54 protein-coding genes (2 of these 54 cut by a window edge) are annotated in these 56,232 nt (G+C 63.2%); 21 read left to right on the forward strand and 33 right to left on the reverse strand.

The window, feature by feature from the left end:
* The 4 genes from KUV41_RS02590 to KUV41_RS02605 form a co-directional block, all read right to left on the reverse strand.
* Positions 1-704 carry the 5' portion of a hypothetical protein gene (locus KUV41_RS02590; protein ID WP_222484039.1) on the reverse strand. The gene continues 685 nt to the left of window position 1, outside the view, so only the first 704 of its 1,389 coding nucleotides appear in the window; its start codon is at positions 702-704; its stop codon lies beyond the left edge, outside the window.
* 279 nt (positions 705-983) lie between these two features.
* Entirely contained in the window at positions 984-2,534 is a 1,551-nt protein-coding gene (locus KUV41_RS02595; RefSeq protein ID WP_222484041.1) for a polyphosphate kinase, read from the reverse strand.
* A gap of 82 nt (positions 2,535-2,616) precedes the next feature.
* Positions 2,617-5,193 carry an ABC transporter permease gene (locus KUV41_RS02600; RefSeq protein ID WP_206941777.1) on the reverse strand — a complete coding sequence of 859 codons (2,577 nt, stop codon included), beginning with the start codon at positions 5,191-5,193 and terminating at the stop codon, positions 2,617-2,619.
* Positions 5,194-5,273: 80 nt separating this feature from the next.
* On the reverse strand, positions 5,274-6,023 hold the full coding sequence (locus KUV41_RS02605) for an ABC transporter ATP-binding protein (protein WP_222237564.1): 750 nt from the start codon (positions 6,021-6,023) through the stop codon (positions 5,274-5,276).
* Positions 6,024-6,114: 91 nt separating this feature from the next.
* Here KUV41_RS02605 and KUV41_RS02610 point away from each other — a divergent pair, with 91 nt between their 5' ends.
* Positions 6,115-6,768, forward strand: a complete 654-nt coding sequence (locus KUV41_RS02610) for an arylesterase (RefSeq protein ID WP_315900533.1) — start codon at positions 6,115-6,117, stop codon at positions 6,766-6,768.
* Between the two features lie 79 nt (positions 6,769-6,847).
* On the opposite strand, the gene KUV41_RS02615 is transcribed toward KUV41_RS02610, so the two are convergent.
* Entirely contained in the window at positions 6,848-7,741 is an 894-nt protein-coding gene (locus tag KUV41_RS02615; protein ID WP_206941187.1) for a DMT family transporter, read from the reverse strand.
* A gap of 165 nt (positions 7,742-7,906) precedes the next feature.
* Entirely contained in the window at positions 7,907-8,176 is a 270-nt protein-coding gene (locus tag KUV41_RS02620; RefSeq protein WP_206941189.1) for a SelT/SelW/SelH family protein, read from the reverse strand.
* 62 nt (positions 8,177-8,238) lie between these two features.
* On the opposite strand from KUV41_RS02620, the gene KUV41_RS02625 reads away from it, so the two are divergent.
* From KUV41_RS02625 to KUV41_RS02645, 5 genes are all read left to right on the forward strand, one after another.
* Positions 8,239-9,552: an MFS transporter gene (locus KUV41_RS02625; protein ID WP_222237566.1), complete on the forward strand. Its 1,314-nt coding sequence runs from the start codon at positions 8,239-8,241 to the stop codon at positions 9,550-9,552.
* 161 nt (positions 9,553-9,713) lie between these two features.
* Positions 9,714-10,148, forward strand: coding sequence for a PAS domain-containing protein (locus KUV41_RS02630; RefSeq protein ID WP_222162783.1), 435 nt, complete (start codon positions 9,714-9,716; stop codon positions 10,146-10,148).
* 146 nt (positions 10,149-10,294) lie between these two features.
* Positions 10,295-10,495 carry a PA3496 family putative envelope integrity protein gene (locus KUV41_RS02635; protein ID WP_206941195.1) on the forward strand — a complete coding sequence of 67 codons (201 nt, stop codon included), beginning with the start codon at positions 10,295-10,297 and terminating at the stop codon, positions 10,493-10,495.
* Between the two features lie 296 nt (positions 10,496-10,791).
* On the forward strand, positions 10,792-12,453 hold the full coding sequence (gene ettA / locus KUV41_RS02640) for an energy-dependent translational throttle protein EttA (RefSeq protein ID WP_222484044.1): 1,662 nt from the start codon (positions 10,792-10,794) through the stop codon (positions 12,451-12,453).
* Positions 12,454-12,682: 229 nt separating this feature from the next.
* The gene (locus tag KUV41_RS02645) at positions 12,683-14,035 is read left to right on the forward strand and encodes a DUF2254 domain-containing protein (RefSeq protein WP_206941199.1); all 1,353 of its coding nucleotides are present in this window, start codon (positions 12,683-12,685) and stop codon (positions 14,033-14,035) included.
* 193 nt (positions 14,036-14,228) lie between these two features.
* Here KUV41_RS02645 and lpxL read toward each other — a convergent pair whose 3' ends face one another.
* The 20 genes from lpxL to KUV41_RS02745 all read right to left on the reverse strand — a co-directional run bounded on the left by lpxL (position 14,229) and on the right by KUV41_RS02745 (position 33,870).
* Positions 14,229-15,149 carry an LpxL/LpxP family Kdo(2)-lipid IV(A) lauroyl/palmitoleoyl acyltransferase gene (lpxL, locus tag KUV41_RS02650; RefSeq protein ID WP_206941201.1) on the reverse strand — a complete coding sequence of 307 codons (921 nt, stop codon included), beginning with the start codon at positions 15,147-15,149 and terminating at the stop codon, positions 14,229-14,231.
* A gap of 45 nt (positions 15,150-15,194) precedes the next feature.
* Positions 15,195-16,304, reverse strand: coding sequence for an alanine racemase (gene alr / locus KUV41_RS02655; RefSeq protein WP_222484046.1), 1,110 nt, complete (start codon positions 16,302-16,304; stop codon positions 15,195-15,197).
* 291 nt (positions 16,305-16,595) lie between these two features.
* Entirely contained in the window at positions 16,596-17,591 is a 996-nt protein-coding gene (gene rpoS / locus KUV41_RS02660; RefSeq protein ID WP_206941780.1) for an RNA polymerase sigma factor RpoS, read from the reverse strand.
* A 111-nt stretch (positions 17,592-17,702) separates the two neighbouring features.
* A complete protein-coding gene (locus KUV41_RS02665; RefSeq protein WP_222484048.1) occupies positions 17,703-18,839 on the reverse strand; it encodes a peptidoglycan DD-metalloendopeptidase family protein in 1,137 nt (378 codons plus the stop codon).
* A gap of 28 nt (positions 18,840-18,867) precedes the next feature.
* Positions 18,868-19,785, reverse strand: a complete 918-nt coding sequence (locus KUV41_RS02670) for a DUF368 domain-containing protein (protein WP_222484543.1) — start codon at positions 19,783-19,785, stop codon at positions 18,868-18,870.
* A 35-nt stretch (positions 19,786-19,820) separates the two neighbouring features.
* Positions 19,821-20,486: a protein-L-isoaspartate(D-aspartate) O-methyltransferase gene (locus KUV41_RS02675; RefSeq protein WP_206941207.1), complete on the reverse strand. Its 666-nt coding sequence runs from the start codon at positions 20,484-20,486 to the stop codon at positions 19,821-19,823.
* On the reverse strand, positions 20,473-21,219 hold the full coding sequence (gene surE / locus KUV41_RS02680) for a 5'/3'-nucleotidase SurE (RefSeq protein ID WP_206941209.1): 747 nt from the start codon (positions 21,217-21,219) through the stop codon (positions 20,473-20,475). The genes KUV41_RS02675 and surE overlap by 14 nt, the downstream gene beginning before the upstream one ends.
* Positions 21,216-22,424, reverse strand: coding sequence for a tRNA pseudouridine(13) synthase TruD (truD, locus tag KUV41_RS02685; protein ID WP_222484050.1), 1,209 nt, complete (start codon positions 22,422-22,424; stop codon positions 21,216-21,218). The genes surE and truD overlap by 4 nt, the downstream gene beginning before the upstream one ends.
* Positions 22,421-22,954 carry a 2-C-methyl-D-erythritol 2,4-cyclodiphosphate synthase gene (gene ispF / locus KUV41_RS02690; RefSeq protein WP_315900543.1) on the reverse strand — a complete coding sequence of 178 codons (534 nt, stop codon included), beginning with the start codon at positions 22,952-22,954 and terminating at the stop codon, positions 22,421-22,423. The genes truD and ispF overlap by 4 nt, the downstream gene beginning before the upstream one ends.
* Positions 22,955-22,980: 26 nt before the next feature.
* On the reverse strand, positions 22,981-23,709 hold the full coding sequence (gene ispD, locus KUV41_RS02695) for a 2-C-methyl-D-erythritol 4-phosphate cytidylyltransferase (protein WP_222484054.1): 729 nt from the start codon (positions 23,707-23,709) through the stop codon (positions 22,981-22,983).
* Positions 23,706-24,044 carry a cell division protein FtsB gene (gene ftsB, locus KUV41_RS02700; RefSeq protein WP_206941219.1) on the reverse strand — a complete coding sequence of 113 codons (339 nt, stop codon included), beginning with the start codon at positions 24,042-24,044 and terminating at the stop codon, positions 23,706-23,708. Before ftsB ends, ispD begins: the two co-directional genes overlap by 4 nt.
* Positions 24,045-24,318: 274 nt before the next feature.
* Positions 24,319-25,395, reverse strand: a complete 1,077-nt coding sequence (locus KUV41_RS02705) for a transporter (protein ID WP_315900534.1) — start codon at positions 25,393-25,395, stop codon at positions 24,319-24,321.
* Positions 25,396-25,629: 234 nt separating this feature from the next.
* Complete coding sequence (locus KUV41_RS02710; protein ID WP_222484056.1) at positions 25,630-26,418, reverse strand: hypothetical protein; 789 nt, start codon at positions 26,416-26,418, stop codon at positions 25,630-25,632.
* A 67-nt stretch (positions 26,419-26,485) separates the two neighbouring features.
* Positions 26,486-27,190 carry a C39 family peptidase gene (locus tag KUV41_RS02715; RefSeq protein WP_206941223.1) on the reverse strand — a complete coding sequence of 235 codons (705 nt, stop codon included), beginning with the start codon at positions 27,188-27,190 and terminating at the stop codon, positions 26,486-26,488.
* An 84-nt stretch (positions 27,191-27,274) separates the two neighbouring features.
* Entirely contained in the window at positions 27,275-28,423 is a 1,149-nt protein-coding gene (locus tag KUV41_RS02720) for a hypothetical protein (RefSeq protein WP_222484057.1), read from the reverse strand.
* 75 nt (positions 28,424-28,498) lie between these two features.
* Positions 28,499-29,179: a hypothetical protein gene (locus KUV41_RS02725; RefSeq protein ID WP_222484059.1), complete on the reverse strand. Its 681-nt coding sequence runs from the start codon at positions 29,177-29,179 to the stop codon at positions 28,499-28,501.
* 2 nt (positions 29,180-29,181) lie between these two features.
* Positions 29,182-29,751 carry a hypothetical protein gene (locus tag KUV41_RS02730; RefSeq protein ID WP_222484061.1) on the reverse strand — a complete coding sequence of 190 codons (570 nt, stop codon included), beginning with the start codon at positions 29,749-29,751 and terminating at the stop codon, positions 29,182-29,184.
* A 5-nt stretch (positions 29,752-29,756) separates the two neighbouring features.
* Positions 29,757-30,107, reverse strand: a complete 351-nt coding sequence (locus KUV41_RS02735) for a hypothetical protein (protein ID WP_222484063.1) — start codon at positions 30,105-30,107, stop codon at positions 29,757-29,759.
* Positions 30,108-31,045: 938 nt separating this feature from the next.
* Positions 31,046-32,419, reverse strand: coding sequence for a sigma-54 interaction domain-containing protein (locus tag KUV41_RS02740; protein ID WP_224908422.1), 1,374 nt, complete (start codon positions 32,417-32,419; stop codon positions 31,046-31,048).
* A gap of 272 nt (positions 32,420-32,691) precedes the next feature.
* Positions 32,692-33,870, reverse strand: a complete 1,179-nt coding sequence (locus KUV41_RS02745; protein ID WP_222484065.1) for a GNAT family N-acetyltransferase — start codon at positions 33,868-33,870, stop codon at positions 32,692-32,694.
* A gap of 213 nt (positions 33,871-34,083) precedes the next feature.
* Here KUV41_RS02745 and edd point away from each other — a divergent pair, with 213 nt between their 5' ends.
* Genes edd through KUV41_RS02765 form a run of 4 tightly spaced genes read left to right on the forward strand, consistent with a single transcriptional unit; the run spans position 34,084 to position 38,888 of the window.
* Complete coding sequence (gene edd / locus KUV41_RS02750; protein ID WP_222484067.1) at positions 34,084-35,973, forward strand: phosphogluconate dehydratase; 1,890 nt, start codon at positions 34,084-34,086, stop codon at positions 35,971-35,973.
* Between the two features lie 7 nt (positions 35,974-35,980).
* Positions 35,981-36,949 carry a glucokinase gene (glk, locus tag KUV41_RS02755; protein ID WP_222484069.1) on the forward strand — a complete coding sequence of 323 codons (969 nt, stop codon included), beginning with the start codon at positions 35,981-35,983 and terminating at the stop codon, positions 36,947-36,949.
* Complete coding sequence (locus tag KUV41_RS02760; protein ID WP_222484071.1) at positions 36,946-37,917, forward strand: D-hexose-6-phosphate mutarotase; 972 nt, start codon at positions 36,946-36,948, stop codon at positions 37,915-37,917. Before glk ends, KUV41_RS02760 begins: the two co-directional genes overlap by 4 nt.
* 17 nt (positions 37,918-37,934) lie before the next feature.
* A complete protein-coding gene (locus KUV41_RS02765; RefSeq protein WP_222484073.1) occupies positions 37,935-38,888 on the forward strand; it encodes a carbohydrate kinase family protein in 954 nt (317 codons plus the stop codon).
* A gap of 107 nt (positions 38,889-38,995) precedes the next feature.
* On the opposite strand, the gene KUV41_RS02770 is transcribed toward KUV41_RS02765, so the two are convergent.
* From KUV41_RS02770 to zwf, 4 genes are all read right to left on the reverse strand, one after another.
* Complete coding sequence (locus KUV41_RS02770) at positions 38,996-39,628, reverse strand: hypothetical protein (protein WP_222484075.1); 633 nt, start codon at positions 39,626-39,628, stop codon at positions 38,996-38,998.
* A 195-nt stretch (positions 39,629-39,823) separates the two neighbouring features.
* Complete coding sequence (locus tag KUV41_RS02775) at positions 39,824-40,486, reverse strand: bifunctional 4-hydroxy-2-oxoglutarate aldolase/2-dehydro-3-deoxy-phosphogluconate aldolase (protein WP_206941245.1); 663 nt, start codon at positions 40,484-40,486, stop codon at positions 39,824-39,826.
* Between the two features lie 15 nt (positions 40,487-40,501).
* A complete protein-coding gene (pgl, locus tag KUV41_RS02780) occupies positions 40,502-41,185 on the reverse strand; it encodes a 6-phosphogluconolactonase (protein WP_206941247.1) in 684 nt (227 codons plus the stop codon).
* Position 41,186: 1 nt separating this feature from the next.
* A complete protein-coding gene (gene zwf / locus KUV41_RS02785; protein ID WP_222484077.1) occupies positions 41,187-42,686 on the reverse strand; it encodes a glucose-6-phosphate dehydrogenase in 1,500 nt (499 codons plus the stop codon).
* A 341-nt stretch (positions 42,687-43,027) separates the two neighbouring features.
* Here zwf and KUV41_RS02790 point away from each other — a divergent pair, with 341 nt between their 5' ends.
* The 4 genes from KUV41_RS02790 to KUV41_RS02805 all read left to right on the forward strand — a co-directional run bounded on the left by KUV41_RS02790 (position 43,028) and on the right by KUV41_RS02805 (position 47,145).
* Entirely contained in the window at positions 43,028-43,885 is an 858-nt protein-coding gene (locus KUV41_RS02790; RefSeq protein ID WP_222484079.1) for a MurR/RpiR family transcriptional regulator, read from the forward strand.
* A 124-nt stretch (positions 43,886-44,009) separates the two neighbouring features.
* A complete protein-coding gene (locus KUV41_RS02795; RefSeq protein ID WP_222484081.1) occupies positions 44,010-44,885 on the forward strand; it encodes a putative selenate ABC transporter substrate-binding protein in 876 nt (291 codons plus the stop codon).
* A gap of 29 nt (positions 44,886-44,914) precedes the next feature.
* A complete protein-coding gene (locus KUV41_RS02800; protein WP_222484082.1) occupies positions 44,915-45,640 on the forward strand; it encodes an ATP-binding cassette domain-containing protein in 726 nt (241 codons plus the stop codon).
* The gene (locus KUV41_RS02805) at positions 45,637-47,145 is read left to right on the forward strand and encodes a PhnE/PtxC family ABC transporter permease (RefSeq protein WP_261395888.1); all 1,509 of its coding nucleotides are present in this window, start codon (positions 45,637-45,639) and stop codon (positions 47,143-47,145) included. Before KUV41_RS02800 ends, KUV41_RS02805 begins: the two co-directional genes overlap by 4 nt.
* A 109-nt stretch (positions 47,146-47,254) precedes the next feature.
* Here the strand turns inward: KUV41_RS02805 and KUV41_RS02810 are convergent, their stop codons facing one another.
* Positions 47,255-47,614, reverse strand: coding sequence for a RidA family protein (locus KUV41_RS02810; protein ID WP_222237583.1), 360 nt, complete (start codon positions 47,612-47,614; stop codon positions 47,255-47,257).
* Positions 47,615-47,856: 242 nt separating this feature from the next.
* Between KUV41_RS02810 and KUV41_RS02815 the strand changes: the two genes are divergently transcribed.
* The 4 genes from KUV41_RS02815 (at position 47,857) to KUV41_RS02830 (ending at position 50,792) form a co-directional block, all read left to right on the forward strand.
* Complete coding sequence (locus KUV41_RS02815; protein WP_206941259.1) at positions 47,857-48,135, forward strand: DUF2282 domain-containing protein; 279 nt, start codon at positions 47,857-47,859, stop codon at positions 48,133-48,135.
* A 172-nt stretch (positions 48,136-48,307) separates the two neighbouring features.
* Entirely contained in the window at positions 48,308-49,318 is a 1,011-nt protein-coding gene (locus KUV41_RS02820; RefSeq protein WP_261395889.1) for a DUF692 domain-containing protein, read from the forward strand.
* Positions 49,315-50,259, forward strand: coding sequence for a putative DNA-binding domain-containing protein (locus tag KUV41_RS02825; RefSeq protein WP_222484084.1), 945 nt, complete (start codon positions 49,315-49,317; stop codon positions 50,257-50,259). Before KUV41_RS02820 ends, KUV41_RS02825 begins: the two co-directional genes overlap by 4 nt.
* A 59-nt stretch (positions 50,260-50,318) precedes the next feature.
* The gene (locus KUV41_RS02830) at positions 50,319-50,792 is read left to right on the forward strand and encodes a DoxX family protein (RefSeq protein WP_222484086.1); all 474 of its coding nucleotides are present in this window, start codon (positions 50,319-50,321) and stop codon (positions 50,790-50,792) included.
* Between the two features lie 224 nt (positions 50,793-51,016).
* Here KUV41_RS02830 and KUV41_RS02835 read toward each other — a convergent pair whose 3' ends face one another.
* Entirely contained in the window at positions 51,017-51,871 is an 855-nt protein-coding gene (locus KUV41_RS02835) for a universal stress protein (protein ID WP_222484088.1), read from the reverse strand.
* A gap of 169 nt (positions 51,872-52,040) precedes the next feature.
* Positions 52,041-53,537 carry a SulP family inorganic anion transporter gene (locus KUV41_RS02840; RefSeq protein WP_206941266.1) on the reverse strand — a complete coding sequence of 499 codons (1,497 nt, stop codon included), beginning with the start codon at positions 53,535-53,537 and terminating at the stop codon, positions 52,041-52,043.
* A gap of 275 nt (positions 53,538-53,812) precedes the next feature.
* Here KUV41_RS02840 and KUV41_RS02845 point away from each other — a divergent pair, with 275 nt between their 5' ends.
* The 3 genes in view from KUV41_RS02845 to KUV41_RS02855 are tightly spaced (at most 45 nt apart) and all read left to right on the forward strand, a layout consistent with a single transcriptional unit that may run on beyond the window.
* Positions 53,813-54,922 (forward strand): aminoglycoside phosphotransferase family protein, encoded by a 1,110-nt coding sequence (locus KUV41_RS02845; protein WP_222484096.1) that lies wholly within the window; start codon positions 53,813-53,815, stop codon positions 54,920-54,922.
* A gap of 45 nt (positions 54,923-54,967) precedes the next feature.
* The gene (locus KUV41_RS02850) at positions 54,968-56,230 is read left to right on the forward strand and encodes an ABC transporter substrate-binding protein (RefSeq protein WP_261395890.1); all 1,263 of its coding nucleotides are present in this window, start codon (positions 54,968-54,970) and stop codon (positions 56,228-56,230) included.
* On the forward strand, positions 56,217-56,232 hold the 5' portion of the coding sequence (locus KUV41_RS02855) for an ABC transporter permease (RefSeq protein WP_222484098.1). The gene runs 1,712 nt beyond the window's last position; only the first 16 of its 1,728 coding nucleotides appear in the window; it begins with the start codon at positions 56,217-56,219; its stop codon lies off the right edge, out of view. Before KUV41_RS02850 ends, KUV41_RS02855 begins: the two co-directional genes overlap by 14 nt.

Consider the following 56,232-nt stretch of genomic DNA (forward strand, 5'->3'; position numbering starts at 1 on the left):
CGATCGGAATCCAGCGAGAAGTCGGACAGCTCAAGCGCGTCGACGGTCGGCGAATCGCCTTCCATTCCCTTCAAGCCGGTCAGGCTCAGCGACGGCAGGGCAAAGGTCCCGGTGCCCAGGTCCTCGTCACCCTGGAACGCCACCGTCAGGCCCGACAGCACCAGGCTACCGATGGCATCCTGGCTGAGCTCAGTCGCTTCCAGGCTGTCGATATTGATCTGTCCGGGAAACTCGCCCCAGGGCAGGTCCGCGCCCACCGATCCCTCACTCTGGTCCATGACCAGGCCTTCCAGACGAAGCCCCGCCAGGGGATTGTCCTGGCCCCAGGGCAGTTCACGCAGGTCCAGAACCGCCTGACCGGGCTCCTCGAAGCTCAACCGGGTGAGGGTCATGCTCGCGCCACGGTCAATCAGTTCCACCTCTTCCAGCACGACTTCGTCGGGCGACTCGTAGTCACCTTCGACCAGATAGCGAGCAACACTGAGCCGCTCTCCATCAGGGCCCGTCAACACCAGATCCTCGGCGCTGGTGGTGCTGCCGAAGAGTTCATCGGACACGTCACCGATCTCCAGCGTGCCCTCGCCTCCCAGCATCGTCTTGAGGTCCGCTTCAAGACGCTCGGCATCGGCCTGCGCCATACCGGACCCCAGCGCCAGCAGCAGCGCAAGTGGCGCCCCATGGCGCGGTTGAATCAGATACTTCATCGAGGTTCACCTCCCCTGTGAATTCGGTTATCAGCCTTTCAGCCATCTCAACAATTGGCTGTCGCAACGCCTGAGTCGTCCGACCGGTCCATCCGTCCGGTCGCCAGCAAGATGGGCCTGAGTGAATCACTGTAGCCTGTCGTCATGACCGCCGACAGCCTTGTTATGACGCCAGCCCTGACGCCACACTGCTATCACACCACTCTTACACCTCTCGACGACACCTCTCGACCGACTCAGGCACCGTCGCTGTGGTACCCGGCAGACCCGAAGGGATAATCATGCCAAGGGCAGCCTGGCGGCAAGCCGCCGACTGACTTCCTGGATCACCTCCAGCCGCGCCCTGCGCTTGTCATTGGCGTCGATCAGCGTCCACTCGGCACCGGGCACATGAGTCTGGCTGAACATCTCGTCAATCGCCTGCTGGTAATCGTCCCACCGCTCGCGGTTACGCCAGTCCTCATCGGTCAACTTGTGGCGCTTGTGGGGCGTGGCGGCGCGAGCCTCGAAGCGGGCCAGTTGCTCATCCTTGTCGATGGCAAGGAACAGCTTGACCACTACCGCCCCATGCTCCAGCAGACGCGCCTCGAACTGGCGTATTTCTTCGTAGCCTCTACGCCAGTCATCTTCCACGGCCAGGCCCTCCACCCGCTCGACCAGCACGCGGCCGTACCAGGAGCGGTCGAACACCGCGACCCTGCCATCCCTGGGGAGTCGCTGCCAGAAGCGCCATTGCCAGGGATGCAGCAACTCTTCCTCGGTCGGTGCCGCGACCTGGTGCACCTGATAGAGCCGGGCATCCAGGGCAGACGTCAGGCGGTGAATGCCACCGCCCTTGCCCGCCGCATCGTGGCCTTCAAACATGACCACCAGCGGGACTCGCTGGCGCGCGGCGCTGCGGGCCAGTTCCGCCAGGCGGGCCTGAGACTCGGACAGGCGTTCAACATAGTCGCGCTTCTTTAGCCGCGCAGGTGCTTCTCGCTGCACCAGCGCCGCCAGGGAGGGAGGCTGAACCGCCTCCAGCGCCGGTGATGGCTCCACTTCCAGGGCGGGAGGAGGCGTTGTCATGACGTTCTCGAGAAGCTTGGCCACCTGGGACAGCAGCGAGCCGCCAGAACTGGCGTCCAGCTCAATCCAGGGGCTGTGGCGACGGTGGGTGCGCTTGCGCAGGTCCCGCGCCAATTCATCCAGCAGCCCGTGCTGAGCATGTCGCCGCCACTTGTCTTCGGTGACCTGCCAGCGAGTGGCCGGGTCTGCCGCCAGCATCTCGAGCCGTCGGCGTTGACTCTCGGCGTCGATCTGCAGCCACAGCTTGACCAGCTGCACCCCATCGGCCGCGAGCTCGGCTTCGAACTGGCGCATCTGCTCGATACGGTCACTGTAAGCGCCTTCGCCCAGCGCCCTTGAGGCCCGCGCGAGGACCGCGTCGCCAACCCAGCCGTGCACGAACACCCCCAGCCGTCCGCGCGTCGGCAGGCGATGCCAGAAGCGCCACCAGTAGGGACGACAGCGCTCCTCGTCTCCTGGCGCCAGGGCGTGCACCTCCGTCAGCCGGTTCTCCAGCCAGTGGTTGAGCTGATTGATCAGCTCGCCCTTGCCGGTCGCCGCATGTCCCGCGACCAGTACCAACACCGCCCGATCCGCCTGCTGAGCCAGGGTCAGTTGCGCAGACAGCAGGCCGAAGCGCAGCCGCTCTTCGGCCGACATCTTGTTGCTGCCCTGTCGTTTGTCCGGCTTGGCGCGCTTGCGCTTTACGCTCGCCCCTGAAGCGCTCTGCGTACCATCGCCACTGGCTCCCTTCTCGGTCGTTCCCTGCGCAGACTTGCCCATGTTCACTCCTTCGCGGCGGTCGCGACCGCTGCGCTGATGTCGCTTGCCCAGGAACCACTGTGCGCCCTGCCCTGCTCGACAGCTACTCAGCGCTTCCCAACAGCCCAAGGCTTGCCGCAGGCGCTTGGCGCCGCAGGCCTCGAGACAACAGGTGCCCTACCGCCCCCAGGATCAACGCGCCAGACAACGGCACCACCAACCAGATCCATAGATGAAAGCGGGGAGGAAGGTCCAACCACAGCAGGTATAACGCCGCAGTGGCGACCTCGGCCAGCAGTGCGGCCATTAGTCCACTGGCCAAGCCCAGAACGGCAAACTCGGACCACTGCACGCGGTCCAGCAGCCGTCGTCCCGCGCCAAACACGCGCAGTAGTCCACTTTCGTGGGCCCTTACCGGCTGACTGGCAATCAGAGCGGCATAGAGCACGCTAACCCCCGCCAGCAGCACGAACGCCAATACCACCTCGACGGCGCGAGTCACCTGTCCCAGCACGTCGCGCACCTGGCCCAGCAGCGCATCCACATCCAGCAAGGTCACGCCGGGAAAGGACGCCACCAGCTGCCCCAGGTCAGCCTTGCGATCCGCCTCCAGATAGAAGGCGGTGATGAAGCTGTGTCCGAAACGCTCCAGCACTCCCGGCGGGAAGATCACATAGAAGTTGGGCTTGAAGCTGTCCCAATCGAGATCACGAAGGCTGGTGATTTCTCCGACCAGGGTGTCGGCCCCGATACTGAAACTGAGTCGATCCCCAAGCGTTAGTCCCAGTCTCTCTGCCAGCTCACGTTCCACAGAAATGGGGGCTGTCACTGTCTCGGGAGACGACGCGGCTGGCTCAGCGTCCACCTGCGACAGCCAGTCATCTGCGTTGGCTGACGCAGCGAACCACTCACCAGCCACCAGTCGATTGCCGCTTGGCAGCGACGCTCGCCAGGTCAGGTTAAGCTCCCGGCGCAGCGCATTCTCTCCCTGAGCGTCGGCGGGGACGGCCTGCCGCGGGGGCTCGCCATTGATTGCCGTGATTCTTCCTCTGACCATGGGATAGAGGTCACTGGTGGTCTGGGCAATATCACCAAGCTGTCGTTCGAAGGCATCTCGCTCGGTCGGCTGGATATTGATCGCAAAGTGGTTGGGCGTGTCGTCGGGCAGTTGGGCCTGCCAGGTGGTCAGCAGATCCCCTCGCACCAGAGCAATCATGGTCATGGCAAAGAAGGTGACCGCGAAGGCGAGCATCTGTCCAAGACTCGCGGTGCGGCGACGGGCCAGCTGGCGGGCGCCGAGACGCAGGGCATTGGCGACGCTGTCAGGTCGGCCATGTTGCCACCGGGAGACGAGCTTCAGCACTCCGTCAAGTATCAGCCCGGCCAGCCCCCACAGCAGCGCCAGTGCCAGCATTCCGCCCACCAGCAGTCCTGCCGCCAGTCCCAGACTGCCAGAATACAGCCACAGCAATCCGCCAAAGGCCAGCGCTGCCGCCCCCAGCAGGGTCCAGCCGGAGGCCGGCAAGGGGTCAAGCTCACGCCGCAGGACCTTGAGTGCACTGACACGCTTCAATCGCAGCAGCGTCGGCCCGGCGAAGCCCGCCAGCACCGCGACGGCGGTCAAGATGCCAAGCCATAGCGGCAAGATGCCAGGAGGCGGCAGCTCCAGCGGCAGAAAGCGTTGCATCAAGGCGAGCAGCGCCGCCTGGCCTGCCAACCCCAACGCTGCTCCCAACGTACTGGCGACAACAGCCAAGCCCGCCAGCTGCAGCGCAAAGACACGGGTCAGGTCCTGCTGCGATGCGCCGAAGCAGCGCAGCAACGCGGCGGTATCCAGGTGTCGGTCCACATAGCGACGGGTTGCCATGGCAACCGCCACGCCAGCCAGCAGGACAGCAGCAAGGCCGGCCAGGCTGAGGTAGGTCTCCGCCCGCTCCAGGGCCGAGCCAAGACGCGGTCGATCCACCCGCACATCGCGCACCTCGACACCTTCGGCGCGAAGCTGCGCCAGCCAACCGGACAGGGAGGCCACTGCATCAGGCGAACCGGCCGCCAGAATTTCGTACTCGATACGTGAGCCTGGCTGAATCAGGCCGGTGGACTCGACGTCATCGACGTGCATCATCACCCGGGGATTGAAACTGCCGAACCCGGCGGACTGGTCGGCCTCGCGTTCGATCCAGCCAGATACGCGAAAGCTCCCCTGCCCCAGGTCCAGCTGGTCGCCAAGTTCGATATCGAGCAGGGTTTCGAGCCTGGGGGCCAGCCACACCTCACCCGGAGCCGGGCCCGTGGTCAGTTCCTCGGTACCCTGCCCCTGGTCGACCCGTGACGCCCCGTAGAGGGGGTAATCCTGATCAACGGCCTTGATACTGACGGGCTGGAAGGCACCGTCACGACTGGCCATGGAGACCAGGTCGACCTGGTCACTCAGCGTCATTCCTGCCGTTTCGAGGCGCTGACGCACCTCAGCGGTAAAGGGATCGGACTGCTCAAGCACCACGTCCCCGCCCATCATCTGGCTGGCCTGGCGGGTCAGGCCTCGCTCGAGACGATCGAGAAAGAAGCCCATCATGGTGGAGGCAGCCACCGCCAGGGTGAGTGCCACCAGCAGCGCGCGCACATCCCCGGCCCGCAGATCACGCCGCAGCGAGCGCAGTGCCATCAGGCACTGCCGCATGAACACCCGGGCATGACGGCTTCCCGTCCCCTCGGCGGCTGACGCCGATGCTGTGCTGCTTGGCTGGTGGGAGCCTGCGCTCATGACGACACCTCCGCGGCGGGACCCAGCTGCGACAGGGGCATGTCGACCAGCTTGCCGGAGGCCAGCTGCAGGCAGCGATCGCAGCGCCGTGCCAGGGCATGATCATGGGTGACCAGCACCAGCGTGGTTCGCTCGGAACGGTTGAGCTCAAACAGGGTCTGAATGATGCGTTCCCCGGTCTCGGGGTCCAGATTTCCCGTGGGCTCGTCCGCAAAGACCAGCTCGGGCCCAGTCACAAAGGCACGCGCCAGGGCGACACGCTGTTGCTCGCCACCGGACAGCTGCTTGGGCAGGTGAGCAAGCCGCTCACCCAGACCAACCCGCTCGAGCCACTGGCGGGCACGCTGCTCGGGGCGATCCAGCGGGGTAAGCTCGGTAGGCAGCAACACGTTTTCCAGCGCGGTCAGGGTCGGCAACAGCTGAAAGTTCTGGAACACGAAACCGACCCGGCCGTTGCGCAGCGCCGCTCGGCCGTCTTCATCGAGCGCGGTCAGTGACGTACCGAACATGTCGAGCTCGCCAGCACTGGGCGTATCGAGACCGGCGAGCAGCGCCAGCAGCGTCGACTTGCCGGCACCGCTTTGCCCGAGAATGGCCAGGCTTTCCCCGGGCTGTACCTCAAGCTCCAGGTCGCGCAGGATAGTCAGTTCGCGACTGCCGCTGGCGACATGCTTGGACAGGCCACGCGCCAGAAGGACCGGAGCAGCAGCAGAGTTGACGGATTCACACGTGGGAGACAGCGACATGGTGATAGCAATTCCTCGGACGATGGCAAGAATAGGAGCGTCGTTCGCCGGCTCTTGCGTGAGGGCCACCAGGCGCAGGTGGCTGCCGGTCTTGTCGGGACTTGTGCTGGCGCTGCCCCTGTCGGGGGCACTATGGGCCCAGTCTGACACAGCACCACCGACTCTGCTGGTGGTCGGCGACAGCCTTAGCGCCGCCTACGGCATAGAGCGCGAAGAAGGCTGGGTGGCCTTGCTGGCACAACGCCTCGATCAACGCGCCGATGTCGTCAATGCCAGTATCAGCGGCGAGACCACCAGCGGTGGCGCCACGCGTCTGCCCGAACTTCTGCGACAGCATGACCCGGATTTGGTTCTGCTGGAGCTGGGCGGCAACGACGGCCTCCGAGGCCTGCCCCCGGCCCAGATGTCCGCCAATCTCGAGAGCATGATTGAACGTAGCCAACAGTCTGGGGCCGAGGTCCTGCTGCTGGGTATCGACATTCCCCCCAACTACGGTGATGCCTATCGTGAGGCCTTTACCGGTGTGTTCAGGGAGCTGTCGCAGCGTCATCAGGTGCCTCTGGTCCCATTCCTGCTCGAGGGGGTGGCGCTGACACCGGAACTGATGCAGGACGACGGCATTCACCCCACCGCAGAGGCGCAGCCCATCATGCTCGACAACGTCTGGCCGGCCCTGTCACCGTTGCTGGATGGCGCCGCCACGACCAGCGAAGCGGGAGACCCGGCGTCAGCGGAGACCTCATAGGCCAGCCCGGCATCAACGCCAGCGCAGGCGAATCGCTGCCTTGCCTCACTCGCTGTCTTGCCTCACTCGCTGTCTTGCCTCACTCGCTGGCAGTGGCGACCGCTGGCGCCTTCTGCCACTGCTGCAGGCCGAGCCCTCCCAGAATCAGCACCAGCCCCAACAGGGTCGACGCCTGGATAGGCTCTCCGACCACCAGGTACAGCAGCATCAGCGATACCGGCGGCGATAGAAAGATCAAGTTGGACACCTTGGCCGTGCGCGAGACCCGCTGTATGGCCGCCTGCCACAGGACGAAGGCAATCCCCATCTCGAACAGGCCCACGTAGATGCCGGCGGCGAAGGACACCGTGCCATGCCATTGCATCCCTGGCCCCAGCACCAGCAGCACGGTCAGCACCGGCACCCCAACACTGAAGTTCTGCCATTGCGCCACCAGCGGAGGACGCTGATCGCGAGCATTGAGCAGCCAGTAAAGGGCCCAGATCAGGGTTGAGGCCAGCGCCAGCGCGACCCCCAGGGGGTCGGCAAAATCCACATTGAAGACCTGGCCGCGGGTGGCAATCACCCACACGCCGGCGTAGGCCACGAGTCCGGCTACCATGTCCATGCGGGTCAGGCGCTGCTTGAGGATCGGCACCGCCAGCAGCGCCATGGCCAGCGCCCAGGTGTAGTTGAGTGCCATGGCTTCCTGGCCGGGCAGTCGGTCATAGGCGGCGAACAGCACCAAGTAATAGGCCACCGGGTTCATCAGTCCTGCCCAAAGCGCCGTCTTCCAGCCCCTCTTCAGCGCGTGGCGAAGCTGACCGCGATAGATCACCAGCCCCCCCATCAGCGCCCAGGACACCAGCGCCGCCAGCCACATCAATTCCAGCGGGCTCATGTGCGTCAGGGCCAGCTTGAAGGCAGTGGCCACGGTGGACCACAGCGCTACGGCGCCCAGCCCAAAGGCCATCGCCTGTCGATCAGAAGTCATTGCAGTTCCTTGCATCATGGCGCAGCAGTGGCAGCAACAGCGGGGCTACGCAAGACCACACGCGAGACCATGCGCGAGACCACGCTGATCGCACTGCGTCCAGAGTAGCAGGCCGGTTTCCCATGGCCTTCGGTGATTAGGCGGGGGCGCACCCGCGCCCACCTGCTAGCGGTCGATATGTCCCAGGTCGCGCCCTGGGGCGATGGCATCCCGAACACGCTGTTTCAGCGACTTGATATCCGGGAAGCCGCCGTCTTGCTTGCGCTCCCAGATTACCTCGTCATCAACATGGATCTCGAACTGCCCCCCATGAGACGGCACCAGGGTGACTTCTGCCAACTCCTCGCCAAAGGTGGACAGCAACTCCTGAGCGTACCAGCCGCTACGCAAAAGCCACTGACATTGCGTACAGTAGATAATTCGGATTCGTGCCAAGTTCAGTCTCCCTGTTCAAGCACGTGGATACCTTTAGCATCTTATCAGCCAGGAACCCTCACATGGCCATAGGCGAGACCCAGACCCGACTCTACGAATGGCTGACCGGCGACGAGGACAGCCGGCTGTGCAAGGACATCCCCGACAGCGCCTGCAACGAACAGCCCCGCAACTTCTTCCTGCACCTGTTCGCCGCTCTCGGCAACAAGCTGGCCGACGAGCTGTCCAGCGCACGTCTGGTACTGCCCTGGCTGCTGGGCGCGATTGGCGCGCCGACCTGGATGGTCGGCCTGCTGGTGCCCATCCGCGAAGCGGGCGCCCTGCTGCCCCAACTGTTTGTGGCTGGCTTCATTCGCCTCAAACCCCAGCGCAAGTGGGTGTGGGTGGTCGGGGGCTTGCTGCAGGCGATCGCCGCCGCCGTCCTCGCGGGACTGGCACTGTGGGGGTCCGGCAGCCTGGGCGGCAGTCTGGTGCTGCTGACCCTGATCGTGCTGTCGCTGGCCAGGGGGCTCTCCTCCATCGCTACCAAGGATGTGCTGGGCAAGACCATTTCCAAGCAGCGGCGCGGCACGTTGATGGGCTGGAGCGGAAGCGTAGCGGGCGCAGTGACACTGGCAGCGGGTGGGGTGCTGGTCCTGTTCGATGACCGGCCAGGTCAGCTGGCCCTGGCCATTCTGCTCAGCGTCGCTGCACTTGGCTGGACGCTCAACGCCTTGTGCGCGGCGGCCATCGAGGAAGCCGAAGGGGCCACCGACGGCGGCGACAGCGTCTGGCACTCGATCAAGACCGGGGTAGCGCTGATGCGTGACGACGTCGCCTTCCGGCACTTCAACCTGACTCGGGCACTGTTGCTGTCCAGCGCCCTGGCACTGCCCTATGTCGCGCTCATGGCCCAGAACAATGGCAGCGCCGAGCTGGGTGGCCTGGGCCTGCTGATCCTGGTATCCGGTGTCGCCGGAATGGTCGCGAGCCCCATCTGGGGCAAGCGATCCGACGCTTCCAGCAGAACAGTGATGCGCGATGGCGCCATCGGCACCACACTCTGCTGTCTGCTGGGCGCGGGGCTGGCCTGGGCGCCGGCGGCCGTTGCCGCCAGTACCTGGCCCTATGCCCTGGTCTACGGACTGCTGGTCATCGTCCACTCCGGTATTCGGCTCGGCCGCAAGACCTACGTGGTAGACATGGCTGGCGCCGATGACCGGGCACTGTACGTGGCACTCTCCAACACCATCACCGGTGTTCTGATGCTGGCCGTCGGTGCGTTCATCGGCGGCCTGGCCCAGTGGCTCGGCACGGGGCCATTGATGCTGGTACTGGCAGCCACGGCAGGCCTTGCGGCGTTAAGTGCACGCAGGCTCCCTGAAGTCGAGGAGTGACGAGGGGTTGCTTTGCTCTTGGTGACCCACAAGATGTCTTCGACAGACATTGATTTAAATGACATGCATCCCCATGCTAGGGACCCAACTATGCTGAAAGTGACACCACTTCCCTCGGCCTTCCGGGTGAAGCCCCCGTGCAGCCTTTAACAGGACGTCCCATGAAACGACCCAGCATGATCGACCCGGAACTGCTTGAACGCATCATCAATGCCTCTGAGGACGGGATCGTGGTGGCCGAAAAGGAAGGCGACGAACACATCCTGATCTACGTCAATCAGGGCTTTGAGCGTCTTACCGGCTACAGCGCAGACGAGATTCTCTACCGCGACTGCCGCTTCCTGCAGAATGACGATACCGACCAGCCTGGCCTCGATGCGGTCCGCGAGGCGCTGCGCGAGCTGCGCCCCTGCCGGGAAGTCCTGCGCAACTACAAGAAGGATGGCACCCTCTTCTATAACGAACTCTCATTGACCCCCGTCTTCGATGAAAGCGACGAACTGGTCTATTTCATCGGGGTCCAGAAGGACGTCTCGGAGCGCGTTGCAGATCACGAGGAGCTGGGACGCCTACGTTCAGCCGCCAGCAGCGCCTGACAGCCCATTGCTCTTCCCCTCTTGCACTTTTCTCGATTCGCGCTTATATAGCCAACAGAATCCAAGGATTCTGTTGGCGCTTTCCGGGTACCGGAAGCATGGAGTGATATGACGCGCCCCGGCGCTCTGGCCATGGGAGACTCCACATGAGCCGCGATTCCCTTCTCGATGATGCCTATCTCGACCTGTCCGATCAGGACGCGGTCAACGACGAAGACTACTCACGCAGTCGATCCTCAAGCCGCAGTGACACGCTGCGCGCCAGGCGACGAGTCGAAGCCCTGCTGGAAGAACGCCGATTGCGCCAGGCCATCGACGATGACTGGGACTACGACGAGGAAGAATAGGGCAAGTCTCTGACGCGCAAGTTGCCAAACGAGCCACCGAGGCCATAGGGATGCCGATCGGGCTTGCGCGTACTGCTCTTGCGTCTCTCTCGGTGGGGCTTGCATAAGCCCTTCCGCTGCCGGCAGGCGGTGAATCTTGGTTGGTGGCTGGCGTTCGCTGTGCTCCGGCTCTATCATCTGTGGCCAGCATTTTTTCCGCGAACCCAACTGAGGAAGCCGGACAACATGAGCGCTGACGACGTCCAGGTACGCCGACAGCCCTGCATGGCACCGCTTCCCAACTTTAGCGAGTTCCCATGGCGCAATACGTCTACACCATGAACCGGGTGGGCAAGGTCGTGCCCCCCAAGAAGCAGATCCTCAAGGACATCTCTCTGTCCTTCTTCCCGGGGGCAAAGATCGGCGTGCTCGGCCTGAACGGTGCCGGTAAATCCACCCTGCTGCGCATCATGGCCGGCGTGGATACCGAGATCGAAGGCGAGGCTCGTCCGATGCCCGGCCTCAACGTTGGCTATCTGCCGCAGGAACCCGAGCTCGACGACAGCAAGAACGTGCGCGAGACCGTCGAAGAGGCACTGGGCGAGATCAAGGACGCCCAGACTAAACTGGACGCCGTCTACGCTGCCTATGCTGAACCGGATGCCGACTTCGACGCTCTGGCCGCCGAACAGGCCAAGCTGGAAAACCTGATCGAAGCCGCCGACGCCCACAACCTCGAGCGCAAGCTGGAAGTGGCCGCCGACGCTCTCAGGCTTCCGCCCTGGGAGGCCAACGTCGGGCACCTGTCTGGAGGTGAACGCCGCCGCGTAGCGCTGTGTCGCCTGCTGCTGTCAAACCCAGACATGCTGCTGCTGGATGAGCCGACCAACCACCTGGATGCCGAGTCCGTGGCCTGGCTGGAGCGCTTTCTCCACGACTATTCCGGCACCGTGGTGGCCATCACCCACGACCGTTACTTCCTCGACAACGTGGCCGGCTGGATCCTGGAGCTGGATCGTGGCCAGGGCATCCCCTTCGAAGGCAACTACTCCCAGTGGCTGGAAGCCAAGGAAAAGCGCCTCGAACAGGAAGCCAAGGCCGAGGCCTCTCGCCAGAAGGCGATCAAGCACGAGCTCGAGTGGGTGCGCTCCAATGCCAAAGGCCGCCAGGCCAAGAGCAAGGCGCGTCTTAACCGTTTCGAGGAAATGCAGTCTGGCGATTTCCAGAAGCGCAACGAGACCAACGAGATCTATATTCCGCCTGGCCCGCGCCTCGGCGACAAGGTCATCGAATTCCACAATGTGACCAAGCGCTTCGACGACAAGCTGCTCTACGAAGACCTGAGTTTCACCATCCCCCAGGGTGCCATCGTCGGTATCGTCGGCGGCAACGGTGCCGGCAAGTCCACCCTGTTCAAGCTGATTCAGGGCAGCGAGTCACCGGACGCTGGCGAAGTGGTCAAGGGTGACACCGTCGATATCGCCTACGTCGAGCAGATGCGTGATGCCCTCGACGACAAGCAGACCGTGTGGGAGGCGGTGTCCGACGGACAGGACATCCTCAACATCAACGGTTACGAGGTGTCTTCTCGCGCCTACGTCGGTCGCTTCAACTTCAAGGGCAACGATCAGCAGAAGTTCCTGCGTGACCTGTCCGGGGGTGAGCGTGGCCGTCTGCAGCTGGCGCAGACACTCAAGCAGGGCGCCAACGTGCTGCTGCTTGACGAACCGTCCAACGACCTGGATATCGAGACCCTACGCGCCCTGGAAGAAGCCCTGCTGGCCTTCCCTGGCTGCGCCATGGTGATCTCGCACGATCGCTGGTTCCTGGACCGCATCGCGACGCATATCCTGGCCTTCGAGGGCGACTCGCACGTTGAATTCTTCGATGGCAACTACACCGAGTACGAGGCGGACCACAAGAAGCGTGTCGGCGACGACACCCCGCACCGCATGAAGTACAAGCGCATCGACGCTTGATCTGACAGGTTGTTGACCTGACACCTCGACGCCACCGGTAGCTCCGGTGGCGTCGCTGTTTGTGACCGGCTCACGGCCTCTGCAACGCCCCCTGCCTTGAGCGCTCACTCCCCCTGAAACAGATAGCGCTTGCCAGCTCCCCCCTTCCGGCGCCATAAACGTCAGGGTAAATGCATCATTGCCTCGTCCTGACGCCGAGGTGATACCAAGGATCCGCCGGGACGCTTCCATGTCATCTGTCAGTCTGAATCCGGTGCGCCTGTTGCGTGCCTTCTACACCAGCATCGCCTATCTGCCGACACTATCTGCCTTGATCTATGGCGCACTCGGCCTGCTGGCATTGATGCCGCCCATCAGCGATACCTCCTTGCCCGACGTCATTCAGCGCTTGAGCCTGACCGCGCCAGGAAGTGCTCAGTCGCTGCTGGCTGCGCTGCTGGGGGGCATGATCTCGCTGATGGTGTTCAGTTTTTCGATGGTCATGTCCGTGCTCTCCCAGGCCGGCGGAAATTTCTCCCACAAGCTGGTCTTCGGCCTGGTGACCGAGCGCGCCAATCAGTGGGTGCTTGGCCACTATCTCGGTACCATCCTGTTCATCCTGATTCTGCTGATCGTCCCGGAGGTCGATGAAGGCGAGGCCGCCTGGCGATCACTGGCTCTGTACCTGGCCTGCGCCATGGTCCTGCACTGCCTGGCACTGTTCGTCTACTTCATCCATAACGCCTCGCAGTCGATCCAGGTCGACGCGGTGATCTCCGGCCTGCATGCCGCCACCCAGCGCAGCATGGAGCGCAAGCGTCAGACCGAAGCCTCAGACCCCTGGCGGTATCTGCCCGCCAGCGCCCCCGCTCAGGGGTCGTGGCATCCCCTCAGGGCCCAGATGACCGGCTACGTGCAGAACGCCAATCTCGAGCGCCTGGCAGCGCTGGCGGAGAGCATCGGTGGCACCCTGCACCTCGATTTTCGCTTTGGCGACTACGTGGTGGAAGGCACGCCGATCATGATTCTGGAATGCGACGATGCGCCCAACGAGGAGTGGTGCAGCGAGGTGCTTGCCACGCTGACCTACCTCGACGGCGAATCCATTGATGAGCACTTCGTGCACGGCATGACCCAGATGATGGAGGTCGCCATCAAGGCGCTGTCACCGGGTATCAATGACCCTGGGACCGCCAGGCTCTGCCTGCACAGGATGACGGATCTGCTATGCCGCTACATGTCCTGGCAACCCGCCAACACCTTGGTCGATGCCCAGGGCAGGCGCAGGGTCTGCTGGCCGGTGGAACGCTTCGATAGCCTGCTGCATCGCCTCTTCGTGCCCCTGCTGCACTACGGAGCAAACGACCAGAGCATTCTCCTGGGGCTGCTCAAGTCATTGAAGTCGCTATCGCTGTTTGCAGAACCTCATCATCTCGAGACCCTGCAACTGATGACACAAAGAGTTGGCCAGGCGCTGGCTCATGACAGCGCCCACCGCATGGACCTGACGTTCGTTCTCGAGCGGCTGGATCAAGGGGCCCACCGCCTCGACATGGCCCCGGTTCGGGACCAGCTGACGGCGCGACTGCATGAGATTGCGTGAGGCGAGGACTGCCGGCCGGGGGCACTGTCATGGCTAGCCTGCCTAGGGCTTCTACGAAAAGTGCCTGCGCTTGGTGATCCGGCGTTAAAAATCGCATCAAAATGCTCATTTACACCTCGTAAACTGCGCTTTCTCACCGATTTTTGCCTTGTCTAACCTTCGCTCGTCGACTTTTCGGACAAAGCCTATCGAATCAGTAGATCTTGGCCTCGCCCCTGGGCCTGGTCTTGAAACGTCGATGCATCCACAGATATTGCTCCGGGTGACGGCGAATCGCCTGTTCGATCACCTGATTGATCCGGGCCGCATCGGCAACTTCATCTCCGCTGGGAAAGTTATCCAGCGGTGGCAGGTATTCCAGACTGTAGGTCCGGTCGTCGGGATTGCGATGGAAGATCAGCGGCATCACCGGCGCCCCGGTCATCTTGGCGATCTTGGCGGTCAACTTGATCGACGCCGCCTCGACGCCAAAGAAGGGAGCAAACACGCTGGCATCGCGGCCGAAATCCTGATCAGGGCTGTACCAGACGTGGTGCCCCGTCTTGATCCGACGCACCACGCCACGCAAGTCATGGCGGTCGATGGCGGTGCCAAAGATGCCGTTGCGCGCCCGGGTCATGAAGCGTTCGAATACCGGGTTGTCATGGGGACGGTAGACCACATCGGCGGGGAAAAACAGCGAGTGCAGGGCACCGCCAAGATCCAGCGTGGAAAAGTGAATGCCGATGATCAGCGCGCCCTTCCCCGCCTCCTCGACCCGAGCCATATGCTGCTGGCCCTTGAATGTCACGCGGTGGCGCAGGTGCTCGGGATCGCGACACCAGCCCGTCGCGGTCTCGAAGATGCCGATACCGTTGGCCATGAAGCTGTCCTTGACCAGGCGGGCCTGGGCCGCCTCGTCCAGCTCGGGAAAGCACAGACGAATATTGGTCTCGGTGATCTGTCGACGGCGCTTGGCAAAGCGCCAGGCGGCAAGCCCCGTCAGGCGCCCAAGCCCGAGCTTGACCCGCCAAGGCAGCCAGGCACTGACACGCATGCCGGCAATCGCCAGGTAAGTCGGCCAGTAGCGGGGCTGGGTCCAGTAGCGTGGCTTGGTCGATGTGTCCTCTGACATGCGATCCCTCGTCGGTCGGTCCAGGCGACCAACGGAGGCAGGCCGTCAGTCGATATGGCCGCCATTGTAACGCCTGGGCACCCTGGGCAGCACCCCGGTCAGCAAGGTATAGCTGATGGTATCGCAGTAGGTCGCGACCTCATCCACGGAGAGCACAGTACCCGCCTGGCTGCGCCCCCACAGCACCACCTCGCTGCCGATATCGGCCTGAGGCATGTCGGTGAGGTCCACGGTCATCATGTCCATGGATACCTTGCCCGCCAGACGACAGCGTTGACCATCGACCAGCACAGGGGTGCCATCTACCGCGTGTCGGTCGTAGCCATCACCGTAGCCGCAGGCCACCACACCGATGCGAGTCGGCGCAGAAGTGACAAAGCGGCCGCCGTAGCCAACCGGTTCACCTGCGCCGAGTTCGCGCACCGCGATGATCTCGCTGCGCAGCGTCATGACCGGAGACAGCTGCTGGCTGGCGTCATTGGCCTGTTCGAGGGGATCGGAACCATACAGCATCACCCCCGGCCGGTTGATCGCCCCGTGGGCCTCGACGTGGGCCAGAATACTGGGAGAGTTGGCCACGCACAGCGGAGCATCAAGCTGTTCCGCCAGCGCCATGATGATCTCTCGCTGCTGCGCGAAGTAGCGATCGTCGCGACAGTCGGCGGTGGCAAAGTGGCTCATCAGATGCAGGTCCCTCACCACTTCAGGTGCCGCCTTGAGCGCCTTCCACACGGCGGCGGCGCGGTCGGGAGAAAAGCCGAGCCGATGCATGCCGGAGTCCACCTTCAGCCAGGTCATGACCGGCCTGGCCGGCCGCCAGGCCAGCACCGCTTCGAGCTGCCAGTCACTGTGAATGGCCATACCCAGCTCCAGCGACTCCACCAGCGCCAGCTCATCGGCGCTGAAGATTCCCTCGAGCAGCACGATAGGCTCGCGAATACCGGCCTCACGCAGTGCCATGGCCTCCTCGATCGCCGCCACAGCGAACATCGGCGCCAGGCCCGCCAGCGCCTTGGCACAGGTCACCGCCCCGTGACCATAGGCATCCGCCTTGAGCACCGCCACACTCAGGCTGTCGGGAGCAAGCCCGGCCGCCAAACGGTAGTTATGACGCAAGGCGTCCAGGTCGATATGGGCGATGAGCGGGCGGGACATGGGGGCTCCGATGACAGGATTCAGGGATGGTTCGCCACCACATTATGCTCGATACTCGGAGCCATTTCATGGCATTAAACGCCATTAAATCCTGCGTACCTAGCTGTTCTTTCTCAACAAATAGAGCTCTTTAGAAAAATTCCATAAAAAACGCCGGGAGTGCATCCGGAGTGATCCAGAGCAGCGCCCGGCGCTTGAGCAAGTCGGTTGATGTTTCCACGCCGCACTGGCGTTCACTGAGCGATCTCTTCGCTCAACCGCCGTCCATCCGGCGGCGTCAAGCAACTCGGCTTACTCGAAGATGGCGTCCAGGGACAGGCCCTGCTTGTCGAGCATGCGACGCAGCTTCTTGAGTGCCTCGACCTGAATCTGGCGCACTCGCTCCCGGGTCAGGCCAATCTCTTCACCGACCTGCTCCAGGGTTGCCGCCTCGTGCCCGCGCAGGCCAAAGCGACGTACCACGACCTCACACTGTTTCTCGGTCAGCTCGGCCAGCCAATGATCGACGTGGGCCTTGACGTCGCCATCCACCAGCGTCGACTCGGGCCCCTGATCGTTGTCATCGGTCAGGGTCTCGATCAAGGGCTTGTCGCTCTCGCCGCCCATCGGGTAGTCGACCGAGGACACGCGCTCGTTAAGCCCCATCATCTTCTTGACCGTATCCACCGGCTTGTCCAGATGCTCGGCGATCTCTTCGGCGGTCGCCTCGTGATCCAGCTTCTGGGTCAGCTCACGGGCCGCGCGCAGGTAGATATTGAGTTCCTTGACCACGTGGATGGGCAAGCGAATCGTGCGGGTCTGGTTCATCAGTGCCCGCTCGATGGTCTGGCGAATCCACCAGGTGGCATAGGTCGAGAAACGGAAGCCGCGCTCGGGGTCAAACTTTTCGACAGCGCGAATCAGGCCGAGGTTGCCCTCTTCGATCAGGTCGAGCAGCGTCAGCCCACGGTTGAGGTAGCGGCGCGCGATCTTGACGACCAGGCGCAGGTTGGACTCGATCATGCGAGCCCGCCCCTGGGGGTCTCCCTTGCGCGCCAATCGCCCGAAATAGACCTCTTCCTCGGGCGTCAGCAGCGGGGAGAACCCGATCTCGTTCAGATAGATCTGGGTGGCATCCAGGCTCTGGCGCGCGTAGCGATCCTCACGGCCCAGAGCCTTTTCAAAGGCCTCGGAATCGTCATCGGCGTCCTCGATGTCATCGGCCTCGTCTGTCACATCCTCGACAGCGTCATCATCGGCCTCGTCTACGGTATCGAGGTTCACATCCTGAAGGTCCCGTTCAAGCATGCTCATCGTATAACTACCCCGTGGTTGCGACCCGGCGTTGTCGTGAACCTCCACGATCAACGCCAAAGATTATTATTGTGTGACGCTCATCCGGGAGAAACGTGGAGTTTCTCAACGGGAAGGAAGATATTTCGTCGGATCCTGTGGCTGGCCATCCTTGCGCACTTCAAAGTGCAGGCGAACATCCTCGGCGTCGCTGTCTCCCATGGTGGCGATCACCTGACCGGCCTCGACGACGTCATTCTCGCTGACCTTCAGGCTGTCGTTGTGGGCATAAGCACTGAGATATTCGTCGTTGTGCTTGAGCAGGATGAGCTTTCCATAGCCCCTGACACCGCTGCCCGCGTAGACCACCTTGCCTGGACCCGCCGCTCTGACAGGTTGCCCCTTTTGACCGCCGATATCAATGCCAGCGGTGATGCTGGAACTTTCGCCAAATTGGCTGACTACCTGGCCATCGGCAGGCCACTGCCAGGGCACCTCGTCCACTGGCGTGTAGGTACGCGTAGTGCTGGCTGAAGCGCTACCGGAGCCGCTGCTGGACGCTTCCTCGGAGGCGGCTTGAGCAGTGCTGGAATCCGCTTCACTGGCCGAGCCAGATTGTGCAGATTCGCTATTTTCAGACATCTCACGCGCCTCTTCCTCGGCGGCGGCCACCACCGACTCCTCGGCCTCGCGTCTGGCCCGCTCGGCCTGGTCACTGTCGCTCAGGCCTTCGGCGCCGGGGCTGTCATAGTCATACACAGGCCCCGGGCTACCGGCGCTGGCTCCCGCCACACCGGCAGCGCCTTGTACCGCCGCTGACGATACCTGCTCTGCGCCATTGCTGACCGTTTCCGTGCTGCCGTCCGGCAACAGCCATTCGAGATCTTCACCGGAGGGCTGGCTGGTCGGAGTCGATTGGCCCAATGGCGTGGCCACGGCGCCCTCGTTAGCGCTGGCGACAGCACCGGTGGCCGCCATGCCTCCTGCCTGGGAGCCATCGGCGGACAGGCGCAGCGTCTGGCCGACGTCGATCCGATAGGGCGGTGTGATGTTATTGAGACGTGCCAGCTCACGGAAATCCATGTCATGCCGCCAGGCGATACCGTAGAGCGTGTCGCCGGACTGCACGGTGTACTGAGCCGGCACCTGGGCCGCTCTGGCCGAGGACAGGTCCTGGACCTGAACCGGTTGACTGGCGCCCTGCTGATTGGCACAGCCTGCCAGGGCCAAAGCCAGGCTGGAGATGACGAAAATCTTGTGCATCGTGTGATGTCTCCTTGTCGGCAGTCCGCTAGTGGCGGCCAGCGATAGTGTCTTTGCGAGTGGCTGAGGTGTCTCCGACCCTGGCGACGATGATCACCAGCAGCATGCCGAAGATCGCCAGCGCGGTCACCCCCACCAACTGCGCGGAGTCTCCGGTAACCGCAGAATAATCCCAGGGCGCCAGATAGCGGTAGTCCAGCGGTATGACCTGGCCATCGGATCCCAGCTGATAGCGGGTCAGCTCACGCCACGGCCACAGAATCGGCAGTGAACCCACGATAAATCCTACCAGCAGTTGCAGCGTGGCCGTGTGATGACGTTGCAGCAGCCAGGACAGGACCCGGGAAAAGGTGAACAGGCCAATCAGACAGCCCAAGGCGAACAGCCCCAGCAGCGGAATGTCGAATCCGCGTATCCCCTGCATCACGACATCGTAGAGGCCCATGCTCAGCAGCAGGAAGCTGCCGGAAACCCCGGGTAACAGCATGGCGCTGATGGCGATGGCACCGCCCACGATCAGCACCAGCGACGGCGTGCCCAAGGCATTGACCAGCGGCATCAGCGACGGCAGAGCCTGGGCCAACACCAGCCCGAGCGCCAGCGGCAAGATGTGCCACCAGCGCCAGTCGGCAGGGTGCTTGCCCACCACCAGCGCGGAGGCCGCAACCAAACCAAAGAAGAAGCCATTAAGCAACAGCGGGTGCGCGTCCAGCAGCCATACCACCAGGTGGGCCACCGTGATCAGGCTGGCCAGGATGCCCGCCATCAGCGGAAGCAGGAAGCTCAGGTTGAGGTGAACCATCAACCCCTTGAGGCCACCGCTACGCAGCGCACCGAAAGCGCTCGGGCCGAAACGCTTGATGGTGTGGATCAGTTCTTCATAGATACCGGTGACGAAGGCAATCGTGCCCCCCGAGACTCCCGGTACGGCATCTGCCGCCCCCATTCCCGCCCCTCGCAGGAACAGGCCAAGCGAATGTTTCAACGAATCACTCCTTCCAATAAGGGCACGAAGCGCACCGGCTCCAACCGTTCGTATTCATAGCGTTCTCCATGGCGGCGCACCCGCGTCAGCCACTGCTGTCCGTCCTGCCCCTCCAACGGAGCGATCAGTACCCCCTGATCGACCAGCTGTGACAGCAAGGGCTCCGGCAATTCGCTGGCACAGGCGGTCAACAGGATGACATCAAAAGGGGCCGCTTCCGGCCAGCCATGACCACCGTCGGCCAACCGCAGCCTGGCGTTGTGGGCTTTCAGCAGGCGCAGCCGGGATGCCGCCACGCGATGCAGAGCATTGATCCTCTCCACCGACCAGAGTTCCTCGACCAGGCGCGCCAGGATCAAGGTCTGGTATCCCGATCCGGTACCTACCTCGAGCACCCGCCGGGGAGACTCCTGCAGCACCAGCTCGCTCATGCGCCCGACAATCCATGGTTGGGACAGAGTCTGACCGTGACCGATGGGTAGCGCCGTGTCCTCGTAGGCGCGGTGCGACAGCGCTTCATCAAGGAAAAGATGACGCGGCTCGCTGGCCATCACTTCCAGCACCTGGGATGCACACACCCCTTGATCGCGAAGCCGCTGGACCATCCGGTCCCGCGTTCGCTGGGAGGTCATGCCGACGCCTTTGAGGTCAGGTGAGCGCATCAAGCCAATCCTGCACATCGTTGCGCGCGGCGTGGCGCGTCAGGTCGGTCTGCAGCGGGGTAATGGACACGTAGCCCTGCGCCACGGCAGCAAAGTCGGTGTCATCGGCATCGTCTGCGTTGTCCCCGACAGGAGCAATCCAGTAGCGCACGCGGCCGCGGGGGTCTCGCGCCTCGATGGGACGCTCGGCGGGTCCACGATAGCCCATGCGGGTTACCCGGAAACCCTTGATCTCCTCCCACGGGAGATCAGGAACATTGACATTCAGCAAGCTGCGCGGCGGCAAAGACAGCTGCTCGAGCCCTCCCACCAGACTCGCCGCGACCCTTCCCGCAGTGGCAAAGTGGTGCTCGCCGACCAGCGACATGGCGATCGCCGTCATGCCGAGGTTTCTGCCTTCCATGGCGGCGGCCACCGTGCCCGAGTAGAGCACGTCATCGCCAAGGTTTCCGCCATGATTGATGCCGGAAATGACCAGATCCGGCGTCTCGTCCCACACCCCATTGGCGCCAAGATAGACGCAATCGGCGGGGGTCCCGTCGACGCTGTAGAACCCATCATGGGTCGGGGTCAGCGACAGCGGCCGCGACAGCGTCAGCGAGTTGCTGGCTCCACTGCGATCACGGTCAGGGGCCACGACCCTGAGCCTGGCGTAGGGCACCAGCGCGTCATGCAGCGCCTTCAGGCCCGGCGCGTGGACGCCGTCATCGTTCGATAGCAGCAGTCGCCTCATGGGGTATCTCCTTGTTCGTCAGCGATGTTCCGCCCACCTGTGGTGGCCTCTGACGCAGTGCGAAACTGCAGGCTCGGATGGGTCATCAACTCGCGCAACACGGCGGTGGCAAAGGCACCGGCGGGTAGCCGAAAGCTCAACCACACGGCCTCCCCTTCCCGATCCAGGCTGGCCTCACCAAGCATCACCCGCAAGGCCCTGCGCGATGCCTGCACGCCCGCCTTCTCCAGGCCCTGACACAGTGCGGGGGCGGCGCCAAGCACGTCCTTCTCCCACGCGCCGGCATCGGCCCGAGCGCGGCTTCCGCCGCGGCCCCACAGCACTGCAGTAGGATGAATATCACCCTGGGCGAGCCGCAGGGACAGGTCATCATCCGACGGCCCCTCGCCACTACCTGAGTCGGCGCTCGCGGCGTGGCTGCCTGCTGGCACGCTATCTGCTGACGTGGCTGCGAGCGCCTCGCTGGCGCCGACCTCGAACAGACTGCGGCTGCCTTCCAGCATCATCACGTCACCCGAGAGAACCTGACGCCACTCTCCCCGGCGCAGTCGTTCGGCGAGTTGGGCGTTGAACAGGTAGCTGCGCGCGGCGGACAGCAGCATGCCATCGCGATCATCACGCTTGCGCCAGCCTCGCGCCAGCACCGCCACGGCGCGGCTGAGGTTACGTCCCTCTGGACCAAAGCGCTGCGGGCCAAAGTAGTTAGGCACGCCATCCTTGATGACCGCGTCAAAGCGCGCCGCCAGCTGTGTATCGTGCACCACCGGCCCCGTCACCTTCAGTCGAAAACGGTTGCCGCGATGCACGCCACGCTTGAGCTTGCGCGGGTGACGGGTGCGCGCTTCCACCTGGTAGCCCTCGGCGGCCAGGCGCGCTTCCAGGTCGGCGGGAGCCTCCTTGCCGGGCAGGTGCACCGAGAACCACTGGCGCGTCACCGCCACCCGGTCCTTCATGCCGGCATACCCCACGTCACGACGAGTGACGCCGCATAGATGGGCCAGGGACGAGGCGACCCGGGAGGTGGTGGCATCACGCTTGGCGATCCACAGCCAGAGATGTTCTCCCTGCCCTTCCGGCGCAAAGCCCAGGTCCTCCTCGACCAGGAAGTCGTCCGGCGCCTGCCGGTACTCACCCGGCTGGGGTGCACCCAGGCGATCATCCAGATAACGAGGCCACTCTGGCGGCCAGACAATGGCGTCGGTCATGGACGCTCCTGTCCCTGAGCCCGCTCCCGCTCTCCCTGCTGGTCGATACCGACCGCCTCGATCGCGGACAGCAGCACCACCGCCTCGGCGGCGATGCCCTCGCCCCGGCCGGTAAAGCCAAGGCGCTCTGTCGTGGTGGCCTTGACGTTGACGGCGGCGAGATCGACTTTCAGGTCTTCCGCCAAGTGCCCCCGCATGGCCAGGAGATGAGGCGCCATCTTGGGCGCCTGAGCCATCAAGGTGGCATCCAGGTTGGCCACCTGATATCCCGCTGCGGTCACTTCCTGCATCACGCGCCGGAGCAGGTCGCGACTGTCGGCACCCTTCCAGGCCGGATCGGTATCGGGAAACAGGTGGCCAATATCTCCCAGCGCACAGGCTCCGAGCAGCGCATCACTGACGGCATGGAGCAGCACGTCCCCATCGGAGTGAGCGACGAAGCCGTGAGCAAACGGCAGGCGCACGCCGCCGATCATCAGATGGTCGCCGTCGCCAAAGCGATGTACGTCAAATCCGTGGCCTATCCGCAAAGGCAGTAGCATAGTCGATGAGTCTCTTACGTTTCCCGCGGCGCGCCCGCGCTGGAGAGCAACAGCTCTGCCAGACGCAGGTCCTCGGGATGGGTGATCTTGATGTTGTCGCGGCGTCCTGACACCAGCCGGGGCGAGAGGCCCAGCGCTTCCACCGCCGAGGCCTCATCAGTGATGCGCGCAACGCCGATGCCATCGGCGGACAGCGCCTGCCCCAGCGCGCGCTGCAACAGCGCAAAACGAAAGGCCTGCGGCGTCTGGGCCTGCCACAGGCCGCGACGGTCTTCGGTGCAGGCGATGTGTCCCTGACCGTTGTCACGCTTGATGGTATCCGCCACCGGCGAAGCCAGCAGGGCACCCTCCATAGCCTCCAGTGCCGCCTGATACAGAAGCTGAAGGTCCTCGTTACTGACACAGGGGCGGGCCACGTCATGCACCATGACCAGGTCATCCGGCTGGCACTGGGTCTGGATCGCTGTCAGCGCATTGACCACGCTGTGCACCCGCTCGGCACCACCTGGGACACGCTGCCAGTGTGGAAACGGCACCAGCGCTGGGTCGAACCAGGCATCCTCCGGCGACAGGCAAAGACACAGGTGGGCATCGGGAAAGGCCTGATACAGGCGTTCGAGCGTATGCGCCATGACCGGACGCCCGGCCACCTCCCGGTATTGTTTGGGCATATCGCCCCCGACTCGGCGCCCGACGCCGGCGGCTGGCACGATCAACCACAGTCGTGGAGCGGCAGCACTCATTGGCTACTCGCTCCCTGCCCGCTGCCTGGCTCAGGCTGGGGAGACGGCGCGACGTCCGTCTCGACCCCGGGCACCCAGAAGAACTGCTCGTCGGTGCGCACCATCCCGACATCGCTGCGCGCACGCTCCTCGATGGCATCCAGACCGGTCTTGAGGTCCACCACCTCGGCGCTCAGCCGCGAGTTACGGTCACGCAGCGGCTGATTCTGGGCTTCCAGTGCTTCCACACGCCCGCTGACTTCATTCATTTCCATGACACCACCCTGGCCCAGCCACAGTCGATACTGAAGCAGGGCGAGCAGTGCCAGCAGCACTATCGCCAAGGTCTTGAGCATGAGGGTACCGTCGACATTCGATTCGGCGCCTAGTATGCCATCGCCCGCCCATCCGGGGCGAGCCGCAGGGCCATCCGGAGCGTGCGGCGGCTATCCTAGGTTCGATGTCGCCACAACACACCGCGGCCACAACCGCTCGCTACCGCAGCAGACGGATATGACAGGGAGTCGATATGCCAGGGTGCCGATATGCCAGGGTGCCGATACGACAGCGGCCGCCATATCATGGCGGCCGCTGGGTCACAGGTCCGACTACTGTTGCATCCGACTACCGTTACAGCTGGAACGGCATGCGGAAGGTCAAGCTGATGTCCGAGGCGTCATCGGTCATGCCGATGCCCAGGTTGGTGACCACCGAGGTGGAGTCGGACATGGCGTAGGTACCACCAATATTGAACACACCGATGTTGGCATCACTGCCGATGACATCGGTCTTGCGACCGCCTTCCGGGGTGATCTCGGTCTTGCGGATGTACTCATGTGAATACGACAGCGCTAGGCTCAAGCGCTCATTCAAGGCGAACGCCGTACCAAAGCCCGCGCTGATGCTGTCTCCCAGGTCCACATCGGCCTTCTGGTCTCCCTGCCCCGCCGATATGTCGTCGAACTCTTCCTCGATATTGTAGGTGTACCCCAGGTTGGCAAAGACAATGGCGGGATCCAGGGTCTTCAATACCGAGACCCCAGCCGTCACGCCCCAGACCCCGTTACCGGTAGGCAACTCCTTGGGCACCGAGAGGTTATCCGCGGCATCCACCTGCCTGATCTCGATTCCATAGGGGTCCTTGCCGGTCGGTGCACGCACCCCGAGACTCACCACCACGTCGGGACGCTCCGTGGTCTCGGGCAGCAGGCGATAGGACAGACTCGCCGAAATGTCACCCAATCCGGCCTCGTCCACATCGGCCTCAACATTCTGTTCGGTGGAAAACTCACCACCGATGGACTGGATGGTGGTTGTCCGATAGACGAAGGGCACGTTGATGCTGGCCTCCAGCCTGTCGGTCAAACCATAGCGGGTGTTGATATCCAGCGTGGTGATATGGGTCTCGACATTATCCAGATTGAGCTCGCCGAGGAAGATCGCATCGAGGGCCAGAAAGCCGCGCAGGGCCAGGCTGTCGCGATCGGAGTAGGTATAGGTGATGCCCGGCTCGATGGTCAGTCGGTCCGAGAACAGCGCGTGTTCCTCACGGAAGATATCCTGCACGCTGCGCGAGGCTTCCTGAGACTCCAGCGCCTGCTGCTGCTCGGCACCCACGGTCTGCTGGGCGAAAACCGGTGTCGCGGCACCGGCAAGCAAAAGGCCCGCCAGGGGCGGGCAGAGCGTCCTGTTGATGACGATATTCACGTCGTTCTCCTTGTCCCCGAAATGGTCGCTTGTCGTTCTTCACTCTTTCTCGAGGGGCTACCTGCAACCGGTCGTCTGGCGCGCCCGTCAGGGGGAGGCCTGGCCTACCTGCATGCCAGTACCAGCGTGCCTCCCGTGCTCCTCTCCCGGCAGGAGTTCCCTGTCACCCCTGCTCAAGCGTAGTTAATGCGTACGTTAAAAGAGTCTGAAATACCGCGATTCGGGCATTTATTGTCAACGCAAGGCGGCAGCCGCCTTGATTCCACTCAGCATGCCGGGCACCGCACGATCCCCCACGCCGGACTGATTGCCCATATACAGCTGCAGCCGGGTGAGGTTGCGCACCTGCTGCAGACTACTGGACAGCTGAATTGCCTGACTAAGCCCATTGCCCGGCACAATGGCCTGGCGAATGGTGCCCATGCCCGGCATGTCGATGGACACGCTCATGTCGTTGCCCACCGCGGACACTGCGATGGTGCTGCCAGCGACCTGGCGGGTTCGGGTACCTCCCCCACTCGCGCTGCTGGTACTGAAGCTGGAGGCATCCAGCACATCGATCACCAGGTCGTTGGCGGCCACGTTGAAGTCACCGCCGGCCTGGATCGACTGCACGACCCCGGAGGCATTGGCGGTCCCCTGGTCGACCACCCGGGCGCCATTGCCAAGTCGCGCCAGACCCGCTCGGCTTTCCACGACGGTGATCGTGGGTTCAAAGCTGACGCGGGGCTGCTGCCGGCTAAGATCCCCCAGCATGCGAGCGCCCGCGGCCAGCTGGTCACCGGCGGCGGTGCGCCACTCGCTGACCATCTGCACGCCAAAGAACATCAGCCGCCCCTTGTCGGCAAAACGGCCTCGCTGCACGCCAAGCTCGTTATCCGAAAGCTGGCGTGCACTGGCGAAGCCTTCAAAGGTGGTGAAATCGGTGGTGGCGGCCTGGGCCGCCGGTATCGACAGGGACAACGCCAGCGCCAACAGCATGGCGCCCCTGCCTGCCCCTGTTCCCTTGTCCTGTCCCATCATGTTCGTGCCCCCTGATCGACGGCGCCTCACCACGCCGCAGAGCCTTGCCGCTTTGTGATCGTTGTTGTCAGAACAGCTCGGCGTGACGGAAACCGAAGTCGATCATCTGTTCGCGTGATACGGGAGAAAACACGTCCTTCATACGATGCGCCGTCAACGGCTGGCGCGGATCCAGCAAGGCGGTATAGCGGTCGAAACCGTCTCCCACCACCGCGAAAATGATGTTGTTCCAGGCGGCCAGGAAGTCGTCACGGGTCATTACCCGGTTGCCCAACGCCGGATCGCCGATGTAGACGCGATCCCCGCTGGCCTTCTTCATGACCACGAAGTGTCTGTATCCGTTGAGGTCCAAAAGGACGATCACCGGTATCGATACCTGGTCCAGGGTGTCGCCATCGACTTCATAGCCGCGGCCCCTGAGACCCAGCGTCTCGACATAGTTCTTGAGATCCAGCAGGGAGAAGCCCTGCTGCTGCACCAGCTCCAGATCGGCCACCTCGAGCATGCCCGCCAGGACATCGTGTTCGGTGGTATCGGACATCTGGTAGGCGTACTTGAGAAGCGTGGCCAGTGACGCGGCACCGCAGGAAAAGTCGGTGCGCTGCTCCACCAGGTTCTCGTAGCGACGTTCACGGATGGACTGGACGTCCTTGTTGATCACCGTCCCCGGCACAATGCCGCCCAGGCGGATGGTGGCGGCGTGCCCGTCGAGGGCGGGCAGTGCCAGGCCAAGGGCGATTGCCGTGGCCAGCGACCAGCGTGGCAGCGTCATGGTCGGTCTCCCTTCGTACTGAACGTCGTGGTGAAAGAACCCCGGCCCGCAAGGGCCGGGGAGTGTCATGCAAGTGGTGTCGGCTTACATTTCGCCGCTGCCGCCGCCAGTGGTGGTACCACCCATGCTGGAGGCAATGGACAGCGAGTTGCGCTGCATGTTGCCGCCGCCTGCGGCGATGTTGACGCCGATGTTGCCGGTGGCTCCGGCCAGGGCGTTGGTGCCGAGTGAGGCGTTGTTTTCCTGGTAGACCAGGCGCTGGCGAGTATCGACGCTCACCCCAGCGGAGACGCCACCCAGGCTGATCCGGCCGCGCTCGCGGAAGCTCAGGGTGCCGCCTTCCTCACCCTCGAAGCGACCATCGTTGCCCGCCGGGCCCTGGTCGTCGAAGTCCATGTGGCCCCACAGGTTTTCGCCGCCGGGATGGCTGTCACCGCCCTGCCAGATTTCCGGATAGACGTCGTTGGTCTGAGCCCAGTCGCCTTCGTAGGAGCCGCGACCGCCACCCACATAGCCACCGCGCAGTGCGGTCGCCTCGACGTAGGCAGAGGTGTTGGTCAGGGTGACGATCTGGCCGCCAGTCACAGAGGTGTTGCCGTAGCTGGCCTGGACGCCGCCAGTGGTGGCATCGGCGCTGCCGCTGGCGGTGTTGACCGACGCGGCCAGACTGTTGTGCTGGGCGTTGCCGATACCGGCAGCCACGTTGACACCCACATTACCGCTGGCATTACGCAGCGCGTTGGTACCCATGCGGGCATTGTTCGGGCTGCCGCTGATGCCGGTGATGTTGTTGGAGGCGGACTGGAAGGAGAACGACGCAGACTGGCCGAACACGGTGGCGGCGTCAGAAGACGACAGCGCCGCGTCGTTGGCCTGCTGGTTGTTGTCACCGGCCGCCACGTTGACGCCGACGTTGCCCGAAGCGCCCTGGAGGGCGCCGCTGCCCAGAGTGGCATTGTTCTTGGTCAGGCTCTGGACCGCATTGTTGCCGTCGCTGAACTGCTTGCTGTCCACGGTCGCGCCAGAGTAGTTGGGATCATAGAAGACCGACCCGCCCAGGGCGCCCAGGCGCTTGTAGGTGTGGGAGTCGTTCTTGATATGAACGTCGTAGCGGTTGTTGACGTCGGAATCCATGTAGGAATCGGTGTCAAAGGTGTTATCCGCCATTGCCGCGGGCGCGGCCAGAAGTGCAGAGATGGCCAGAGCGAGCGGAGCTTTTTGGAAAGTTTTCATGGTCGTTCTCCTGAATGAACCGTACTGCCTATTCACTGCTGTTATTGACGTCACCCTTTGCTTCGTTTCTTGACGCTATCTGTCAAAGCGAAAGCTGAAGCTATTGCGAGTGGCGTTCCCCGTGCCGGCTGACTGGTTGACTTGAATCACCCCTCTGGCCCCCGCAAAACTGCTCTCGTCAATGTCGAGATTGCGGATCACGCCGTTGGAGTCACTGCCGTTCCCCCCGTTCAGCCCCTGCCTTGGTGCCAGCACCTGTTGCAGACTGTCGTCGCTCAGGCCGCTGACCGTGCTCCCCAGAGCCATGCCGAAGCTGTTGCTCTGAAGGTTGCCTACTCCCGCCGTCTGGTTGACGGACATCCATCCGGAAGATTGCCCAAAGGCGCCTTCTCTGATGGCCGTCCCTACCTCCATGTCGGCGAGTCGCTCGTCGATGCGCACCTGCTGCACCAGACGATTGTTGATCGTGGCAGCGTCACCGATTGCCAATGAGCCGCTGCTGGATTGAAGGTTCTGACTACCGGCGGCCAGATTGGCCGACGTCACACCGCTGACACCGCTGAGCGCCTGTCCACTGATGACGCTGCTGTTTCTCAGCACCCCCAGGTCTTGTCCCCTGGCCGAATCCGGGCTGACCATCACCAGGCCCAGGGCCGTGGCGAACATCACCACCCGTGTCAGCCGCAGCGGTATGGAGGACAACGCTGACATCTCGGCTGAGGCGTCCATCGCAGGCTTTAATTGTTGAGTCAGCATGCTCAGCGCCTCCCGCCGGTCAGGGGCGCCAGCGCCCCGGTCACGGTGTTGGCGATACCTGAGGTGGCTCCGATCACGCTGCCACCGGTGGATCCGCCGCCCACGGTTGTCGCCACTCGATTGCTCGAGCCGACGCCGCCACTGCCAAGATGGGTGCCGGTGCCGAGGGCGCGGTGCATCTGGTTCATGCCCTGCCCGACGCCGGCACTGATGCTCGCGGCCCGGGTATCGTCGAGAACGATGGCGGTGACGCCTCCCATACGGCTGTGGACGCTACCGGTCGCGCTGCGCGCCATATTGCTGCTGCGCATCAGGTCAGCCCGCGCTCGGATAGGGCCGCTCTCGCGATTGACGTATCCGAAGGGTGCTGTCTCGACTTCTCGCAGCACGATGATTTCACCCGGCTGGACCCCAGGGCGTAGCTCGGCAGCCTGACTCTGACCGGTCCCCACACCGGTCAGAGCCGCCACTGCTGCAGCTGCCAGCATCACACGCCACTGGCAGGCCACGGCCACGCCGCCCCCTTGCCCTGCTTCCATCCCCTGCCCTTCGTTGACTTTCAGGTGTCCCATGGTGATCACCAGTCCCGTTGCGTAGTGACGGTGGCGCTCTGCCGGTTGTTCAGGCCGTTGGCGACACGATGGCTGCTATCGCCGCCACCGCCCCCTGCGCCGCGCCCTGGACGCTCGTCCCAAAGAATGACGCCGTCAGCGTCTATTGCTGTGTCGGGAACAAAGCGTCCGCGAATCTGGTCCAGCGCTCCGTCATTGACGATGTGCTGTTCTATCGGAGTGGCGAATACCTGGGTCGCATCCATCAGCGAGTTGTCGGACTGGGCCTGACCTGCCGCGGCTAGCGCAGCGGTCGCAATGATCGCGCTGGCTACGCAGCGAAACTGAATTCGGCCTTTCGCGATCATCTGGTTCATGTCGGCATCTCCTGCGGATGTTGATCCCTGCGCCCCTTTGCTCCTCGCCAAGTACAGAGCAAACGGCGTGCCAACTTTTAAGCCATTGATATCTAATAACTTTTATTTTCTATGCTGTCGGAAACTGTTAACTGGCTGATACAACGAGCCGAGACACCACCTGAAGAACCTGCACAAAATGAGATTTAATCCATTGTTTTTAAATGGATTTAAAGGATAAGTAACAGGACTGGTACAGCCTTGGGCGCGACCTAGCTCGCCGAGGCCAAACGCCAGGAGCTGAAAAGGAAGGAAGTGCACGCGAACCCGCACAAATCGTAGGTTTCAGCGCACAGGAAAAAAAATCGACGCACCGGTGAACAGACTGTTGGCATGCGTTACGCCAACGTCGCCCCCGCGTCAGCAAGGGTGTACTCATGGGCAGGCGATATGCTGGCCAATGCCTTCCGAGAACCAAAAGCCATCGACAGGTGACTGTTTTTATTACATGAAAAAAGAATCGAAGGACATGAGGCGAGATGCAATTATGCTGTTTCACTCACGATACAGTTTCTGTTTCGAGCCCCTTCAGGCTCACGTCAGCTCACTGCATGGCTTTCACTAGCAGGTTTTCACTACCTGGCTTTCGCTACCTGGTTTTCACGACATGGCTGCCATTGGACGGCCTTCACTCCGCGACCTCCATCCGGGGTGTCAGTATCAGCAGGTCAACCTCAGGAGAAAGTGACTTGCCAGACACGCAAAGGCCCCGCCATCGCGGGGCCTTGCAGGGTATCGGCCCTGAGCCAGTGTCACCCTTGAACGCCGAGACAGTCATGTCGGCGCGGGGCATGGGAAAACGGCTAGACAGCGCCTGTGTGGCCTCACTGTCCACCGACATGGGCTGAGCAGGCCTTAAGGAATCGACAGCTTCAGGCGAGAAAAGGGGCACCGCCTCCCTAAGAGAAGGCGGCCTCCTGGGGCGGGGTTCGGGAGATACCGTGCTTGTCGAGCAGGCGATAGATCGTCACTCGAGAGACTCCCAGCTCCTTGGCCGCGGCATTGACCCGGTACTTGTTGCGCCCCAGCGCCGAGAGCAGGGCATCCCGCTCGGCTTCTTCACGCACCTCTTCCAGGGTCATCTGGTGCCTGTTCAGGCCGCGACGCTCGATCCCGAGATCTTCCGGCTGAATCAGCCGGTTTTCGCACATCACCATGGCCCGCCGCACCCGGTTGATCAGCTCACGCACATTGCCCGGCCAGTGGTAGCGCTGCATCACCGACAGCGCCTCGCGGGAAAAGCCTTTCAGACAGGAGGCCTTTTCGCTGGAAAAGCGTTCGAAGAAGAACCGCGCCAGGATCTCGATATCTTCGGAGTGCTCCCGCAGCGCAGGCACCTTGACCTGGAGCACGTTAAGACGGTGGTAGAGGTCCTCGCGAAAGCGCCCCTCCTTGACCGCCAGGTCCAGATTGACATGGGTCGCCGCTACGATGCGCACATCGACGGGGATATCGTCGAGTCCCCCGACACGCTGGATGCAACGCATCTCCAGAAATCTCAACAAGTTGACCTGCAGCTCCAAGGGCAAGTCGCCAATCTCATCGAGAAACAGGGTGCCCCCGTCAGCGGCCTCGATGCGTCCAATCTTGCGCTGGGTGGCCCCCGTGAAGGCGCCCTTTTCGTGACCGAACAGCTCAGACTGAATCAAATGCTCGGGCAGGGCTCCACAGTTGATCGCATGGAACGCTTCTCGTGACCTGGCCGAGCGCTCGTGGATGGCCTGGGCGGTCAGCTCCTTGCCGGTGCCGGATTCCCCGCTGATAAAGACAGGCGCATCGACCACCGCGACCTTGCGGATGGTCTTGAACAGATTCCACATGACCGGGGTCGTGCCGACAAACTCGTATTCGGAATCTTCTGCGCTGGTCGACATGCTCTGCTCTTCTCGATCGCGCTGCTGCAGGCGCGCCAGCTCTGACGCATGCTCCAGAAGAATCGACAGACGCAAGATATCGACCTGGGGTGACACCAGCGAATGGCTTAGATGGGCCATGATACGGCGCTTGTCGGCATCGCCTATCTGTTCTTCCGAGCCCACCGCAATCCAGGGCCTTTCGCTCTTGAGAATCAGCGGCTCCAGGTGCCTGAGATCATGGCTGGACAGATCCCCCAGCACCATCACTCCTACCTGGCAAGGATCATCTACCTGTAACCGGCAATCGGACAAGGGGGTGATCAGGGGATGCATCTGCCATCCACTGCTCTGCAAGCCTTTCAGCAGATGACCGGCGTCCCCCTCTGGATTGCCGATCCACCAACTGCACCGCGGCATCACATCCATCGTGTGTCCCCTGAACCCGACGCCTCGCCCAGCAGGCCATGATCACGGCAATCGCGCGATCCATGGCCCAATCGGCACAACCTTGACACGCTGCGCCGGCACCAGCCCCATGGACATCACGCTCGTTACCTTGCGACATCACGCCGGTGCCGGTACTGCCGTCCGGTAAGTGACGGCCAAGATGGCCACTGGGTTGCCTGGGTTCGCTTCGTCGGTATGTCGTCGTTGTCTTACATTCTTGTCGGTTGAATCATAGCACCGTATCACTCGCTGCCTCGAAACGGTAATCCACGCTCGGCAGCCTTGACGTAGCCTTCCACGTGCAGGGCCTCTTCTCGACAAAAGCGCTGCACCGCGTCAGCAAGGCGCGGGTCGGCGATGTGATGCAGGGAGGTCAAACGCCTGGGGGCGAAGCCGCGAGCCACCTTGTGCTCGCCCTGGGTACCGGGATCGAAACACGTCAGACCTTGCTCCAGGCAATGTTCGATCCCCTGGTAGTAGCAGGTCTCAAAGTGCAGGCAGTCTGCCATGACCTCACTGCCCCAGTAGCGGCCATACAAGGTGTTGCCACCTTGCAGGCACAGTGCTGCCGCGACTGGGCGTTCGTCAACCAGCGCCTGAATCAACACCAAGCTGTCCGGCATAGTGCGCCGCAGCTGCTGGAAGAAGGATTCACTGAGATAACCGGCGCTGCCTCGCTCCAGATAGGTGATGCGGTAGCAGCGATAGAAATGGTGCATCGCGGCCTCATCGATGTCGCGACCCTGAAGCCGGCGCATGCGTATGCCCTGTTCGGCGACCCGACGCCGTTCTCGCCGCACTTCCTTGCGGCGCCTTGAGGTCATGGCAGCAAGATAGCCATCGAAGTCGCCAAATCCCCGGTCGCGCCATTGAAACTGCTGTCCCTTCCTCGGGATGAGCTCAGGGCAGGCCTGTTGCCAATGAGCGATTTCATCGTCTTCGGCGAACAGCAGATGCCAGCTTGATAGGCTATCGTCGGCCTCCCATTGGCTGGCCAACAGCCTTATGGCGGCACCAGGGTCTTCGCCTTCGGCCAGGGCTAGCCTCGGCCCAGGAGCTGGGGTGAAAGGTATGGCACTGACCCCTTTCGGATAGTAGCGCCCCCCTGCTCGCTCCCAGGCATCGGCCCAGGCCCAGTCGAACACATACTCGCCCCAGGAATGCTCCTTGTAATACCAGGGCAACGCCCCGACGAGACGATCTCCCCGCCACAGGGTCAGGTGCGCGGGCTGCCATCCCGTTCCCTCTCCCACCGCCGCAGTCGCCTCCAGCGCATGCAGAAATTCATGGCGCGCAAAGGGATAGTCCGGCCCGACGACGGCGTTCCAGCGGTGGGCCGGTATCTCCACCATGGCCGTCAGTCGGCGCAGCTCCAGCGCCGGTTCCTGATCGTTGCTGTTGGCCAGAGGGGGTATTGGCATCACAACTGCCTCCTAGCGCTTTGCGATTGCGCCACAGAGTGCCAGACTTTACGGCAGGACGCCGCTGCTCACCGGTAAAGGTGAGAAACCCACCCTCCACTCCCGTAAAATAACTACATATTCGACCAAAGCATTCGGCGAAAAGGGAGGAATGCGGTCAAATGTTTGGTAAAGTTACATACCTGACCCGCATCAACACGTCTGAGGTTGACCATGGCTAGCCAGCAAGCTTCTTCGCTCGATCCCACTGTTGCCCGCGTTACCGAACGCATCCGCGAACGCTCTCGTGAGAGACGTGCGCTCTACGTGGAGCGCATGGAGGCCCAGCATCGTCGCGGAGTTCATCGTGCGGAACTGTCCTGCGGCAACCTTGCTCATGGCTTCGCGGCCTGCGGTAGCGAGGACAAGAATCAGCTGAAACTGATGAACAGCGCCAATCTGGGCATCATTTCGTCCTACAACGACATGCTGTCCGCCCACCAGCCGTTCGAGACCTTTCCCGAGACTATTCGGGAGAGCGCTCGCCAGATGGGGTCCACCGCACAATTCGCCGGCGGCGTGCCCGCCATGTGCGACGGGGTCACGCAAGGCCAGCCAGGCATGGAGCTGTCACTGTTCTCCCGTGACGTGATTGCCATGGCGGCCGCCGTCGGCCTGTCTCACAACATGTTCGATGCCGCACTCTACCTCGGGGTGTGTGACAAGATCGTGCCGGGCCTGTTTATCGGCGCTGCGCGCTTCGGCCATCTGCCCACCACCTTCGTTCCCGCCGGCCCCATGCCTAGTGGCCTGCCCAACAAGGAAAAGGCGCGAGTCCGCCAGCTGTACGCCGAGGGCAAGGTGGGTCGCGACGAACTGCTGGAGGCCGAGTCCGAGAGCTATCACAGTCCGGGCACCTGCACGTTCTATGGCACCGCCAACTCCAACCAGCTGATGATGGAATTCATGGGGCTGCACCTGCCCGGGGCTTCCTTCGTCAACCCCGGCACCCAGATGCGCGAGGCGCTGACGCGGTTTGCCACCGAACAGACCATCCGTAACACCGAGCCCGGCGGCAACTACCGCCCCTTCTATCGGCAGATCGATGAACGCGCCATCGTCAATGCGATGGTCGGGCTACTGGCTTCCGGTGGCTCCACCAACCACACCATGCACCTGGTCGCCATGGCGGCTGCCGCTGGCATCACGATCACCTGGGACGACTTCTCGGAGCTGTCCTCGGCAGTACCCAGCCTGACGCGGGTCTACCCCAACGGCCAGGCCGACATCAACCACTTCCAGGCCGCAGGCGGCATGAGTCTGTTGATTCGCGAGCTGCTTGGCGCGGGCCTGATCCACGGCGACATTCCCACCGTGTTCGGCGACGACCTCAGCGCCTACACCCAGGAACCCTTCCTGGAAGACGGCAAGCTGGTATGGCGTGAAGGCCCATTGAAAAGCCTCGACACGGATGTGCTGCGTCCGGTGGCCAATGCCTTTGCCCCGACGGGAGGTCTGAATGTGCTGCAGGGCAACCTGGGCCGCGGCGTCATCAAGGTCTCGGCAGTGGAGCCCCAGCACCGCATCGTGGAAGCCCCGGTCAAGGTCTTCGAGGAGCAGAATGACCTGAAGGCGGCCTTCGATGCGGGGGAGCTGGACCGGGACGTGATCGTGGTGGTGCGCTTCCAGGGGCCAAAGGCCAACGGCATGCCCGAGCTGCACAAGCTGACCCCCTACCTCGGCGTGCTCCAGGACCGCGGCTACAAAGTGGCACTGGTCACCGATGGCCGTATGTCGGGTGCGTCAGGTAAAGTGCCGGCAGCGATTCACATGACACCGGAAGCACTGGACGGTGGCCCCCTGGCGAAACTGCGCGATGGCGATATCGTCCGCCTTGACGCTGACAAGGGCGAACTGTCCGTGCAGCTCGATAATGCCGAGTGGCAGGATCGTCCGAAGCGCGTGGCCGAACTGGACCACTATCATGTGGGCCTGGGACGTGAACTGTTCGGCGGTTTCCGTCATCTGGCCATGGGCGCAGAAGAAGGTGCTGGCGTATTTGGCGGCTTCGAGGCCGACGACCTGGTACGCCAGCAGCAACAGATTCACGACGAGGACGCCTGACCACGCCATGACACGTCAAGCGCTGATCGGGGATATCGGCGGCACCAACGCGCGCTTTGCGCTGGTGTCGCCGGACCACCCTGCCCCCCACCACATCATGACGCTTCCCTGCACCGACTATCCGGGAGTGGTCGAGGCCGTTCAGGACTACCTGAGCCAGGCAGGTGCCAGCGGCCAGGATGCGCCGAAGGAAGCCTGTCTGGCCTTCGCCTGTCCGGTACACGCCGAACGGGTCAGCATGTCGAACAATCACTGGGATTTTCTCAAGAGTGATGTACGACGCGAGCTGGGGCTCGATAACTTCAAGGTCATCAACGACTTCATGGCACAGGCCCTGGGCGTCCCCCACGTCGCTGCCGATGAGCTGGTCAGCATTCAGACGGGTGACGAGGTCGAGCATGCCGCACGCCTGGTGATCGGCCCGGGCACTGGCCTTGGCATGGCGGGCGTGTTCCCGGCGCGGCGTGCCTGGGTGCCCTTGCCCAATGAGGGCGGACACGCAAGCTTTGCCCCCACGGATGAGCTTGAGCTGGACATCTATCGCCACTTTCACCGCCGCTACGGGCGGGTCAGCGTGGAGCGCATCCTGTGCGGCCAGGGTCTGCTGGACCTGTACCGCGTGCTGGCCGACATGGACGGCCAGCCGGCACTGGCGTCATCTCCGGCGGAGGTGACCAGCGCGGCCAACAGCGGTGACCCTCTGGGGCGTGATACCATCCTGCGCTTTCTCAAGATCCTCGGTGATGTGTCAGGCGATGCCGCCCTGACCCTGGGAGCCAGAGGGGGCGTCTATCTGTGCGGAGGTATCGTGCCGAGACTGGTGGACTGGCTACCCCACAGTGGTTTTCTCAGCGCTTTCAGCAGCAAGGGCCGTATGCGCCCCTACAACGAAGCCATCTCCATCCAGGTGGTCAAGGCCCCCTGGACGGGCTTGCTGGGCGCCGCCGAGGCGCTCCACAACGAGGAGGTCGAATGATTCCGGCAACGCTGCAGAGTTTGATCAATGACGTGCAAGGCCAGGGCCGTATCCACTGGGCCGGTCGTGAGGTCTGGGTGGCCAACGAGTCCTGGGGGCAGCTGGCGATCTCGCTCCAGGGGGCCCAGGTACTGCACTATCTACCCGCGTCCGACCCCGCGCGAGCCGCAGGCGCTTCTTCTTCCGCGTCCGACCCCGCGTCAGCCGCTGACGGCGGTGTCGATAGCGGCGCGGATGACGCGCTGGTGCCCGGGGGTTGGCTGTGGGTAACGCCGACGCCCCAGCAGGTGCCGGGTGCCATTCGCGGCGGGATTCCGCTGTGCTGGCCATGGTTTGCCGACGAGAACACGGCGGACGAGTCTGCCGATCGTTCTGGGCCGATGCACGGTCCGGCGCGCAAGGCTGACTGGCAGCTGGATGCGGTGGATGAACACGAGGACGGCGTCGAGGTGCATCTGTCGCTGCCTCAGCGACTGCACAGCCAGCTTCACCCCCGCGCCGTGGTCCAGGCCAACGCCCAGCGCCTGCATGTCGAGCTGATCACCGAGCACCTGGGGGAAACCCCGGTCAAGATGACTGCCGCGCTGCATAGCTATCTCGCCGTGGATCAGGTCTTTGCCTGCCGCGTCGAAGGACTGGCTGGCGCCCGCTACCTGGACAAGCTCAAGGGCTTTGCCGAGAGCGAGCAGATCGGCGAGCTAGGCGTACGCGAGGGCATTGACCGGATCTACCACTCCAACGCCGAGGTGGTGCTGGATGACGGCCACCGGCGCCTGCGCATCGCTCGTCAGAACAGCGACTCCGTGGTGGTGTGGAACCCGGGCGAGTCCCCCAACCCGGACACTCCCCTCGACGCCGCACGTCGCTTCCTGTGTGTGGAATCCGCCAACACCCGCCTTGACCCGGTGTGGCTGGTACCTGGAGCCCAGCACATGCTCGGCACCACCCTATCATTGGCCAACGACTGATCGCCGAGGAGCCTCCCATGACCCCCGTGATCGCCTTCGGAGAAGCGCTCGTGGATATGCTGTCCAGCCGGCTGGGCAGCAGCACGCAAGGTCCAGAGACCTTCACGCCCTACGCCGGTGGCGCACCGGCCAACGTCTCGGTAGCCTGCGCCCGCCTGGGTCTCACCAGTCGTTTTTTGGGCATGCTGGGAGACGACCACTTCGGTGACTTCATCGCTGCCGAGCTTCAGCACCACGGAGTCGACGTCAGCGGCGTAGCGCGCACGAAAGAGGCCCGCACCGCCCTGGCCTTCGTCTCACGGGATGACCAGGGTGAGCGCACCTTCGACTTCTATCGGCCGCCTGCCGCTGACCTGCTCTACCGCACGGAACACCTGCCCCAGGGCGTCTTTGCAGAGCCCGCCATCGTGCACCTCTGCAGCAACAGCCTGACGGATGAGGACATCGCCGAGACCTCGCTGGCCATTACCGAGATGGCCGCGCGAGCAGGCTGCCTGGTCAGTGTGGACGCCAACCTGCGCCATAATCTGTGGCCAGATCATCAGATCGACATCGGCCTGGTCACCCGCCTGCTGGACCAGGCGGACCTGATCAAGCTGTCGACCGACGAACTCGACGCTCTGCGTGGCGATCACCCCCGGGAAGACTGGTTGGCCGAACGACTGGCGGCCGGAGCACGTCTGATCGTGATCACTGATGGTCCCGGCTCGGTGGCAGCCCATACGATTCGCGGCGTGACTCACATGACACCGCCAGCGGTGACGGCGGTTGACACCACCGCTGGCGGCGATGCCTTTATCGGCGGCCTGCTGGCGGCCCTTGCCGACCACGACTGGCAGCAGCCCGACTGGGCCCAGGACGGCGCCTTTCTTGACCGCGCCCTGACCCTGGCATGTCGCTGCGGCGCCCATGCCGTGACGCGCCCCGGTGCGTACTCGGCGCTGCCCCGGCGAGAAGATGTGATCGACTGAAGCGATCCGCTACGGTGACTGCCCGACCCCGGGGCAGTCGCCTGACGTTCCATGCGCGCAGCGTAGTGTCACGTCAGCGCAGGCATGGATGCAGATGCGGTGTTTGCTCAGGCCAGATCCCTGGCCTCGACAAGGTGACGCCCAGCCGGGGCCAGGACGGCACCGTCGACCAGCGCCTGGGCAATCCTTGATACCGGACTCGGGCGCCACTGCCTGGGCAGCAGCGGCCGCAGCAGACGCGACGCGGCCAGGCCCAGGCGCTCGCCGCGACGTACCTCGAGGCGCTGGCCATCGATCAAGCCAGGCCGCACTATCGTCAGGCTATTGAAGTCGAGTCCTCCTAGCGCGTCTTCCAGCTCACCCTTGACCCGGGAATAGAAGAAGCGCGAGTGGGGGTTGGCGCCCAACGCCGAGTTCAGAGAGAAACGCTGGGCCCCGCCAGCTCGCGCCTGGCGGGCGAACCACAGCGGTAGTTCCAGATCGACCCAGCGAAAGGCGTCGCGAGATCCTGCCGCCTTGAGGGTGGTACCCAGGGCGCAGATGACGGCGTCGACGTGCCACCGTTCACCGCCTTGTTCGAGCTGGGCAAAGTCCACGACAGGACTCATCAGGCAGGAGTGCTCGCGCTGCAGCGGTCTGCGCACCGGCGCCACCACGGCACTGACCTGCGGATGATCCAGCAGCCTGCTCAGCACCTCCTGCCCCACCAGTCCCGTCGCTCCCAGTAACAGCACCTTCATGTCGCCGCCTCCGACGCGTTGAGAATGCCCTGCATCTTGCCATGCCGGGACGATATCCGAAGCCATATCCGTGGCTATAGCGACATTGTGTGGACGAGCTCACGACGAAGCAAAAAAAATCCGGCCAGAGGCCGGATCAAGGACAGCACCAGCTGTCGAGAGAGAGCACATGGATCATCATCCAGTGCAGAGAGCTCAGTGGTGGAAGCGGTCAGCGGCTTCCTTGGCCAGGGCGCGAATGGCATCCCAGTCACCGGCATCGACCAGCGACTTCGGCGTCAGCCAGGAACCGCCAACGCACATTACATTCGGCAGTGCCAGATACTCGGAGGCATTGCCCAGATTGATGCCGCCGGTAGGACAGAAGCGCGCTTCGCCGATCGGGCCACCGAAGGCCTTGAGCGCCTTGACGCCTCCGCTGGCCTCCGCCGGAAAGAACTTGAAACGACGGTAGCCATACTGCCAGCCGGTCATCAGCTCGGAGATGGTGGCGACACCGGGCAGCATGGGCACCGGGCTTTCCACGCCATAGCGATACAGTGCATCCGTGGCGCCGGGGGTGACCACAAAATCCGCACCGGCCTGCTCGACCTGACGATACTGGGCCGGGGTCAACACCGTTCCGGCGGCGATGCTGGCCTGAGGCAGTGCCTTCTTGAGGCGCGCGATGGCCTCGATGGCGCAATCCGTGCGCAGGGTGACTTCCAGCACGCTGAGACCACCTTCCACCAACGCACGCCCCATCGGCACAGCATCCTCGATGCGGTCGATGACGATGACGGGAATGACCTCTGCCTTGAGACAGATGCTGTCCAGTTCAGTGGTACGAGTGGAGGGAAGCTGTTTTTCAATGGTCATGAGTGACTCCAGAATTCAGGGTGCCCAGTAGACGGCCAGCGGGCAGCTCAGGAAGGCGCGGATGGGCAGTTCCCGCACGTCGTCTCCGGCCATGGCGGAGGCCAGCACCGAACGCTTGTCGTCGCCGGTAAGATGCAGCACGTGGCGACGTGCATGGTGCAGTCGCTCGGCACTGAGGGTGATGCGAGCCTGAGGCTGACTGGGGGTGCGCACCGCCACGGTCAGCGCATCGGTGCTCAGGGCCAGGTCCAGCTCGCGGCTATCAGGGAACAGCGACGCGGTGTGCCCATCACCGCCCATGCCGAGGATGACCACCGACGCCGGCCAGGACAGACCGGCCAGACGCTCGGCCACCTCTTCAGCGCCCTGCTCCGGGGTGGCATGGTCTGTCGTCAGCGGCACGAAGTTGGCGCTTTGAGCGTGATTGACCAGCAGATGTTCACGCACCAGACGGGCATTGGCGTCATCTGCATCAGCCGCGACCCAACGTTCATCAGCCAGCGTCACGTCCACTCGTTGCCACTCCAGCGACTGTCGCGACAGCGCATGAAAGAAGGGCACCGGAGTCGAGCCCCCGGAGACCACCAGCAGAGCCCGCTGCTGCACCGCCAGGTCTTCACGCAACGCCGCCGCCACACTTTCGGCCAGCTGATGCGCCAGTTGCTCGCGCGGCGACAACTCGGAACCTTGTGCACTCATGTCAGTAGTCCTCGTACCAGCTGCGACCATCCTGGGTGATCATGGCGATCGAGGCCACCGGCCCCCAGGAGCCCGCTGGATAGCGACGCGGCGGTTCATTGCGGTCTTCCCAGGTGGCGATCAGCTCGTCGCACCAGCGCCAGGCATGCTCGACTTCGTCACGCCGCACGAACAGGTACTGCTGCCCCTTCATCACCTCGAGCAGCAGTCGCTCGTAAGCATCCGGAATACGGGCCTTGGGGAAGGCGCTGTTGAAGTCCAGATGCAGGGGCCCCCGGCGCAAACGCATGCCCTTGTCGAGGCCGCTGTCCTTGGTCAGCACCTCCAGGCGAATGCCTTCCTCGGGCTGCAGCCGGATGATCAGCTTGTTGGCGGCGATCGCGCGCTGATCCGGGTCAAAGATATAGTGCGGCTGCTGACGGAAGTGGATCACGATCTGCGACAGCTTCTCCGGCATGCGCTTCCCGGTGCGCAGATAGAAGGGCACGCCCGCCCAGCGCCAGTTGGCCACTTCGGTCTTCATGGCCACGAAGGTCTCGGTGTAGCTTTGGGTATTGGCGCCCTCTTCCTCGAGATACCCCGGCACACCCTGGCCGTTGCTGGTGCCCGCCGTGTACTGGCCCCGCACTACGTCGCGACCAATCATGTCATCGGTAAACGGCTTCAATGCCTTGAGTACCTTGACCTTCTCGTCACGAATGGCATCCGCGTCCAGGTTGGCTGGCGGGTCCATGGCGATCAGGCAGACCAGCTGCAGCAGGTGGTTCTGGACCATGTCGCGGAGCTGTCCGGCCTGGTCGAAATAGCCCCAGCGCCCTTCGATCCCGACCTTCTCGGCCACGGTAATCTCGACGTGAGAAATATGGTTCTGGTTCCACTGGGTACCGAACAACGGGTTGGCAAAGCGCAGTGCAATCAGGTTCTGCACGGTCTCCTTGCCGAGGTAGTGATCGATTCGGTAGATGCGAGACTCCGGGAATACCGCTCCCACCGCATCATTGACCTCACAGGAGGACTCCAGGTCGTAGCCGATGGGCTTTTCCACTACCACGCGGCTCTCGTCATCCAGGCTGCCACTGGCCTCGAGATGTCGACAGATATCCCCGTACAGGCTGGCACCCACGGCAAGATAGACCACCAGCGGGCGCTGCTGGGCCTGCTGCTTGCGCCAGTCGGCAATCGCCGTGTAGCCCTCCACCGTGGTGAAGTCGACGGTCAAGAAGGACAGGCGGTCCAGGAAGCGCGACACCACCTTCTCATCCAGCTCGCTGGCCTTGACGTACTCCTTGAGCGACGCATGGATGCGCTCCCGGAAGGCGTCGAGATCGATATCCTGGCGTGCCAGTCCCAGCAGCCGGGTATCCGGATGCAGCAGACCTTCACGATCGAGCTGGTAGAGCGCGGGAAACAGCTTGCGGCGAGACAGGTCGCCCAAGGCGCCAAACAGCGCCAGATCAATGTCGGTGCGCTCGGCGTCACTGGAGCGGGAGTGTCGTGTCATAACCGTCCTCGTGTGCTGGTAGACTCCTGACGGGCGGGGCCAAGGCATCTAATGGCTGAGTGACTCGCCGCAGGGATATCTAAGTTTACAAAAAAATAGTCGAAATTCCGCGGCGAGTACACACAATATTTTGTAAACTTACACAAAATTTGAGCTCGCTGCGCTTATACATTCGGTGTACATTGCGGGGACATCGAATGTGGATTGGATGTCGTCGGCGAGACAGCTAGGATAGCTGGCATTGTGTAGTTAAATCACCACATCCCCTGCGGGAGTCGCCCTGGCTACCCCTTCACCCCACCGTCCCATTCACCCACGCCGCTACGGAGCCACTGCCGACCATGGTTCGCCACGATCTTATCGAACGCATCCGCGCCCGCCTGGACGAGCTGAATCGCTCCGAACGCAAGGTCGCCGATGTCATTCTGGCCGACCCTGCCGCCGCGACCGGCATGAGTATCGCCAGTTTGGCTCAAGCCGCATCGGTCAGCGAGCCTACCGTCAATCGCTTCTGTCGCAACTTTGACGCCAAGGGCTACCCGGACTTCAAGATTCAGCTGGCCCAGAGTCTGGCAGGGGGCACCCCCTATGTCAGCCAGGCAGTGGAACCCGATGACAGCGCCGAGGCCTACACCGGCAAGATCTTCGGTGCCACCATCGCCGCACTCGATCTCGCCAGCCGCGAGGTCTCGCCCGAACGTATCGACCGCATGGTCGACTATCTGATCCAGGCCAAGCAAATCCATTTCTTCGGCCTTGGCGCCTCCGGGGCCGTCGCCCAGGATGCTCAGCACAAGTTCTTCCGCTTCAACCTCCCGGTCAGCGCCTACGTCGATGTGCTGATGCAGCGTATGGTGGCCTCGGCCTGCCACACCGGGGACGTCGTGGTGGTACTCTCCTACACGGGACGAACGCGAGAACTGGTCGATATCGCCGCCATCGCGCGGGAACATGGTGCCGTGGTGCTGGGCATCACCGCCCCGGATTCCCCCCTGGCTCGCCAGTGCACCGAAACCCTGACGGTCAGCGCTCCGGAAGACACCGATCATTACATGCCCATGACGTCGCGGATGGTGCAGCTCGCCCTGATCGACGTCCTCGCCACCGGGGTCACACTGCGACGCGGCGAGGACTTCCTTCACCACCTCAAGAAGATCAAGGACAGTCTGCGCAACACTCGCTACAGCGTGGACGACTGAGTCGAGCCGCTGTCGCGGCATGCGGCTTGCCTCAAAGGGGTAATGGCACAACAATAGGCGCCCTGCCCCGCGGGAATGCCCTCGCGCTGGCTGACCATGCACCTCATTGCTCAAAGGCTGCCCCATGCGCTCACTTGCTTCGCTGACGTCGTTGCTGGCTATCGCCACCGCCGGCCTGATTGGCCTGACCTCCGTCGCCGCCGCGGATACCTTCCGCTTTACCGCCATCCCCGACGAAGACGAGTCGCGCCTGGTTGAGCGTTTTTCCAAGGTAGCCGACTATCTCTCCGACACCCTTGAGGTGGACGTGGAGTATGTGCCCGTCAAGTCCTACGGCGCCGCCGTCACGGCCTTTCGCAACGATCAGGTGCAGCTGGCCTGGTTCGGCGGACTTTCCGGGGTACAGGCACGACGCCTGGTACCTGGCTCCCAGGCCCTGGCCCAGGGCGTCGAAGACGCGGCCTTCGAAACCTATTTTCTGGCCCACGCCAGCACCGGCCTGGAGCCCGCTGATACGCTCCCGGACAGCATCGAAGGCAAGACCTTCACCTTCGGCGCCAAGACGTCCACGTCAGGCCGCCTGATGCCCGAGCACTACCTGCGCGAGCGCTTTGATGCCGCCCCGGAAGAGCTGTTTACCCGGGTGGGCTTCTCCGGTGACCATTCGCGCACGATTGCGCTGGTAGAAGCTGGCACCTACGACATCGGTGCCGTCAACTTCAAGGTCTGGGACGCGGCGCTGGCCAACGGCGACGTGGATACGGACAAGGTCGACGTGATCTGGTCCACACCCAGCTACCCGGACTACCAGTGGACCCTGCGTGGCGACGCCGATGAGACCTTTGGCGCAGGCTTCACCGACAGAGTGCGCCAGGCACTGCTGAGCATGGATGATCCTGAGCTGCTCGAGAGTTTCCCGCGCTCAGGCTTTATTCCTGCCGACAACGACATGTACGCCCCCATCGAGAGCGTCGCCGAGAACCTCGGCCTGCTGCGCTGATGTCACAAGGCCCCAAAGACACTGCCTCGATGTCCGAGGCAGTGGACTTCACTGGCCTGAGCCTTGACGGCGAGGATCTCGGTCACGGACGGCAGATCGTGTTGAGGGATGTCCGGCTGCGATTGGAGCCAGGCCAACGAGTGGCGCTGCTCGGGGAGAGCGGCGCCGGCAAGTCCACCCTGCTGGCCACCTTGCGTCAGCGTCTGGGAGCGCACGCTGCCTGGTGTCCACAACACCATGGTCTGGTGCCCCAGCTCTCGGTCTACCACAACGTCTACATGGGACGACTGGAGCACCACTCGGCGCTGGCGAACCTGTGGAACCTGGTGCGGCCACTGGCCAGCTGCTGGAAGGACATCACCGCGCTGTGCCAACCGCTAGGCCTCGACGGACTCGCCCGACGACCGGTGGGCCGCCTTTCCGGCGGCCAGCGCCAGCGCGTGGCCATCGCCCGGGCCCTCTACCAGCAGCGGCCGGTGTTCATTGGTGACGAGCCCGTCGCCAGCGTCGACCCCCATCAAGCCATGTCCCTGCTGGACCGGATTGACGCCCAGCACACCACGACGGTCATGGCGCTGCACCAGCGGGAACTGGCCCTGAGCCACTTTGACCGGGTCTGGGGCTTGGCTGACGGACGACTCGTGCTGGATGCCCCCAGCCAGACCCTGAGCCTTGCCGACCTGGACGCGCTGTACCCAAGTGCGACGGCTGCGCCTGACGCGTCCGCCAACACCAGTGAGTCAGCGATCCCATGATGGCCAGCGGTGACTCCCGTCCCGGTCTGCTGGCCGGCGACGGTATCGGCGCTCGGCTGACCCGGCATAGCCTGTGGCTGATCGCGCTGGCCCTGATCGCCATTCCGCTGGCGGACCTCGAGATTCTCAGCCGTGACCCCTGGGCGGAGCTGGGACGCATGGCGCTGGGCCTGGCGCTGCCGGATCTCGGTGCCATCGAAACGCCACTCCAGGCCATCGGCCTGACCGTCGCGGTGGCGTTCTGGGGAACCTTGAGCGGTGTCGTGCTCGGTTTGCCACTGGCATTGGTCTACTCGCGCTCGCGCTGGGTGCGCGCTGCCTCGGCGGGTGTGCGCGCGGTGCACGAGTTGTTCTGGGCCCTGCTGTTCCTGCAGGTGTTTGGCCTGTCGGCGCTGACTGCCCTGGCGGCACTGGCGATCCCCTATGCTGGCATCTTCGCCAAGGTCTACGCGGAGATTCTGGAGCAGACCCCGCGGGCCGCCCAGGAGGCCCTGCCGGAGGGCACAAGCCGGCTGGCCAGGCTGGCCTATACCGAACTGCCGCTGGCATTCGCCCAGTTGGCCGCCTATACCCGCTACCGCTTCGAGTGCGCGCTGCGTGCCAGTGTTCTACTGGGCTTCGTCGGCTTGCCGACGCTTGGCTATCAGCTCGAGAGTGCCTTTCGCGAAGGCCGGTATCACGAAGCAGGGGCCCTGCTGTGGCTGTTCTACGCCTTGATCGCCACCTTGCCCTGGTGGGCCCATCGCCGCCTGCTGCTGCCGCTGGGTATCGCCAGTGTCACCCTGCTGGGACCATGGCCAGAGATCGATGGGGGGCTGCTGTGGCGCTTCGTCAGCCAGGATATCTGGCCTCGTGCCCTGCTGACGGGCGATATCAGCGGCCTTGTCGACTGGCTGATGGGCTTGCCTGCCCTGGTGACAGCGGTCGCCAATACCCTGCTGCTGGGCTTGCTCGGCACGGTGGGCGCTCTGCTGATCGCACTGGCGCTGTGGCCGCTGGCATCACGTCACTTCGGCAACCCGCTGACGCGGGGCGCAGGACGGGGCATTCTGATCCTGCTGCGCTCTACCCCAGAGCTGATGCTGGCCTTCATCTTTCTGCTGCTGCTGGGCCCGTCGTTGCTGCCCGCCTGGCTGGCACTGGCACTGCACAATGGCGCATTGATTGCCTTTCTGGTCAGTCGCCACGCCCATGCCATTGAGCCCGGCATGGCAGGGCTGCCGGCATCAGGACGGCTGGCCTACGAGCTGCTGCCCCGGGTCTACCCAGGCATGCTGGCCCTGGTCTACTACCGGGCCGAAGTGATTCTGCGGGAGAGCGCGCTGCTGGGCATGCTCGGGGTGGCCACCCTGGGTGACATCATCGACGATGCCTTCCAGATGCTGATGTTCGACGTGGCCTTCGCCCTGCTGGTGGTGACGGCACTGCTCAATATCCTGGTCGACGCCCTGGCGAGGCGTCTGCGTCCCTGCGAGCCGCCCATCGACGATCCCTGCCTGCGCTGACCTCATGCTGGAAACGACGACGCCGACCCAAGGGTCGGCGTCGTGGCTTACGATCTGCTGCACAACGGGCTGAACCAGTGTCGAGCTCAGCCGTTCACCGCAGGATGCCTCACCCCTTGATGGCAGCGGTCACGGTAATCTCGACCTTCAACTCGCCCGCCGGCATCGGCGCACAGACGCAGGTGCGAGCCGGAGCGTGACCTTCCGGTACCCAGGCGTCCCAGACCGCATTCATGGCCGCGAAATCCTCGCCTTCTTTCAGGTAGATGGTCGCGCTCAGCAGGTGCTCGCGATCACTGCCGACTTCGGCCAGCAGCTCGTCCACGCGCTCGAGCATGCTGGTGGTCTGGGCGGTGATATCGCCCTCACGCGCTTCGGGGCCGGCTACCTGGCCACACAGGTAGGCCACTCCCTGATGAATGACACCACGGCTCATGCGGGTCTTGGTGTCATGACGCTGAATGCTCATCGCGCTCTCCAAAAAAAGTGATATCAACTGTAAATTAGCAACAAGGAAGATGTTTCATCCGCCGTCTTCCCGGTAGTCTCGCCGGCTGCCTTGGGCCGGCGTTCAATATAGCCAACTTTCGCCTGCACGAGATAGCCCGATCGGGCGTTTTTGGCGGCACAACAGTGTCAGGTCTCTCTCATGAGGACGACTGAGTGATGACAGCCCGGCTGTCACCTTGTCTAAAACATGAGGGTTTACCAATGAAGCGTTCCATCATGATGGCAGCAGTGCTGTCGACCGCCATGGCACAAGCAGGAGTGATCGCTACCGCCCAGGCCGCCGACGGCGACATGGAAAAGTGCTACGGCATCTCACTGGCAGGCGAAAACGACTGCAAGGCAGGCCCAGGAACCACCTGTGCGGGCACCTCTACCGTCGACTACCAGGGCAATGCCTGGACGCTGGTTCCCGAGGGGACCTGTACCGGCATCGAGACCCCCCACGGCAATGGCAGCCTGAGCGAAGTCGAACGCCCCTGACGTCGAGTCAGACCTTCGACCACCGCGGGGCCAGGCGGACATGACCCCGCGGACTTCTTCCGCTTGAGGCCAGAAGCCCCGTGGCTGAAGACCTCAGCTCGCCGTAAGGTGCCGACCGTCATCGACAGCTGGCGCCATGCAGGCGGCAAACGCCGCCAACGCGGAGTTCATCATGACGACACCCTCCACGCCCCCCGCCAAGACATCCTCGCTCACAGACTCGGTGTCGTCGGCCTGGACGCCGCCAGGGTCGTCCCGGGCGACGGCACTGGCCGCCAAGGCGAGCGCGCCAGCGGCGACCACCGGATTGCCGCTGCCACTGGCTGCCATGGGCATCGGCCTGAAGTTTCAGCATCTACAGGAACTTGCCGCGCTGGAGAGCGGGCCTGACTTTCTCGAGCTCCACGCAGAAAACTACATGAATGCGGGAGGCCCGGTACAGGAACAGCTGGCGGTGCTGTCGCGTCGCTATCCGCTATCGGTGCATGGTGTGGGGTTATCCCTCGGAAGCGCTGAAGGCATCGATCCGGAGCACCTCAAGCGCCTGACGACGCTGGTCGACCAGCTCAAACCGGCACTGGTATCCGAGCATCTGGCCTGGAGCCGCCTGGATGGGCACAGTTACAACGATCTACTGCCCGTGCCTCTGAACCAGGAGTCTCTCAGGGTGATGTGCGACAACGTGGCACGCACCCAGGACAGCCTGGGGCGCCAGCTGCTGGTAGAGAATCCGAGCCTGTATGTCAGGCTGGATCAGACCATGAGCGAGACACAGTTTCTGCAGGCCCTGGTGGAGGCGACTGGCTGCGGGCTGTTGTTCGACGTCAACAATGCCTTTATCAGCGCCGCCAACCTGAATCGTGACCTGGACAGCTATCTGGAGGAAGTGCCCTGGCACGCGGTAGGTGAATGGCACCTGGCCGGCCATACCCAGGACAGCACCAGCGACCTCTATATCGACGACCACGGCAGCCCGGTGGCAGACCCGGTATGGCAACGTTATCGGCAGGTGGCCCGCCTGCGCCCGGAACTTCCCACCCTGGTGGAATGGGACAACAGAGTGCCACCGCTATCTCGTTGGCTGGAAGAAGTGGCGCTGGCACGACGCCATCATGCCGGCGCCCAGGATGCTCCACCCTCGCAACAGGCGACGACTTTACCCGCTAGCGGAGTCTTGCCATGAGCCGCCTACAGGACTGGCAGCGCCACTTCATCGACGCTGTGCGCCAACCCCATCGCCCTTCCTCGCCGATAGCCGATACCCCAGGCCTCGATGTCTATCGCAATAACATTCGCTCGAGTCTGATCGAGGCGCTCAAGGACACCTTTCCCCACACACTGACCCTGCTGGGAGAGCGCTGCTTCGTCGGTGAGGCCTCACGCTTCGTCGCCCATCATCCTCCCAGGGACCCTCGTCTGGCCCACTACGGCGGTGACTTCGTCACTGCGCTCAGGCAGTCACCTGACGTGTCGCGCTATCGTTTTGTTGCCGATATCGCGGGTCTTGAGCATGCCCGACTCAGGGTCAGCCATGCCGCCGACAGTATCCCACTGGAAGCCTGTGAACTGGGCGCCTGTCTCGACAGCGTCAGCTGTCTGGTACAGGCCTTGCCCGCCAGTCGGTGCGTCTCTTGCGAGCACGATGTGGAAGGGCTGTGGCAGGCCCTGGAAAGAGGAGAAGGCAGCGCTCCGCTAGGGTCACAGGGACCCGGACATTGGCTGCTGGTGCGCCACGGCCAACGCGTCCAGATGACCCCCATCGATGACGTGACCGCAAACCTCCACCGGCGGCTTGATGGGACGACGTCACTGGCTCAGGCCCTCGGCGAGATGGAGCAGGAGCTGGCCGGGGGGCTACGTGCCAGCGACTCACTGGACGACCTGCTGGGGCGTGCCCTCGGCACACTGGTGGGTCAGGGGGCGCTATTCAAGCCCGCTGAGGCGTTTCATCAACCCGCTGAGGCTTTTCATAAAACCGCTGAGGCTCTCCATCAACCCGCCGAGGCTCTTCATAAAACCGCTGAGGCTCTTCATAAAACCGCTGAGGCTCTCCATCAACCCGCTGAGGCTCAACCACCCAAGGAAGCGTCACACAACGCCGGTGCAACACCGCCACCCGTCTGAGCCAGCCGACGTTCAGGTATCGCTGACAGCGTCTTTCTCGACCGCCAATGAGGATCGCCATGAGCATTCATACCACCCTGCTGACCACCTACGGACAGGCCTCGCGATGGCTGGACCAGCGTTCGCTGGATCTTGTGCTGGTCCTCATGCGACTGGTTGTCGGCACCGTCTTCTTTCAGTCCGCCCTGACCAAGGTGGACGGCGTTGGCCTTGCCGACAGCACGTTCTTCCTGTTCGAGCACGAATACGCGCTGCCACTGATCTCCCCCGTGCTAGCCGCCTATCTGGCGACACTGGCAGAGTTTTCCCTGTCGCTGCTGCTATGGGCGGGACTTGCTACGCGGCTTGCGGCCACGGGACTGCTGATCATGACGCTGGTGATCCAGACCTTCGTCTACCCAGAAGCCTGGGTCACTCACGGGCTATGGGCTGCCAGTCTGGCCACCCTGGTGCTACGCGGGGCGGGACGACTCTCGCTGGATAAGCTGCTGTGCCGACAATTGTGCAAGCGGCCAGAAAGCGGGCAGCCGTAGTGTCAGGCACTGATGCCAAGAAGGCGGGTCGGCAGGAGACAGGCTGGAAGGAGACAGAACGGAGGGAGACGGCAAGACGAACGACGGGAGCCGCCTTCAACAACAAGACGGCTCCCGGTTTTCTTCTGAGAACTTCTCTGGAAACGTAGCGGCCTGGCGCGGCTCTCGCCCCGAACGCAGCGCAGCTCTTGGTGCAGAACACAGCGCAGCTTTAAGTGCGGAAGTCAGCGCAACAATAGTACCGGCAAGCTGGTACGTCTCAGTACGCTGGTCGTGGTGCTGCCCACCAGCAGGTGCCGAATACGCGAGTGGCCGTAGGCACCCATCACCACCATGTCGATAGCATGTTGCTGCTGGTAGTCGCACAGGGCCTCTTCAACGTCGCCCGCGTAGATGCCACCTTCGGCCTCATGACCGGCCTCTCGCAGGGTCGTCAAGGCCCACTCCAACTGGCTGCGGTGGTCGCCGGTATCGGCTCCCACCATCACCACATGGCAGTCAATGCCATTGAACAGCGGGCTACGCGCCAGCAACTCAACCCCCTTGCGGGTGGTGTTGCTGCCGTCGAAGGCGATCATCACTCGCTTGGGCACGCTGAAAGACTCAGGCACCATCAGGATCGGCCGGTGCAGTCCGCGAACTACCCGCTCCAGATTCGACCCAAGGTGTTCGCTGGCCTGTTGGGCGCTCTCGCCGCGCTTGCCAATCACCAGCAGACGAATCTCATTCTCGAGCTCGAGCACTGTCTCGACCAGGGTGCCATTACGCTGGCGACAGTTGGGCTCGGAGATGCCGGCCGCCATGACGCGATCCTTGGCCGCCTTCAGCATCAGCCGGCCATGCTCCTGGGCAACCTTGGCACGCCGCTCGTCCAGGCTCGCCAACTCTTCCAGCAGGTGTTCGCGGGCACCCAATCCCAGATTTCCAGACAGGTCTGCCTCTGCTGTCTGAGGGTGATTGTCCACCACATGAAGGAAGGTCAGCGGCGCACCCAGGGCCTGACTGGCCCAGGCGGCTACGTCGCACACGCTTTCGGCAAACTGCGACCCATCGATGGCAGCCATCACCTGTTCTGTCATGATTCTCATCCTGCCTGGCGTTGATGGATAAAGGGCCCCGAAAGACGGCGAGGCGCCCCGGTGTCCTTGCATGATGCCGCGTGGCAGCGCGACCCGTCTCGTCACTCTCTCATGCCACACGTACTTGTGTCTCGGTGCCCCACCTATCGTGCAGCACCTGTCACCGTGATCAGTGTCCGCCCATCAGCTTTTCCACCGCTGCGGGATTATCGTGGATGGCATAGCGATCAACGATGGTCGCGCTGGCTTCATTGAGACCGATCAACTCCACCTCGGTGCCCTCACGACGGAACTTGATGACCACCATATCCAATGCCTGCACCGCCGTGATATCCCAGAAGTGAGCGCGAGATAGATCAATCACCACTTTCTCGACACTTTCCTTGAAGTCGAAGGCAGCGGAGAAGCGCTGGGAAGAGGCGAAGAAGACCTGTCCAATGACCCGGTAACGGCGCCCCTGACGCTCGTCACCTTCGAGTTCCTCACTGGCAACGTAGAGGAAGTTGCCCACCTTGTTGGCGAAGTTGAGCGCAGCGATCAACACCCCTACGAAGACCCCAATGGCCAGGTTGTGGGTCCACACCACCACGGCCACTGTCGCGATCATGACAACATTGGTCGACATGGGGTGTTTCTTGAGGTCGCGCAGAGAACTCCAGCTGAAGGTACCGATGGACACCATGATCATGACAGCGACCAGGGCGGCCATGGGGATACGCGACACCCAGTCGGACAGGAACACCACCATCAGCAGCAGGAAGATGCCTGCCAGAAAGGTCGACAGGCGACCGCGACCGCCTGACTTGATGTTGATGACCGACTGGCCGATCATCGCGCAGCCTGCCATGCCACCCAACAGGCCTGTGCCGATGTTTGCCATGCCCTGGCCCTTGCACTCACGATTCTTGTCGCTGGGGGTGTCGGTCAAATCATCGACGATGGTGGCGGTCATCATCGACTCGAGCAGGCCCACCACGGTCAGCATGATCGCGTAGGGGAAGATGATGCCCAGGGTCTCCAGGTTCAGCGGTACGTCTGGCCACAGGAACACCGGCAAGGTATCCGGCAACTCGCCCATGTCGCCGACCGTGCGGATATCCATGCCGCTGAGCAGATACACGGCGGTCAGCACCAAAATGCACACCAGCGGAGACGGTAGCAGCTTGCCGATGCGCGGAACGTAGGGAAACAGGTAAATTATGCCAAGCCCCGCTGCCGTCATCGCGTAGACATGCCAGGTGACGTTGGTCAGCTCGGGCAGTTGCGCCATGAAGATGAGAATGGCCAGGGCGTTGACGAAGCCGGTGACCACAGAGCGCGACACAAAGCGCATCAAGTCAGCCAGGCGCAGGTAGCCCGCCACGATCTGCAGCACCCCGGTCAGCAGAGTGGCCGCCAGCAGATATTGCAGGCCGTGCTCTTTCACCAGGGTCACCATCAGCAGCGCCATCGCGCCGGTCGCCGCGGAAATCATGCCCGGCCGACCGCCGGCAAAGGCAATGATGACGGCCATGGAGAAGGAAGCATACAGGCCGATCTTGGGATCGACGCCAGCGATGATGGAAAAGGCGATGGCTTCGGGAATCAGCGCCAGCGCGACGACGATGCCGGACAGCACGTCGCCCCGAATATTGGAGAACCAGTCTTGTGTGATCGATCGCATCATGAGGCGGTCCAGGGGATGAGTGTGAAATGAGGCCGCGGTCAGCCGGCGCCAGCCGCTTCTCCACGAGGAAGCAGCGCTCTAGGCATGGTGCCTGGCGCTCGCTGATCGTGTCTGACGGGAAGTGGCGCAGTCTACCAGAAGCACACCCGCAAGGCGACGCCAGGCACGCTGCAAGGCCTGACCTGCACGGCATCGCCCATTGGCCAGCGGCGAAAAAAACCTGTAAGGATCGAGCAGGTGGTTCGACTTATGACAAAACGTCCAAGGAACGCGACATGGAAAAGTGCGCCCCGCCCAAGCCTAGCGAGCGTGATGGCCCTCCCCTGGCTGCGCTCAAGCAGAGCTTGTCGAGGCACGGTTGGCCCTTGCCCCAGCCCCCTGCATGCACGGACTCACTGCTGCAACCGCTAGCCGATACCGGTCTGGCACATTGGCACGTTCGATTGCCCCACAGCAGCGAAGACGGCGCCTGGCTGGCACGACTGCCCAAGCAGAGTCAGCTGGGTCTGGATGCCGCCAGCAACCTCAACTACCAGGTGACCTGCTTCACCCGGGCGCAAGCCAGTGGCCATACCCCAAGACTCAACGACTGGCTACCCTGCGACGAGCTGTTGCCCAGGGGTGGCCTGGTAGTGGAAGCCATTGACGGCCGTTCGGCCAGGTTACCCAGCGACCTGCCCGCCATGACCACCGCCCTGGCCAGCTTGCACAGCCTGCCGCTGCCTGCCCTTGAGCAACGATCACCGTTGCTATCACCTGCCGACCCCTGGCGGGATATGCTCGATGATGTGCGGGCCCAAGCCCGGCACCTGCCCGACGCCAACCTGAGCCGCCACAGCCTGCCGCTGATCGAAAAGGCCCTGTCACAGCTGCCCTCGCAACTCCCCGTCGCCAATGCCGCCGTGAGCCTCATCAGCTTCGACGCCCACCCCGGCAATTTCCTGATCACGCCAGAGGGCCGGGCAGTGCTGGTGGATCTGGAAAAGTGCCGCTACTCACTGCCGGGATTCGACCTCGCGCACATGAGTCTGTATACCTCTACCACCTGGGACCTGCACAGTCGCGCGGTGCTGTTCATCGAAGATCTGGTGGCGCTCTACCAGCGCTGGCGGGCGCGCATGACCGAAAGCGGGCGCGACACGCATTGGCGCAACCTGATGGCCTGTCGCCATGCCATGTGGCTGTGGTCACTGACCTGGTGTGCCAAGTGGCGCGCGCAGCAGCATCAGCAGATAGATCGTCGCCATCGCGGTGAAGACTGGTCCGCTCAGCTCAGCCAAGCCGCGCTGGTCGATCACGTGGCCGACCGCGTGGATCACTACCTGTCCGCCCCCATCATCCAACGAGTCACCGACGAGCTGGCGGAGCTGGCCGATGCGGGTTGACTCGACTCCAGCGTTTACGCCTGCTCATTGCACAAGGATGCGATCATGACCCGCTTTGCGTCACGCACACCCCTATCCGCCGTTGTCCGTCGACTCGCCGTCACCATGCTGGCGCTGGCTCCGGTCCAGGCCACTCTGGCCCAGAGCTCACCGCCACCCCACCCGCTGCTCCAGCAAGACTGGAGCGACGTCGAGCAGCAGGCTGAGGGTCAGACCGTCTACTTCAACGCCTGGGGAGGCGATCCCAACGTCAATGGCTATCTCGACTGGGTGGCAGGTCAACTCGATCAGCGATACGACGTCGAGCTGGTGCACGTCAAGCTGGAGGACACTGCCGCCGCCGTATCCCGCGTGTTGGCGGAAAAGTCCGCAGGCAACGTCGACCAGGGAGCCATTGACCTCATCTGGATCAATGGCGAGAATTTTTCTGCCATGAAGGAAAATGGGCTACTGCTGGGCCCCTTTGCCCAGCGCTTGCCCAACTTTGCGCTGACCTCCCCCGATGCGAATCCCGAAATGACCACGGATTTCACCGTGCCGACTGACGGCTACGAGTCGCCTTGGGGAAAAGCACAACTGACGTTCTACTACGACAGTGACCGTGTCGACTCCCCCCCGCAGTCTCTTGATGCACTGCTGCAATGGAGTCATCAACATCCAGGCCGCTTCACCTATCCGCTGGTCCCGGATTTCCATGGCTCCACGTTCCTCAAGCAGGCGCTTCTCGCATTGGTCGACGACCCCGCCGTGCTCTCCCGCCCAGCCAGCGAGGTTGATGCCGAGGCGATCATGACGCCACTGTGGGATTATCTCGATGCCTTGCACCCGCAGCTGTGGCGTCAGGGACGTGACTTCCCCGCCTCCGGGCCTGCCATGCGCAGCCTGATGGGTGATGGCGAGCTGTCACTGGCCTTCACCTTCAACCCGGCGGAACCCGCGGCGGCGGTCAGCTCCTACCAGCTGCCTCCTTCGATCCGCAGCTACGTGCTGGAAGGGGGCACCATTGGCAACGTTCATTTCGTGACGATTCCGTTCAACGCCAGCCATGTGGCCGGCGCCATGGTCACCGCCAACTTCCTGCTGTCCCCGGAAGCTCAGGCGCGCAAGCAACAGCTGGATGTGTGGGGCGACCCCACGGTCCTCGACCTCGAGCGTCTGGACAGCGACCAACGGGATGCCCTGACGCCCATGGATGACCAGCCTGCGCGCCTGCCCGTTACTGAACTGCAAAACACCTTGCCTGAACCCCATCCGAGCTGGATGGAAGCCGTCGAGGCCGGCTGGCTGGAGCGATATGGCACGCGTTGACC

It is taken from the genome of Halomonas sp. DP8Y7-1 (assembly GCF_019801685.1).
GTDB lineage: Bacteria > Pseudomonadota > Gammaproteobacteria > Pseudomonadales > Halomonadaceae > Halomonas > Halomonas litopenaei_A.

What these genes read in the sequence shown, in the direction of transcription:
- KUV41_RS02595 (WP_222484041.1), bottom strand. Translation starts at nt 2,534, where the DNA reads ATGGGCAAGTCTGCGCAGGGAACGACCGAGAAGGGAGCCAGTGGCGAT.
- KUV41_RS02600 (WP_206941777.1), bottom strand. Translation starts at nt 5,193, where the DNA reads ATGCGGCAGTGCCTGATGGCACTGCGCTCGCTGCGGCGTGATCTGCGG.
- KUV41_RS02605 (WP_222237564.1), bottom strand. Translation starts at nt 6,023, where the DNA reads ATGTCGCTGTCTCCCACGTGTGAATCCGTCAACTCTGCTGCTGCTCCG.
- KUV41_RS02615 (WP_206941187.1), bottom strand. Translation starts at nt 7,741, where the DNA reads ATGACTTCTGATCGACAGGCGATGGCCTTTGGGCTGGGCGCCGTAGCG.
- KUV41_RS02625 (WP_222237566.1), top strand. Translation starts at nt 8,239, where the DNA reads ATGGCCATAGGCGAGACCCAGACCCGACTCTACGAATGGCTGACCGGC.
- KUV41_RS02630 (WP_222162783.1), top strand. Translation starts at nt 9,714, where the DNA reads ATGAAACGACCCAGCATGATCGACCCGGAACTGCTTGAACGCATCATC.
- KUV41_RS02635 (WP_206941195.1), top strand. Translation starts at nt 10,295, where the DNA reads ATGAGCCGCGATTCCCTTCTCGATGATGCCTATCTCGACCTGTCCGAT.
- ettA (WP_222484044.1), top strand. Translation starts at nt 10,792, where the DNA reads ATGGCGCAATACGTCTACACCATGAACCGGGTGGGCAAGGTCGTGCCC.
- KUV41_RS02645 (WP_206941199.1), top strand. Translation starts at nt 12,683, where the DNA reads ATGTCATCTGTCAGTCTGAATCCGGTGCGCCTGTTGCGTGCCTTCTAC.
- lpxL (WP_206941201.1), bottom strand. Translation starts at nt 15,149, where the DNA reads ATGTCAGAGGACACATCGACCAAGCCACGCTACTGGACCCAGCCCCGC.
- alr (WP_222484046.1), bottom strand. Translation starts at nt 16,304, where the DNA reads ATGTCCCGCCCGCTCATCGCCCATATCGACCTGGACGCCTTGCGTCAT.
- rpoS (WP_206941780.1), bottom strand. Translation starts at nt 17,591, where the DNA reads ATGCTTGAACGGGACCTTCAGGATGTGAACCTCGATACCGTAGACGAG.
- KUV41_RS02665 (WP_222484048.1), bottom strand. Translation starts at nt 18,839, where the DNA reads ATGCACAAGATTTTCGTCATCTCCAGCCTGGCTTTGGCCCTGGCAGGC.
- KUV41_RS02670 (WP_222484543.1), bottom strand. Translation starts at nt 19,785, where the DNA reads ATGGGGGCGGCAGATGCCGTACCGGGAGTCTCGGGGGGCACGATTGCC.
- KUV41_RS02675 (WP_206941207.1), bottom strand. Translation starts at nt 20,486, where the DNA reads ATGCGCTCACCTGACCTCAAAGGCGTCGGCATGACCTCCCAGCGAACG.
- surE (WP_206941209.1), bottom strand. Translation starts at nt 21,219, where the DNA reads ATGAGGCGACTGCTGCTATCGAACGATGACGGCGTCCACGCGCCGGGC.
- truD (WP_222484050.1), bottom strand. Translation starts at nt 22,424, where the DNA reads ATGACCGACGCCATTGTCTGGCCGCCAGAGTGGCCTCGTTATCTGGAT.
- ispD (WP_222484054.1), bottom strand. Translation starts at nt 23,709, where the DNA reads ATGAGTGCTGCCGCTCCACGACTGTGGTTGATCGTGCCAGCCGCCGGC.
- ftsB (WP_206941219.1), bottom strand. Translation starts at nt 24,044, where the DNA reads ATGCTCAAGACCTTGGCGATAGTGCTGCTGGCACTGCTCGCCCTGCTT.
- KUV41_RS02710 (WP_222484056.1), bottom strand. Translation starts at nt 26,418, where the DNA reads ATGATGGGACAGGACAAGGGAACAGGGGCAGGCAGGGGCGCCATGCTG.
- KUV41_RS02715 (WP_206941223.1), bottom strand. Translation starts at nt 27,190, where the DNA reads ATGACGCTGCCACGCTGGTCGCTGGCCACGGCAATCGCCCTTGGCCTG.
- KUV41_RS02720 (WP_222484057.1), bottom strand. Translation starts at nt 28,423, where the DNA reads ATGAAAACTTTCCAAAAAGCTCCGCTCGCTCTGGCCATCTCTGCACTT.
- KUV41_RS02725 (WP_222484059.1), bottom strand. Translation starts at nt 29,179, where the DNA reads ATGCTGACTCAACAATTAAAGCCTGCGATGGACGCCTCAGCCGAGATG.
- KUV41_RS02730 (WP_222484061.1), bottom strand. Translation starts at nt 29,751, where the DNA reads ATGGGACACCTGAAAGTCAACGAAGGGCAGGGGATGGAAGCAGGGCAA.
- KUV41_RS02735 (WP_222484063.1), bottom strand. Translation starts at nt 30,107, where the DNA reads ATGAACCAGATGATCGCGAAAGGCCGAATTCAGTTTCGCTGCGTAGCC.
- KUV41_RS02740 (WP_224908422.1), bottom strand. Translation starts at nt 32,419, where the DNA reads ATGCCGCGGTGCAGTTGGTGGATCGGCAATCCAGAGGGGGACGCCGGT.
- KUV41_RS02745 (WP_222484065.1), bottom strand. Translation starts at nt 33,870, where the DNA reads ATGCCAATACCCCCTCTGGCCAACAGCAACGATCAGGAACCGGCGCTG.
- edd (WP_222484067.1), top strand. Translation starts at nt 34,084, where the DNA reads ATGGCTAGCCAGCAAGCTTCTTCGCTCGATCCCACTGTTGCCCGCGTT.
- glk (WP_222484069.1), top strand. Translation starts at nt 35,981, where the DNA reads ATGACACGTCAAGCGCTGATCGGGGATATCGGCGGCACCAACGCGCGC.
- KUV41_RS02760 (WP_222484071.1), top strand. Translation starts at nt 36,946, where the DNA reads ATGATTCCGGCAACGCTGCAGAGTTTGATCAATGACGTGCAAGGCCAG.
- KUV41_RS02765 (WP_222484073.1), top strand. Translation starts at nt 37,935, where the DNA reads ATGACCCCCGTGATCGCCTTCGGAGAAGCGCTCGTGGATATGCTGTCC.
- KUV41_RS02770 (WP_222484075.1), bottom strand. Translation starts at nt 39,628, where the DNA reads ATGAAGGTGCTGTTACTGGGAGCGACGGGACTGGTGGGGCAGGAGGTG.
- KUV41_RS02775 (WP_206941245.1), bottom strand. Translation starts at nt 40,486, where the DNA reads ATGACCATTGAAAAACAGCTTCCCTCCACTCGTACCACTGAACTGGAC.
- pgl (WP_206941247.1), bottom strand. Translation starts at nt 41,185, where the DNA reads ATGAGTGCACAAGGTTCCGAGTTGTCGCCGCGCGAGCAACTGGCGCAT.
- zwf (WP_222484077.1), bottom strand. Translation starts at nt 42,686, where the DNA reads ATGACACGACACTCCCGCTCCAGTGACGCCGAGCGCACCGACATTGAT.
- KUV41_RS02790 (WP_222484079.1), top strand. Translation starts at nt 43,028, where the DNA reads ATGGTTCGCCACGATCTTATCGAACGCATCCGCGCCCGCCTGGACGAG.
- KUV41_RS02795 (WP_222484081.1), top strand. Translation starts at nt 44,010, where the DNA reads ATGCGCTCACTTGCTTCGCTGACGTCGTTGCTGGCTATCGCCACCGCC.
- KUV41_RS02800 (WP_222484082.1), top strand. Translation starts at nt 44,915, where the DNA reads ATGTCCGAGGCAGTGGACTTCACTGGCCTGAGCCTTGACGGCGAGGAT.
- KUV41_RS02805 (WP_261395888.1), top strand. Translation starts at nt 45,637, where the DNA reads ATGATGGCCAGCGGTGACTCCCGTCCCGGTCTGCTGGCCGGCGACGGT.
- KUV41_RS02810 (WP_222237583.1), bottom strand. Translation starts at nt 47,614, where the DNA reads ATGAGCATTCAGCGTCATGACACCAAGACCCGCATGAGCCGTGGTGTC.
- KUV41_RS02815 (WP_206941259.1), top strand. Translation starts at nt 47,857, where the DNA reads ATGAAGCGTTCCATCATGATGGCAGCAGTGCTGTCGACCGCCATGGCA.
- KUV41_RS02820 (WP_261395889.1), top strand. Translation starts at nt 48,308, where the DNA reads ATGACGACACCCTCCACGCCCCCCGCCAAGACATCCTCGCTCACAGAC.
- KUV41_RS02825 (WP_222484084.1), top strand. Translation starts at nt 49,315, where the DNA reads ATGAGCCGCCTACAGGACTGGCAGCGCCACTTCATCGACGCTGTGCGC.
- KUV41_RS02830 (WP_222484086.1), top strand. Translation starts at nt 50,319, where the DNA reads ATGAGCATTCATACCACCCTGCTGACCACCTACGGACAGGCCTCGCGA.
- KUV41_RS02835 (WP_222484088.1), bottom strand. Translation starts at nt 51,871, where the DNA reads ATGACAGAACAGGTGATGGCTGCCATCGATGGGTCGCAGTTTGCCGAA.
- KUV41_RS02840 (WP_206941266.1), bottom strand. Translation starts at nt 53,537, where the DNA reads ATGATGCGATCGATCACACAAGACTGGTTCTCCAATATTCGGGGCGAC.
- KUV41_RS02845 (WP_222484096.1), top strand. Translation starts at nt 53,813, where the DNA reads ATGGAAAAGTGCGCCCCGCCCAAGCCTAGCGAGCGTGATGGCCCTCCC.
- KUV41_RS02850 (WP_261395890.1), top strand. Translation starts at nt 54,968, where the DNA reads ATGACCCGCTTTGCGTCACGCACACCCCTATCCGCCGTTGTCCGTCGA.